58 protein-coding genes and 4 pseudogenes (2 of these 62 cut by a window edge) are annotated in these 55,970 nt (G+C 53.6%); 40 read left to right on the top strand and 22 right to left on the bottom strand.

Annotated elements, in window-relative coordinates; translation table 11 throughout:
• Positions 1-979, bottom strand: partial view of a transcriptional regulator FtrA gene (gene ftrA, locus USH94_RS05605; RefSeq protein ID WP_111964736.1) — the 5' portion only. 29 nt of this gene lie to the left of the window's left edge; only the first 979 of its 1,008 coding nucleotides appear in the window; the start codon lies at positions 977-979; the stop codon falls past the left edge of the window.
• A gap of 73 nt (positions 980-1,052) precedes the next feature.
• Here ftrA and USH94_RS05600 point away from each other — a divergent pair, with 73 nt between their 5' ends.
• The 8 genes from USH94_RS05600 to zinT all read left to right on the top strand — a co-directional run bounded on the left by USH94_RS05600 (position 1,053) and on the right by zinT (position 9,072).
• Positions 1,053-1,466 carry a rhodanese-like domain-containing protein gene (locus USH94_RS05600; protein WP_111964618.1) on the top strand — a complete coding sequence of 138 codons (414 nt, stop codon included), beginning with the start codon at positions 1,053-1,055 and terminating at the stop codon, positions 1,464-1,466.
• A 156-nt stretch (positions 1,467-1,622) separates the two neighbouring features.
• Entirely contained in the window at positions 1,623-2,726 is a 1,104-nt protein-coding gene (locus USH94_RS05595) for a cobalamin-independent methionine synthase II family protein (RefSeq protein WP_111964617.1), read from the top strand.
• 203 nt (positions 2,727-2,929) lie between these two features.
• Positions 2,930-4,201 carry an urea ABC transporter substrate-binding protein gene (gene urtA / locus USH94_RS05590; RefSeq protein WP_111964616.1) on the top strand — a complete coding sequence of 424 codons (1,272 nt, stop codon included), beginning with the start codon at positions 2,930-2,932 and terminating at the stop codon, positions 4,199-4,201.
• A 24-nt stretch (positions 4,202-4,225) separates the two neighbouring features.
• On the top strand, positions 4,226-5,800 hold the full coding sequence (gene urtB / locus USH94_RS05585) for an urea ABC transporter permease subunit UrtB (RefSeq protein ID WP_111964615.1): 1,575 nt from the start codon (positions 4,226-4,228) through the stop codon (positions 5,798-5,800).
• Complete coding sequence (gene urtC / locus USH94_RS05580) at positions 5,800-6,873, top strand: urea ABC transporter permease subunit UrtC (RefSeq protein WP_111964614.1); 1,074 nt, start codon at positions 5,800-5,802, stop codon at positions 6,871-6,873. Before urtB ends, urtC begins: the two co-directional genes overlap by 1 nt.
• Positions 6,873-7,670, top strand: coding sequence for an urea ABC transporter ATP-binding protein UrtD (gene urtD / locus USH94_RS05575; protein ID WP_111964613.1), 798 nt, complete (start codon positions 6,873-6,875; stop codon positions 7,668-7,670). The genes urtC and urtD overlap by 1 nt, the downstream gene beginning before the upstream one ends.
• Before the next feature lie 9 nt (positions 7,671-7,679).
• The gene (urtE, locus tag USH94_RS05570) at positions 7,680-8,378 is read left to right on the top strand and encodes an urea ABC transporter ATP-binding subunit UrtE (RefSeq protein ID WP_111964612.1); all 699 of its coding nucleotides are present in this window, start codon (positions 7,680-7,682) and stop codon (positions 8,376-8,378) included.
• 52 nt (positions 8,379-8,430) lie between these two features.
• Positions 8,431-9,072 (top strand): metal-binding protein ZinT, encoded by a 642-nt coding sequence (zinT, locus tag USH94_RS05565; RefSeq protein ID WP_008502241.1) that lies wholly within the window; start codon positions 8,431-8,433, stop codon positions 9,070-9,072.
• A 46-nt stretch (positions 9,073-9,118) separates the two neighbouring features.
• On the opposite strand, the gene ydeE is transcribed toward zinT, so the two are convergent.
• The gene (gene ydeE, locus USH94_RS05560; RefSeq protein ID WP_111964611.1) at positions 9,119-10,312 is read right to left on the bottom strand and encodes an efflux MFS transporter YdeE; all 1,194 of its coding nucleotides are present in this window, start codon (positions 10,310-10,312) and stop codon (positions 9,119-9,121) included.
• A 194-nt stretch (positions 10,313-10,506) separates the two neighbouring features.
• Between ydeE and eamA the strand changes: the two genes are divergently transcribed.
• Entirely contained in the window at positions 10,507-11,412 is a 906-nt protein-coding gene (gene eamA, locus USH94_RS05555) for an O-acetylserine/cysteine exporter (RefSeq protein WP_111964610.1), read from the top strand.
• Between the two features lie 32 nt (positions 11,413-11,444).
• On the opposite strand, the gene marB is transcribed toward eamA, so the two are convergent.
• From marB to marR, 3 genes are read right to left on the bottom strand one after another with little or no spacing between them, the layout of a single operon-like run.
• Positions 11,445-11,663 (bottom strand): multiple antibiotic resistance protein MarB, encoded by a 219-nt coding sequence (marB, locus tag USH94_RS05550; protein WP_111964609.1) that lies wholly within the window; start codon positions 11,661-11,663, stop codon positions 11,445-11,447.
• Positions 11,664-11,696: 33 nt separating this feature from the next.
• A complete protein-coding gene (marA, locus tag USH94_RS05545) occupies positions 11,697-12,077 on the bottom strand; it encodes an MDR efflux pump AcrAB transcriptional activator MarA (protein WP_008502237.1) in 381 nt (126 codons plus the stop codon).
• 22 nt (positions 12,078-12,099) lie between these two features.
• Positions 12,100-12,534, bottom strand: coding sequence for a multiple antibiotic resistance transcriptional regulator MarR (gene marR, locus USH94_RS05540; RefSeq protein ID WP_111964608.1), 435 nt, complete (start codon positions 12,532-12,534; stop codon positions 12,100-12,102).
• Positions 12,535-12,789: 255 nt separating this feature from the next.
• Here marR and USH94_RS05535 point away from each other — a divergent pair, with 255 nt between their 5' ends.
• Entirely contained in the window at positions 12,790-13,455 is a 666-nt protein-coding gene (locus USH94_RS05535; RefSeq protein WP_032651801.1) for a MarC family NAAT transporter, read from the top strand.
• 44 nt (positions 13,456-13,499) lie between these two features.
• On the opposite strand, the gene USH94_RS05530 is transcribed toward USH94_RS05535, so the two are convergent.
• The gene (locus tag USH94_RS05530) at positions 13,500-14,696 is read right to left on the bottom strand and encodes a sugar transporter (protein WP_111964607.1); all 1,197 of its coding nucleotides are present in this window, start codon (positions 14,694-14,696) and stop codon (positions 13,500-13,502) included.
• A gap of 177 nt (positions 14,697-14,873) precedes the next feature.
• On the opposite strand from USH94_RS05530, the gene USH94_RS05525 reads away from it, so the two are divergent.
• The 3 genes from USH94_RS05525 (at position 14,874) to USH94_RS05515 (ending at position 17,055) form a co-directional block, all read left to right on the top strand.
• Entirely contained in the window at positions 14,874-15,662 is a 789-nt protein-coding gene (locus tag USH94_RS05525) for a PhzF family phenazine biosynthesis protein (protein WP_111964606.1), read from the top strand.
• Positions 15,663-15,689: 27 nt separating this feature from the next.
• Complete coding sequence (locus USH94_RS05520; RefSeq protein WP_111964605.1) at positions 15,690-16,481, top strand: PhzF family phenazine biosynthesis protein; 792 nt, start codon at positions 15,690-15,692, stop codon at positions 16,479-16,481.
• A gap of 91 nt (positions 16,482-16,572) precedes the next feature.
• A complete protein-coding gene (locus USH94_RS05515) occupies positions 16,573-17,055 on the top strand; it encodes a GNAT family N-acetyltransferase (protein ID WP_111964604.1) in 483 nt (160 codons plus the stop codon).
• Here USH94_RS05515 and ptrR read toward each other — a convergent pair.
• The gene (gene ptrR / locus USH94_RS05510) at positions 17,009-17,887 is read right to left on the bottom strand and encodes a putrescine utilization regulator PtrR (RefSeq protein ID WP_111964603.1); all 879 of its coding nucleotides are present in this window, start codon (positions 17,885-17,887) and stop codon (positions 17,009-17,011) included. The genes USH94_RS05515 and ptrR overlap by 47 nt on opposite strands.
• 98 nt (positions 17,888-17,985) lie before the next feature.
• Between ptrR and sad the strand changes: the two genes are divergently transcribed.
• The 9 genes from sad to USH94_RS05465 all read left to right on the top strand — a co-directional run bounded on the left by sad (position 17,986) and on the right by USH94_RS05465 (position 28,353).
• Entirely contained in the window at positions 17,986-19,374 is a 1,389-nt protein-coding gene (sad, locus tag USH94_RS05505) for a succinate-semialdehyde dehydrogenase (RefSeq protein ID WP_111964602.1), read from the top strand.
• Between the two features lie 111 nt (positions 19,375-19,485).
• Positions 19,486-21,075 carry a methyl-accepting chemotaxis protein gene (locus USH94_RS05500; RefSeq protein ID WP_111964601.1) on the top strand — a complete coding sequence of 530 codons (1,590 nt, stop codon included), beginning with the start codon at positions 19,486-19,488 and terminating at the stop codon, positions 21,073-21,075.
• 62 nt (positions 21,076-21,137) lie between these two features.
• Positions 21,138-22,064, top strand: coding sequence for a glutaminase B (glsB, locus tag USH94_RS05495; RefSeq protein WP_111964600.1), 927 nt, complete (start codon positions 21,138-21,140; stop codon positions 22,062-22,064).
• A complete protein-coding gene (locus USH94_RS05490) occupies positions 22,064-22,420 on the top strand; it encodes a DUF4186 domain-containing protein (RefSeq protein ID WP_111964599.1) in 357 nt (118 codons plus the stop codon). Before glsB ends, USH94_RS05490 begins: the two co-directional genes overlap by 1 nt.
• 113 nt (positions 22,421-22,533) lie before the next feature.
• The gene (locus USH94_RS05485; protein ID WP_111964598.1) at positions 22,534-23,973 is read left to right on the top strand and encodes a GGDEF domain-containing protein; all 1,440 of its coding nucleotides are present in this window, start codon (positions 22,534-22,536) and stop codon (positions 23,971-23,973) included.
• Positions 23,974-24,092: 119 nt separating this feature from the next.
• Positions 24,093-25,058 (top strand): sensor domain-containing diguanylate cyclase, encoded by a 966-nt coding sequence (locus tag USH94_RS05480; RefSeq protein ID WP_111964597.1) that lies wholly within the window; start codon positions 24,093-24,095, stop codon positions 25,056-25,058.
• A gap of 82 nt (positions 25,059-25,140) precedes the next feature.
• Positions 25,141-25,668, top strand: a complete 528-nt coding sequence (locus tag USH94_RS05475) for a GNAT family N-acetyltransferase (RefSeq protein ID WP_111964596.1) — start codon at positions 25,141-25,143, stop codon at positions 25,666-25,668.
• A 117-nt stretch (positions 25,669-25,785) separates the two neighbouring features.
• A complete protein-coding gene (locus USH94_RS05470; protein WP_111964595.1) occupies positions 25,786-27,237 on the top strand; it encodes a tagaturonate reductase in 1,452 nt (483 codons plus the stop codon).
• A 201-nt stretch (positions 27,238-27,438) separates the two neighbouring features.
• Positions 27,439-28,353: a bestrophin family protein gene (locus USH94_RS05465; RefSeq protein WP_111964594.1), complete on the top strand. Its 915-nt coding sequence runs from the start codon at positions 27,439-27,441 to the stop codon at positions 28,351-28,353.
• On the opposite strand, the gene USH94_RS05460 is transcribed toward USH94_RS05465, so the two are convergent.
• Positions 28,341-28,889: a GNAT family N-acetyltransferase gene (locus USH94_RS05460; protein ID WP_111964593.1), complete on the bottom strand. Its 549-nt coding sequence runs from the start codon at positions 28,887-28,889 to the stop codon at positions 28,341-28,343. The genes USH94_RS05465 and USH94_RS05460 overlap by 13 nt on opposite strands.
• 118 nt (positions 28,890-29,007) lie before the next feature.
• On the opposite strand from USH94_RS05460, the gene USH94_RS05455 reads away from it, so the two are divergent.
• The 6 genes from USH94_RS05455 to USH94_RS05430 all read left to right on the top strand — a co-directional run bounded on the left by USH94_RS05455 (position 29,008) and on the right by USH94_RS05430 (position 34,483).
• On the top strand, positions 29,008-29,478 hold the full coding sequence (locus USH94_RS05455; RefSeq protein WP_111964592.1) for a GNAT family N-acetyltransferase: 471 nt from the start codon (positions 29,008-29,010) through the stop codon (positions 29,476-29,478).
• A 12-nt stretch (positions 29,479-29,490) separates the two neighbouring features.
• Complete coding sequence (locus tag USH94_RS05450) at positions 29,491-29,931, top strand: GNAT family N-acetyltransferase (protein ID WP_111964591.1); 441 nt, start codon at positions 29,491-29,493, stop codon at positions 29,929-29,931.
• 145 nt (positions 29,932-30,076) lie between these two features.
• Complete coding sequence (locus tag USH94_RS05445) at positions 30,077-31,072, top strand: alpha/beta fold hydrolase (protein WP_111964590.1); 996 nt, start codon at positions 30,077-30,079, stop codon at positions 31,070-31,072.
• 44 nt (positions 31,073-31,116) lie between these two features.
• A complete protein-coding gene (locus USH94_RS05440; RefSeq protein WP_111964589.1) occupies positions 31,117-31,857 on the top strand; it encodes a response regulator in 741 nt (246 codons plus the stop codon).
• Complete coding sequence (locus USH94_RS05435; RefSeq protein ID WP_111964588.1) at positions 31,854-33,155, top strand: ATP-binding protein; 1,302 nt, start codon at positions 31,854-31,856, stop codon at positions 33,153-33,155. Before USH94_RS05440 ends, USH94_RS05435 begins: the two co-directional genes overlap by 4 nt.
• A 137-nt stretch (positions 33,156-33,292) precedes the next feature.
• A complete protein-coding gene (locus USH94_RS05430) occupies positions 33,293-34,483 on the top strand; it encodes a cytochrome c biogenesis protein/redoxin (RefSeq protein WP_111964587.1) in 1,191 nt (396 codons plus the stop codon).
• A gap of 5 nt (positions 34,484-34,488) precedes the next feature.
• On the opposite strand, the gene tam is transcribed toward USH94_RS05430, so the two are convergent.
• Positions 34,489-35,247 (bottom strand): trans-aconitate 2-methyltransferase, encoded by a 759-nt coding sequence (gene tam / locus USH94_RS05425; protein WP_111964735.1) that lies wholly within the window; start codon positions 35,245-35,247, stop codon positions 34,489-34,491.
• Between the two features lie 435 nt (positions 35,248-35,682).
• Between tam and USH94_RS05420 the strand changes: the two genes are divergently transcribed.
• On the top strand, positions 35,683-36,321 hold the full coding sequence (locus USH94_RS05420) for an acyl-homoserine-lactone synthase (RefSeq protein WP_111964586.1): 639 nt from the start codon (positions 35,683-35,685) through the stop codon (positions 36,319-36,321).
• A gap of 14 nt (positions 36,322-36,335) precedes the next feature.
• On the opposite strand, the gene USH94_RS05415 is transcribed toward USH94_RS05420, so the two are convergent.
• Both USH94_RS05415 and USH94_RS05410 read right to left on the bottom strand, forming a co-directional pair.
• A complete protein-coding gene (locus tag USH94_RS05415; RefSeq protein WP_111964585.1) occupies positions 36,336-37,028 on the bottom strand; it encodes a helix-turn-helix transcriptional regulator in 693 nt (230 codons plus the stop codon).
• Positions 37,029-37,333: 305 nt separating this feature from the next.
• Entirely contained in the window at positions 37,334-37,918 is a 585-nt protein-coding gene (locus USH94_RS05410; RefSeq protein ID WP_111964584.1) for a GDP-mannose pyrophosphatase, read from the bottom strand.
• Between the two features lie 86 nt (positions 37,919-38,004).
• On the opposite strand from USH94_RS05410, the gene USH94_RS05405 reads away from it, so the two are divergent.
• The gene (locus USH94_RS05405; RefSeq protein WP_111964734.1) at positions 38,005-38,778 is read left to right on the top strand and encodes a DeoR/GlpR family DNA-binding transcription regulator; all 774 of its coding nucleotides are present in this window, start codon (positions 38,005-38,007) and stop codon (positions 38,776-38,778) included.
• A 38-nt stretch (positions 38,779-38,816) separates the two neighbouring features.
• Here the strand turns inward: USH94_RS05405 and USH94_RS05400 are convergent, their stop codons facing one another.
• The 4 genes from USH94_RS05400 to USH94_RS05385 all read right to left on the bottom strand — a co-directional run bounded on the left by USH94_RS05400 (position 38,817) and on the right by USH94_RS05385 (position 41,286).
• A complete protein-coding gene (locus tag USH94_RS05400; protein WP_111964583.1) occupies positions 38,817-39,179 on the bottom strand; it encodes a DUF4406 domain-containing protein in 363 nt (120 codons plus the stop codon).
• Between the two features lie 159 nt (positions 39,180-39,338).
• Entirely contained in the window at positions 39,339-39,710 is a 372-nt protein-coding gene (locus tag USH94_RS05395) for a VOC family protein (protein WP_111964582.1), read from the bottom strand.
• Between the two features lie 94 nt (positions 39,711-39,804).
• Entirely contained in the window at positions 39,805-40,248 is a 444-nt protein-coding gene (locus USH94_RS05390) for a PACE efflux transporter (RefSeq protein ID WP_111964581.1), read from the bottom strand.
• 75 nt (positions 40,249-40,323) lie between these two features.
• Positions 40,324-41,286 carry an NAD-dependent epimerase/dehydratase family protein gene (locus USH94_RS05385; RefSeq protein WP_111964580.1) on the bottom strand — a complete coding sequence of 321 codons (963 nt, stop codon included), beginning with the start codon at positions 41,284-41,286 and terminating at the stop codon, positions 40,324-40,326.
• Between the two features lie 94 nt (positions 41,287-41,380).
• On the opposite strand from USH94_RS05385, the gene USH94_RS05380 reads away from it, so the two are divergent.
• Positions 41,381-42,289, top strand: coding sequence for a LysR family transcriptional regulator (locus USH94_RS05380; RefSeq protein WP_111964579.1), 909 nt, complete (start codon positions 41,381-41,383; stop codon positions 42,287-42,289).
• A 565-nt stretch (positions 42,290-42,854) separates the two neighbouring features.
• Here USH94_RS05380 and USH94_RS05375 read toward each other — a convergent pair.
• The 4 genes and pseudogenes from USH94_RS05375 to USH94_RS05360 form a co-directional block, all read right to left on the bottom strand.
• Positions 42,855-43,147 (bottom strand): annotated as a pseudogene (locus USH94_RS05375) (hypothetical protein).
• Between the two features lie 145 nt (positions 43,148-43,292).
• A complete protein-coding gene (locus USH94_RS05370; RefSeq protein WP_111964578.1) occupies positions 43,293-43,664 on the bottom strand; it encodes a DUF2255 family protein in 372 nt (123 codons plus the stop codon).
• Positions 43,665-43,709: 45 nt separating this feature from the next.
• The gene (locus USH94_RS05365) at positions 43,710-43,907 is read right to left on the bottom strand and encodes a hypothetical protein (protein WP_146749035.1); all 198 of its coding nucleotides are present in this window, start codon (positions 43,905-43,907) and stop codon (positions 43,710-43,712) included.
• A 106-nt stretch (positions 43,908-44,013) separates the two neighbouring features.
• Positions 44,014-45,111 carry an alpha/beta hydrolase gene (locus USH94_RS05360; protein WP_111964577.1) on the bottom strand — a complete coding sequence of 366 codons (1,098 nt, stop codon included), beginning with the start codon at positions 45,109-45,111 and terminating at the stop codon, positions 44,014-44,016.
• A gap of 29 nt (positions 45,112-45,140) precedes the next feature.
• Between USH94_RS05360 and USH94_RS05355 the strand changes: the two are divergent.
• A pseudogene (locus USH94_RS05355) lies at positions 45,141-45,323 on the top strand (hypothetical protein); the annotation flags it as partial.
• On the opposite strand, the pseudogene USH94_RS05350 reads toward USH94_RS05355, so the two are convergent.
• A pseudogene (locus USH94_RS05350) lies at positions 45,273-46,280 on the bottom strand (iron-containing alcohol dehydrogenase); the annotation flags it as partial. The pseudogenes USH94_RS05355 and USH94_RS05350 overlap by 51 nt on opposite strands.
• Positions 46,281-46,544: 264 nt before the next feature.
• Between USH94_RS05350 and USH94_RS05345 the strand changes: the two are divergent.
• Entirely contained in the window at positions 46,545-47,459 is a 915-nt protein-coding gene (locus USH94_RS05345; RefSeq protein WP_111964575.1) for an AraC family transcriptional regulator, read from the top strand.
• A gap of 17 nt (positions 47,460-47,476) precedes the next feature.
• On the opposite strand, the gene USH94_RS05340 is transcribed toward USH94_RS05345, so the two are convergent.
• A complete protein-coding gene (locus USH94_RS05340) occupies positions 47,477-48,370 on the bottom strand; it encodes a LysR family transcriptional regulator (protein ID WP_111964574.1) in 894 nt (297 codons plus the stop codon).
• A 184-nt stretch (positions 48,371-48,554) separates the two neighbouring features.
• Here USH94_RS05340 and USH94_RS05335 point away from each other — a divergent pair, with 184 nt between their 5' ends.
• The 7 genes and pseudogenes from USH94_RS05335 (at position 48,555) to USH94_RS05305 (ending at position 54,251) form a co-directional block, all read left to right on the top strand.
• On the top strand, positions 48,555-49,712 hold the full coding sequence (locus USH94_RS05335) for an iron-containing alcohol dehydrogenase (protein WP_111963555.1): 1,158 nt from the start codon (positions 48,555-48,557) through the stop codon (positions 49,710-49,712).
• A 315-nt stretch (positions 49,713-50,027) separates the two neighbouring features.
• The gene (locus tag USH94_RS05330; RefSeq protein WP_258525020.1) at positions 50,028-50,276 is read left to right on the top strand and encodes a hypothetical protein; all 249 of its coding nucleotides are present in this window, start codon (positions 50,028-50,030) and stop codon (positions 50,274-50,276) included.
• Positions 50,277-50,284: 8 nt separating this feature from the next.
• Positions 50,285-50,746 carry a zinc-binding dehydrogenase gene (locus tag USH94_RS05325; RefSeq protein WP_258525021.1) on the top strand — a complete coding sequence of 154 codons (462 nt, stop codon included), beginning with the start codon at positions 50,285-50,287 and terminating at the stop codon, positions 50,744-50,746.
• A 143-nt stretch (positions 50,747-50,889) separates the two neighbouring features.
• Positions 50,890-52,098, top strand: a complete 1,209-nt coding sequence (locus USH94_RS05320; RefSeq protein ID WP_111963556.1) for an MFS transporter — start codon at positions 50,890-50,892, stop codon at positions 52,096-52,098.
• Between the two features lie 343 nt (positions 52,099-52,441).
• Positions 52,442-52,546 (top strand): annotated as a pseudogene (locus tag USH94_RS05315) (AraC family transcriptional regulator); the annotation flags it as partial.
• Between the two features lie 154 nt (positions 52,547-52,700).
• On the top strand, positions 52,701-53,666 hold the full coding sequence (locus USH94_RS05310; RefSeq protein WP_111963557.1) for a hypothetical protein: 966 nt from the start codon (positions 52,701-52,703) through the stop codon (positions 53,664-53,666).
• 15 nt (positions 53,667-53,681) lie between these two features.
• Positions 53,682-54,251, top strand: coding sequence for a hypothetical protein (locus USH94_RS05305; protein ID WP_111963558.1), 570 nt, complete (start codon positions 53,682-53,684; stop codon positions 54,249-54,251).
• Between the two features lie 40 nt (positions 54,252-54,291).
• Here USH94_RS05305 and silA read toward each other — a convergent pair whose 3' ends face one another.
• Positions 54,292-55,970, bottom strand: partial view of a Cu(+)/Ag(+) efflux RND transporter permease subunit SilA gene (gene silA / locus USH94_RS05300; protein ID WP_111963559.1) — the 3' portion only. It continues 1,462 nt past the right edge of the window; 1,679 of the gene's 3,141 nt are visible here — the last part of the coding sequence; its start codon lies beyond the right edge, outside the window; it ends in the stop codon at positions 54,292-54,294.

Genomic DNA, 55,970 nt, shown 5'->3' with positions numbered 1-55,970 from the left:
GTTTGCGGTACTGGGCCGGGGAAATCGCGAACTGCTGGCGAAAGTGATGACGCAGCGTCGATGCCTGGCCAAACCCGGTCTGTTCCGCGATGCTGTCGATACTTAAACGACTGCTTTCCAGATAATCTTTCGCCCGCAGCAGGCGCTCATTGAGTAACCAGCGGGCAGGCGTCGTTCCTGTTGCCGCCTCGAAGCGACGAAGAAACGTGCGCTGACTCATACCGACACGACGCGCCAGCGAGTCGACGCTGTGCGGCTCGGTAAGATGCGTGTGCAGAAAATCAAACAGCTGGCCGAGGCGCTGGCTTTCCCGCAGCTGTGCCACCGGGCGGCTGAGCTGTTGCGGCTGAGAGCCATCCCGGTGTGGGGGAATGACCAGCCGCCGCGCCACGCTGTTAGCGGTTTCCATTCCATAATCCCTTCGTACAACGTGAAGGCAGAGATCGATCCCCGCCGCGCTGCCTGCAGAAGTCAGGATATCGCCTTCGTCCTGGTAGAGCACATCCTCGACCACGTCGATGTCAGGGTATCGGGCTTTAAGCGTCTCAATGTAGCGCCAGTGCGTCGTGGCTTTGCGCCCGTTGAGCAGCCCCGTAGCGGCCAGCACAAATACGCCCGAACAGATGGACAGCAGCTGGCATCCTCGCGCGCTGGCCTGACGTAATGCGTTGCAGAGCGCGTCCGGAACCGGCGAGTCCAGCCCACGCCAGCCGGGAACCACAATTAGGTCCGCAGACGCAAGCAGGCTTAAATCACCATCGGTGACGATACGGATCCCGCCTGTTGCCCGAAGTTCACCGCTATCCACGCTCGCCACCGCAAAACGATACCATTCATCGCCCAGCTCGGGACGTGGCAGACCGAAGATCTCCACCGCTACGCCAAACTCAAAGGTACACAGGCCATCATAGGCCAGCACCACCACTTGCGGGCGGGCAATTTGTCTTAAGTTTGTCATCTTTTTGCTGTTTTCTGGCATAAGCGAGCGCATTCACGTGCTGAATTTCTGGATAGAGTAGTGTTAACACAAACGCCAAAGATGAGGAAGGATCATGAGCTATGTTACTGAATTTCCGGCTGCCGAGCCGCAGGAAGCCGTCACCCATTTTCTGCGTCGCCTGAGCGTAGAAACCGACTGCGCCGATGTGCATCACGCCATCGCCAATAATGAGCAGGACTTTGTTTTGCTGCACGTGGTGGGGAGCCCGGAGCAGTTTGCCCGTCGCCATGTGCCGGGCGCTCTGCATATGCCGTGGAGCCAGATGACCGCAGAGCGCATGACCCAATGGCCTGAAGGGACGCTGTTCGTCGTCTACTGCGCGGGGCCGCACTGTAACGGCGCGGACAGAGCCGCGCTGAAGCTGGCGCGTCTCGGGCTGCCGGTCAAAATCATGCTCGGTGGGATCACCGGCTGGGAAGATGAACGCTACGCGTTTGCCAGCAGCGAAACCACTGCCGCGCTGTGAAGATGAATTTTTTTCAACACCCGTGAAATTTTCTCGTTTGCCGGCACTGGGGAGGTATGACATTGTTTTTGGACATTTAGACATCCAGAAGTCTAAAAGTTCAAATAATGAATTATCACTGCGGGCAATTATTGCCGGCAGACTGAGGAGATTTCCATGCAACGACACCACGCCCCATACCGCGCCGACGTAGTCGGCAGTTTTTTACGCCCGGATGCCATCAAGCAGGCTCGCCTGCAATTTGCCAGCGGCGAGATTGACGCGAGACAGCTTCGCGCGGTGGAGGACGAAGCCATTCGCCACGTCGTTGAGCAGCAGTGCGCGTGCGGCCTGCATGTCGTGACCGACGGTGAGTTTCGCCGCGCCTGGTGGCACTTCGACTTCTTCGACGGTCTGCAGGGCGTTGAGCGTTACGATTCGCAGCAGGGCATCCAGTTTAACGGGGTGCAAACCAAAGCCCACGGCGTGCGCGTCACCGGCAAACTGGGCTTTGGCGAGCACCCGATGCTGGACGATTTCCGCTATCTGAAAAGCATCAGCGGTAACGCCCAGCCAAAAATGACCATTCCCAGCCCGAGCGTGCTGCATTTCCGCGGCGGTCGCAAAGACATTGATGCGACGGTGTATCCGGACCTGAACGTCTATTTCGACGATCTGGCGACCACCTGGCGCGACGCGATTCGCGCATTCTATGATGCAGGCTGCCGTTACCTGCAGCTGGACGATACCGTATGGGCCTACCTCTGTTCGGACGATCAGCGTCGTCAGATCCGCGAGCGCGGCGACGATGCCGATGAGCTTGCACGTATCTATGCCCGCGTCCTGAATAAGGCGCTGGAGGGCAAGCCGGACGATCTGACCATCGGGCTGCACGTCTGCCGCGGTAACTTCCGCTCCACCTGGATTTCCGAAGGCGGCTACGAGCCGGTGGCGGAAGTGCTGTTCGGAACGGTCAACGTTGATGCCTTCTTCCTGGAATACGATAACGACCGCAGCGGGGATTTCGCGCCGTTGCGCTTTGTTCGCCCGGGCAAGCAGCAGGTGGTGCTGGGTCTTATCACCACGAAAAACGGCGAGCTGGAGAACCCGGAGGGAATCAAAGCCCGTCTGGAAGAAGCGGCGAAATACGTGGCGAAAGAGCAAATTTGCCTCAGCCCGCAGTGCGGCTTTGCCTCTACCGAAGAGGGCAACAGCCTGAGCGAAACCCAGCAGTGGGACAAAGTCCGTCTGGTCACGCAGATCGCCAGCGAAGTCTGGTAAAACCTTCCTCCTCAGCGCTGCATTATAAAAGTGCAGCGCTGTGCCATTCTGAGACGTTCTCTTTACATCCTGCGCTCTCCTCCCGGAAATAGCGCTATCTCCATTCTGGCATTCTTTTTGCTCCTGCTTCGCTGACACATTTATTTCCGCGTCCACGCCGTAACGGACGTTTTCGCACAGCGTTCTTTTTCAGGAGTGAAAATATGCACCGTCGTACCTTATTAAAAGCCTTTGCGTTATCCGCGTCCGTCGTGGCGATGGGAATGAGTTTTGGCGTGCAGGCGGCCGATACCATCAAAGTGGGGATCATGCATTCTCTCTCCGGCACGATGGCCATTTCCGAGACCCCGCTTAAAGATGTCGCCCTGATGACCATCGATGAGATCAACGCCAAAGGCGGCGTGCTGGGCAAGAAACTGGAGCCGGTAGTGGTGGATCCGGCCTCAAACTGGCCGCTGTTTGCCGAGAAGGCGCGCCAGCTGTTAAGTCAGGATAAAGTGGCGGTGGTATTCGGCTGCTGGACCTCGGTTTCGCGCAAATCCGTACTGCCGGTCTTTGAGGAGCTGAACGGCCTGCTGTTCTATCCGGTGCAGTATGAAGGCGAGGAAATGTCGCCAAACGTCTTCTATACCGGCGCGGCGCCGAACCAGCAGGCCATCCCGGCGGTTGAATATCTGATGAGCGAAGACGGCGGCGCGGCGAAACGCTTCTTCCTGCTGGGCACGGACTACGTTTATCCGCGCACCACCAACAAGATCCTGCGCGCGTTCCTGCATTCGAAAGGGGTGGAGGATAAGGATATCGAAGAGGTTTACACCCCGTTTGGTCATAGCGACTACCAGACCATCGTTGCCAACATCAAAAAATTCTCAGCGGGCGGCAAAACCGCCGTGGTGTCGACCATCAACGGCGACTCCAACGTGCCGTTCTACAAAGAGCTGGCTAACCAGGGTCTGAAGGCGACCGACGTGCCGGTGGTGGCGTTCTCCGTCGGCGAAGAAGAGCTGCGCGGGATCGACACCAAACCGCTGGTGGGTAACCTGGCGTCCTGGAACTACTTTGAGTCCGTCGATAACCCGACCAACCAGGCGTTCGTGGCGGATTACAAAGCCTATGCGAAGGCGCACAAGCTGCCGAACGCCGACACCGTGGTCACCAACGACCCGATGGAGGCGACCTACGTGGGCATTCACATGTGGGCGCAGGCGGTAGAAAAAGCAGGAACTACCGATGTGGACAAAGTCCGTGCGGCGATGGCCGGTCAGTCCTTTAAGGCACCGTCAGGCTTTACGCTTACCATGGATGCCACCAACCATCATCTGCATAAGCCGGTCATGATCGGTGAAATCGAAGGTAACGGTCAGTTCAACGTGGTGTGGCAGACGGAACAGCCGGTACGCGCCCAGCCGTGGAGCCCGTTCATCGCCGGAAATGACAAAAAGCCCGACCAGCCGATGAAAACCGCCAGCAACTAAGCCATTACCGCAGGGAGAAACGTCATGAACGCCATGCGCATGTTCATCGCTCTTGTATGGCTTTCCGGACTGCTGCCAGGGATGGTGCAGGCATCGGATGCCGATCGTTTTGTAGCCGCCAGCCGCAGTCAGCAGGCGGATTTGTTGACGCAGTGGGCCGCCGCGCCGGATGCCGCCAGGCTTCCGCTGCTTCAGTCCCTGCAGAAGGAAAACCTGTATGCCGACAGTCAAAAGCACGCCTTTGCGCAGCGTAACGGGCAAATGGTGTCGCTTGGGGACGCCCGTGCGGCAGAAGCGCCAACCAAAGTCGTTCGTCTGACGAACCGGCTGCGCGTGCTGGCTGCGACCGCCATCGCCACCCATCAGCTGGTGAGTGACAGTGTCACCGAGAGGCGGGCGGCTGCGCGTCAGCTGCAGCGCGATGCCCAGCCCGGTATGCTCGCTTTTCTGGAAAAACGTGTGAACGATGAAACGGACGCCGTGGCGCGTCAGGCGCTGCTGCTGGCGGTCGCGAACCTCCAGCTGGCAAGCCCGCAGGCAGAGGTGCGCCGCAAGGCCGTCGAACTATTAGGTCAGTCCGACGATCCGGACGTACAGTCCAGGCTCACTCCGTTTACCCAGCCAGACACTGAGCCGGATGGCGGCGTGCGCGCGGCCGCAGAAGAGAGTCTTAGCCAGATCCAGCATCGGCTGATGTGGGGCGATCTGCTGGGCCAGGCGTTTATGGGGCTCTCCCTCGGGTCGGTGCTGCTGCTGGCCGCGCTGGGGCTGGCTATCACCTACGGCCTGCTGGGCGTCATTAATATGGCGCACGGCGAGATGCTGATGCTGGGGGCATATGCCACCTGGATGGTGCAGCAGGCGATGGCCGGGCTTGCGCCCCAGTGGCTGGCGCTCTATCCCGTTATCGCCTTGCCGGTCGCGTTCTGCCTGACGGCGGGCATTGGAATGGTGCTGGAGCGCACGGTGATCCGTCATCTGTACGGTCGCCCGCTGGAAACGCTGCTGGCAACGTGGGGGATCAGCCTGATGCTCATCCAGCTGGTGCGCATGACCTTTGGCGCCCAGAACCTCGAGGTGGCTAACCCGGCCTGGCTTTCAGGCGGGGTGCAGGTTTTTGCCAATCTGACGCTGCCGTGGAACCGCATTGTGGTGCTGGGCTTCGTGCTGCTGGTGCTGTTCTTTACCTGGCTCATTCTGAATAAAACTCGTCTAGGGCTTAACGTGCGGGCGGTGACGCAAAACCGCAGCATGGCCGCCTGCTGCGGGGTACCGACAGGGCGCGTCGATATGCTGGCGTTCGGGCTTGGCTCCGGGATTGCGGGTTTAGGCGGCGTGGCGTTATCGCAGCTCGGTAACGTTGGGCCGGAGCTGGGCCAGGGCTATATCATCGACTCCTTCCTTGTGGTGGTGCTCGGAGGCGTAGGCCAGCTGGCAGGCAGCGTGGCCGCGGCGTTTGGTCTGGGGATTTTTAATAAAATCCTTGAACCCCAGATGGGGGCGGTGCTGGGCAAGATCGTGATTCTGGTGGCGATCGTGCTGTTTATTCAAAAACGCCCGCAGGGGCTGTTTGCGCTGAAAGGGAGGGTGATTGACTGATGAGCCAGCCGCTGACCTTAACGCTGGCGCGCAAAGCGCCACGCACTACGCAGATTGCAGGCAGCCTGCTGGTGGTGTGCTTGCTGATATTGCCGTTTTTCGCCTTACTGCCTGCGACGCATCCGCTGGCGCTGTCAACCTGGATGCTGACGCTGACTGGCAAGATCCTCTGCTATGCCATCGTTGCGGTGGCGCTGGATCTGGTATGGGGCTACGCCGGGATGCTTTCTCTTGGACACGGCATCTTTTTCGCCCTGGGCGGCTACGCGATGGGCATGTACCTGATGCGCCAGGCCGCGGGTGACGGTCTGCCCGCGTTTATGTCGTTTCTTTCCTGGAGCGAGCTGCCGTGGTTCTGGTGGGGCACCCAGCACTTTGCCTGGGCGCTGGTGCTGATTGTGCTGGTGCCGGGGCTACTGGCGCTGGTGTTTGGCTGGTTTGCCTTCCGCTCGAAGATCAAAGGGGTCTATTTTTCGATTATGACCCAGGCGCTGACTTATGCCGGGATGCTGCTGTTCTTTCGCAACGAAACCGGCTTTGGCGGCAATAACGGCTTTACCGGCTTCACCACGCTGCTCGGGTTTTCGGTAACGGAAACGACCACCCGTATCGCGCTGTTTCTGGCGACCGTGCTGTTGCTGCTCCTGGCCCTGGGCTGCGGATTTGCGCTGGCGAAGAGCAAGTTTGGCCGCATTCTGACCGCCGTTCGCGACGCCGAGAACCGCCTGACGTTTTGCGGATACGATCCGCGCGGGTTCAAGCTGCTGGTGTGGACGATTTCTGCCGTGCTGTGCGGTCTGGCGGGGGCGCTCTATGTCCCGCAGGTGGGCATTATCAACCCGGGCGAAATGTCGCCGACGAACTCGATAGAGGCCGCCATCTGGGTAGCGCTGGGCGGGCGCGGCACGCTGGTGGGGCCGGTGATTGGCGCGGCGCTGGTGAACGGGGCGAAAAGTTTCTTCACCGTCGCGATGCCGGAATACTGGCAGCTGTTTCTGGGGCTGATTTTTATCGCCGTTACGCTGTTTTTACCGCGCGGCGTCTACGGACTGTTTCGTAAGGGAGAAAAATAATGCAGCCAGCCGAAGGGTTATTCACCCGCCAGCTGCCCGGCGATCGCTACCGGGACCAGACTGATCCTGTACTTCAGCTTGAATCCATTAACGTTAATTTTGATGGATTTCAGGCCCTGACCGATCTCTCGCTGAATATCGGCGTGGGCGAACTGCGCTGCGTGATCGGTCCCAACGGGGCCGGTAAAACGACGCTGATGGACGTCATCACCGGCAAAACGCGTCCAGAGAGCGGCAGGGCGATTTACGACCAGTCCATCGACCTGACAGCGCTGGAGCCTGCGGCCATTGCCCGCCAGGGCATCGGACGTAAATTCCAGAAGCCCACGGTTTTTGAGGCGCTGACGGTGTGGGAAAACCTGGAGATCGCGATGAAAAGCGATAAGTCCGTCTGGGCGAGCCTGCGGGCAAAACTCAACGGCGCGCAGCTCGACCGGATCGATGAGATGCTGGTTTTACTTCGGCTGACCGCCGAGCGCGACCGCCGCGCCGGGCTGCTTTCCCATGGACAAAAGCAGTTTCTGGAGATCGGCATGCTGCTGGTGCAGGACCCGCATCTTCTGCTGCTGGATGAACCCGCAGCCGGGATGACCGACGCGGAAACCGAATACACCGCAGAGCTGTTCAAAACGCTGGCAGGCAAACATTCCCTGATGGTTGTTGAGCACGATATGGGCTTTGTCGAAACCATCGCCGATCGCGTGACGGTGCTGCATCAGGGGCGGGTGCTGGCGGAAGGTTCACTTCGCGAGGTGCAGGCCAACGAGCAGGTGATTGAGGTCTATCTGGGACGTTAAGGAGCGATGATGTTACAGGTTAATGAACTGAATCAATATTACGGCGGCAGCCATATCCTGCGCGGCGTCAGCTTTGAGGCCGTAACCGGCGAAGTCACCTGCCTGCTGGGGCGCAACGGCGTAGGGAAAACCACGCTGCTGAAGTGTCTGATGGGGCTGATCCCGGCCAAAACCGGGGAGGTTATCTGGCAGGGAAAAACGATCACCCACAGTAAACCGCACCAGCGGGTGCAGTCTGGCGTGGCGTATGTCCCGCAGGGTCGCGAGATTTTCCCGCGCCTGAGCGTAGAGGAGAATCTCCTGATGGGGCTGTCGCGATTTTCCGCACGCGAGGCGAAGCAGGTGCCGGAGGAGATCTGGCAGCTGTTCCCGGTGCTCAAAGAGATGAAGCATCGTCGCGGGGGGGACCTCTCCGGGGGACAACAGCAGCAGCTGGCGATTGGTCGCGCGCTGGCGAGCCGTCCGCAGCTGCTGATCCTGGATGAGCCGACTGAAGGCATACAGCCTTCCGTCATTAAAGAGATCGGCCACGTGATCCGTACTCTGGCAAGCAGAGGCGACATGGCGATCCTGCTGGTGGAGCAGTTTTACGACTTTGCCGCCGAGCTGGCCGACAGCTATCTGCTGATGTCGCGCGGCACGATTATTCAGCGCGGGCGGGGTGAAAACATGGAGCAGGAGGGCGTTCGCGGCCTGGTTGCGATCTGAAATGTTATAATATAACATCCTCATTCTTATAAAACGGAATGAGGATGTTATATTGGCTGCACATATTGGAAAATTTGCCATGACTCTGGGGGCGCTGCTGGTCAGCGGCCAGCTGTTTGCTCATTCGCACGGCCATCAGATGACCGAAGCGGAACAGAAGGCGGCGAACGGCGTGTTTGAGGATAAGGACGTGAAGGACAGAGCATTGTCTGACTGGGACGGGACCTGGCAGTCGGTCTATCCGTTCCTGCTCGATGGTTCGCTGGATCCGGTCTTTAAGCAGAAAGCGCAGAAGGATAAAAGCAAATCCTTTGATGAGGTCAAAGCCTACTACCGCACGGGTTATGCGACGGACGTGGATGCCATCGGTATCGAAAATAACGTGATGGAATTCCATCAGGGCAAAGCGGTCAGCCGCTGTCAGTATGATTACAGCGGTTACAAAATTCTGACCTACGCGTCAGGTAAGAAAGGCGTTCGCTATCTGTTTGAGTGTAAGGACGCCAGCAGCAAGGCGCCGAAATTTGTGCAGTTCAGCGACCACACCATCGGACCGAAGGCCTCTTCGCACTTCCACATTTTCATGGGCAATACCTCCCACGAGGCGCTGCTGAAAGAGATGGATAACTGGCCGACCTATTACCCGAATGAGATGTACAAAGAGCAGGTGGTGGAGGAGATGTTGCACCACTGATGCTTTATTGCCGGGTGGCGGCTTCGCCTTACCCGGCCTACATTTGCTACGCCGCTTTGGGTGACTCGTACCAGGCCTTCACGCTCATCCCGCGCAGAATCATCAGCCAGGCCATGACGATGGCGACCATCATGATCGCAAACAAGGACCAGTGCGGCAGATTGGTCAGGATAATACCGGTGATCATCGGGTTTGCCGCCGCGCCGAGCCAGCCCAGCGCCTGGGCGGAGAAATAGCTCGCCTTCATACCCGGTGGGGCAATGTTGTCGATCAGCATGTATTCACCCGGCGCATAGATAATCTCCCCCAGCGTGAAAATGGCGGCAGCGATGCCCCAGTAAACCAGGTTTTCCCCGGAGAGCATAAAGCCGCCCAGCCCCAGGATAAAAAACAGGGTGGCGAGGGTCATCAGCGGGCGAATATTGCTGGCTGAGATCTTGCGGCCCAGCGCATATTGCAGCGTCACCACCACGGCGGCGTTGACGGGCAGCACCACGGCGACCACCTTTTCGGCGAAATCACTGTCCGCATGCGCGGCCAGAACGTATTGCGAAATACAGCTCGCGAACGACCCGCCCACGTACGACGCCAGTAGGCCAGAGAGCGTGTACCAGAACAGCGCGCGGTCTTTCAGCAATACCGATGGCTGCCACGGCGTCTTCTCCTCTGCGGTATCTAACGCCACGCTTTTCTGTACAAAGAAATGGATAAAGCCCAGCGGCAGGGCGGCGCAAAAGGCCGCCAGCCAGAACGGCAGCTGCAGGCTGTACATCACCAGCAGGGTGCCAATCGGCGGGCCGACCGTCCAGCCAATGTTCAGGAAGCTGTAGTTAAGCGAGAAGACCCGCGCCTTCTGGCTGGAAGTGAGCACGTCGGAGAACCAGGCTTTCAGCACCGTCGAAAAGACGGAGTAGGCGCAGTTGATCAGCGCAAAGAACAGCACCACCCGCGTGACGTTATTGACCAGTGGGATCGCCACAAAGCCGGCGATAAACGCCACGATCGCGATCAGCATGTAGCGTTTTTTATCAAACTTATCGGCCAGAATGCCAAATCCCAGGCTGAATACCACGCCAATGGTCAGCGCCACGGTCAGGGCATAACCAATATTCTCAACGCTCATGCTGTAGACGCGCGTGAGATAAATGGTCATGAACGGCAGCGTTGCCCCTCTACCGATGGTTAACAACAATGACGATGCCAGCAGCGCTGCGGTTGAGCGCCTGAGAGATGGTTTCATATTCCTGCCCGACAGTTGCTTATGCTTTTATTAGATGTGTGTTAACAGGATTACCATGACATAAGGGGCTTGTATAGCGCCTGATTTATCCCTAAGTGCTTCAGCTGCCTGCCAGAATTAATGATCTTCTCGCAGCGTGCTTTTTTCTGTTACCTTGAAGTGTTAACAAAATATTAATAATTCAGGGGCAGGGTATGACGCGTAAAGACGGGCTGCTGGCTTTGCTGGTGGTCGTGGTATGGGGGCTTAATTTTGTGGTCATTAAGCTGGGGCTGCACAACATGCCGCCGCTGATGCTGGCCGGTTTACGCTTTATGCTGGTCGCTTTTCCGGCCATCTTCTTTGTGGCGCGTCCAAAGATCCCCTTTAAACTGCTGCTGGGCTACGGTCTGACCATTAGCTTTGGCCAGTTCGCGTTTCTCTTTTGCGCCATCAAGTTCGGTATGCCGGCGGGTCTTGCCTCGCTGGTGCTACAGGCGCAGGCGTTCTTTACCATTATTCTCGGGGCGTTTGTGTTTGGCGAGCGCCTGCAGGGCAAACAGCTGGCGGGGATCACCCTGGCGGTGTTCGGCGTGCTGGTGCTGATCGAGGCCAGCCTGAATGGTCAACACGTGGCGCTGCTCGGGTTTATGCTGACGCTGGCGGCGGGGCTAAGCTGGGCCTGCGGGAATATCTTCAACAAGCTGATCATGCAGCACGAGGCGCGCCCGGCGGTGATGTCGCTGGTGGTCTGGAGTGCGCTGATCCCGGTTATCCCGTTTCTGCTGGCGTCGTGCATTCTGGACGGTCCGGCGGTGATGCTGAACAGCCTTGTCGACATTGATATGACCACGATCCTTTCTCTTGTCTATCTGGCCTTTGTCGCCACCATTGTGGGCTACGGAATCTGGGGATCGCTGCTGGGGCGTTATGAAACCTGGCGCGTCGCGCCGTTATCCCTGCTGGTGCCGGTGGTAGGACTTGCCAGTGCGGCGATATTGCTGGATGAAACGCTGAGCGCGCTGCAGCTGTTTGGCGCCGTGCTGATCATGGCCGGGCTGTATATTAACGTGTTTGGTCTACGGGTGCGTCGGACGACGCGGGTAAGCGAAAAGGCATAAAAAAAGCCCCGCATCTGCGGGGCAAAAACGAATCAGAGGCCGTGCTGATTATAATAAGGCACGCCTAATTCGTCGGATTTGTCGCTACCAGCACCCATGTGGTTGAAATCATAAGGCGACTGGTCGTGTGCTGACGGCAAAATCATCGAATCAGGATTATTTTGCTGCGTTGCACGAGGGGTTTGCTCCGCGAAGGTCTGGCTGGAGAACAGCACCAGCAAGGCGAGGGCGGCGGAGGCGATAGCTTTCATGATTTCCTCGGTTACGTCTGTTACAGGCGATAATTAACTACAGTGTTTTAACGGATACAGGTATCGGGATTCGCCCGGCACGCTCGTGATTCGGTACTTATGAGGCGGCACGTCAAAATAGTTTTTGAAAGTACGCGTCAGGGTTTGCTGCGATTCAAAGCCGTAACGCTCCGCCAGATAAAGGATCGGCTCGTTGCTTTCTTTCAGTTTCTGGGCAATTTCCGTCAGCTTGCGGCTACGAATATATTGACCTAATGAATGGCCGGTCTCTTTTTTGAACATCCGTTGCAGGTGCCATTTGGAGTAACCCGAACGCTCTGACACTTTTTCAAGGGAGAGCGGCGATTCCAGGTTATCCTCGATCCAGTCCAAAATGCTATGAATGGTGATAGCGTCAGTATTGCGTCTGGACATCGTCATACCTCTTTTTTTCTGTTTACGGCAGGATTTTCTTCAGCAAAAGCTCAAGGGTTGCCACTTCATCTGCCGTTAAGTTTTTTGTTAGTTCCTGATGCAGTGTTTGTCCTACTAATTGATGACATTTCTCGCACATGGCCGCGCCATCGCTGGTTAGCTTCACCAGTACGCCGCGTTTGTCATTCGGGTTAGGGCTTCGTTCTATCCATCCTTTGCAGACGAGACGATCGAGCATGCGGGTTAACGCACCCAGATCGACAGAGAGCACCTTTTTGAGCTCAACCGGCGTGATACACACTTCGCAGCGAATGGAACACAGCACTTTGAACTGTGTTGCGGTGATATCCAGCGGTGACAGGTAGTCATTGAGCAGGCGATCTTTTTTCTGATTGACCATATGAATAAGACGACCCAGCGGAACAACGTCGTTAAAGATATCACTGGTGCTTTTCACAATGGTTGCCCTGGCAAGTAGTTAGTCACGGCAGATATTATTGCTCAGGCAAGTATAAGTCAACTGAATGAACCAGCCGATGCCACGAATTGCTAAAACGTTTCATGAACTTTTTTTAAGGTGTTTCAAATCATAGAGATAACTTCCTGTTATCTTTTCAGAAGGAAAATAATCGTTACGTTGCGCCCATGGCTGAATGTCACACTTTCCCCCTATAATTGCTGTGTTAAATATGGATAAGGACGACAACGCACTATGTTGGATTTAATAAAAGCAATCAGCCTTGGGCTGGTGGTCTTGCTGCCGTTGGCTAACCCGTTAACGACGGTAGCGCTGTTCCTCGGGCTGGCAGGGAACATGAACAGCGCCGAGCGCAACCATCAGTCGATGATGGCCTCGGTGTATGTGTTTGCCATCATGATGGTGGCTTACTATGCCGGACAGGTGGTGATGAATACCTTCGGGATTTCCATCCCTGGCCTGCGTATCGCCGGTGGGCTGATTGTGGCCTTCATTGGTTTCCGCATGTTATTCCCGGCGCAAAAAGCGCATGAGTCGCCGGAAGCGACCAGCAAATCGGAAGAGCTGGAAACCGAACCGAGTGCGAATATCGCCTTTGTGCCGATTGCCATGCCCAGTACGGCGGGGCCGGGGACCATCGCGATGATCATCAGTTCCGCGTCGACGGTGCGCGACAGCGCAACCTTCCCGGACTGGGTCCTGACGGTGGCACCGCCGCTGATTTTTGCGATTATCGGTCTTATCGTGTGGGTGTCGCTGCGCAGCTCCGGCGCTATTATGCGCTGGGTAGGTAAGGGCGGTATCGAGGCAATTTCCCGTCTGATGGGCTTCTTACTGGTCTGTATGGGCGTGCAGTTTATTATTAACGGCGTGCTGGAGATTATTAAGACCTATCATTGATGTGATTGCCGGGTAAGCGCAGCGCTACCCGGCATAAATAAACCTTACCCGTGCTGCCCCTGTTCCTCCAGCGCCACCGGCCACTTACGGAAGATGAGCACTGACCAGATCAGCGCCACCAGTGCCGGAATGGCACCCAGATAGCCAATTGCCGACATCGACACATGCAGTATGACCTGATTTCCCACCAGCGCACCCGCGCCAATGCCGAGATTGAAAATCCCCGAGAACAGCGACATGGCGACATCCGTTGCATCCGGTGCCAGGGCCAGGACTTTCACCTGCATGCCCAGGCCAATAATCATGATCGCCACGCCCCAGAACAGGCTGAGGATTGCCAGATGGCTTTCGCTGCCCGCGGCAGGCATCAGCAACAGCAGGCAGGCCAGCAGCAGACCAATAGCGCAGCTCACCAGCGTCGAGGCATGCCGGTTACCCAGCTTGCCGAACAGCACGCTGCCAATAATGCCCGCGCCGCCGAGGATCAGCAGTAATAGGGTGGCAAAGTTGGCGCTAAAGCCCGCCACCACCTGCACAAACGGTTCAATATAGCTGTACGCCGTGTAGTGTGCCGTCACGACGATGGCGGTCAGCAGGTAGATACTCAGCAGCGCAGGGCGACGCATCAGCAGCGGCAGGCTTTTCAGCGAGCCGGAATGTTCGCTCGGCAGCGCGGGCAGAAGTTTAATCAGACACACCAGCGTCACCAGCGCGCCCATGCCGATAGCGAAGAAGGTGGTACGCCAGCCGAAGTATTGCCCCACGATGCGGCCAATCGGCAGACCCAGCACCATCGCCAGTGCGGTACCGGTGGCAATCAGGCTCAGCGCCTGGGCGCGTTTACCCGCCGGTGCGAGTCGAATAGCCAGCGAGGCGGTGATCGACCAGAACACCGCATGGGCAAAGGCAATGCCGATGCGGCTAATGACCAGCACCGTAAAATTCCACGCCATAAACGACAGTACGTGGCTTGCAATAAACAAGACAAACAGGCCGATCAACAGCCTGCGTCGCTCCATCTGGCTGGTCAGCAGCATAAACGGCAGGGACATCAGCGCCACTACCCAGGCGTAGATGGTCAACATAATGCCTACCTGAGCCGTTTCCATCTGAAAACTTTCAGCGATGTCAGACAACAGCCCAACCGGAACAAATTCTGTGGTGTTAAAAATAAACGCGGCAATGGCCAGCGTGACCACGCGTAGCCACGCAACCCTGCGGGAAACTGTGTTCGTTGTCATAGGGATGTCGGAGATTCGTTGCTGAAAAGAAGAGGAGACGATCTTAAAACGTTGAACGGCGAAAACTCAACCATTATGTGATGCAGATCTCAAAATTTACCTTGTGAAAGCGGTAGCCGGGAACGCTGTTTTCATTGAATATAAAAGAACAACACAATAAAAACAGGCGGTAAGACAATGCAGGAGATTGATTTTTATCTGGTCGATGCGTTCAGCCATATCATGTTCGGCGGCAACCCGGCTGCCGTTTGTCCGCTCAAGGAATGGTTGCCCGATGAGACCTTGCTGAAGATGGCGCAGCAGCATAATCAGTCGGAAACGGCTTTTTTCGTCTGCACTAAAGGGGGCATTGAGCTACGCTGGTTTACCACGCTTACAGAGGTCAATCTCTGCGGCCACGCCACCCTTGCCGCTGCGTACGTTCTGTTTAATGAACTGGATTACCCCGACTCGCGGATCCACTTTGACACCGCCTCTGGTCGCCTGACGGTAACCCGGGAGGGGGAATGGATGACGCTGGACTTCCCGGCATGTCCAACCCATGAAGAGACACCTCCGCCGGAGATGCTCTCGGCGCTGGGTATCAGCCGCTACGTTGAAGCCCGTAAGGGGCGCGCATGGCTGATCGTGCTGGAAAATCGCCAGCAGGTCGAGGCGCTTGCGCCACACTTTTCGGCGATGACGCCGGGCGAGCATAAGGTGAGCGTGACGGCGCGCGGCGAGGGGGAATACGATTTTGTCAGCCGCTTTTTCTCCCCCGGCGTTTCCGTTCCGGAAGACCCGGTCACCGGCTCCGCGCACACGATGCTGGTCCCGTGCTGGGGTGAACAGCTGGGGAAAACAGCCATGCTTGCCCGTCAGGTTTCCGCGCGCGGCGGCGACGTGCGCTGTGAGCTGAAAGGCTCGCGCGTGCTGATGAGCGGACAGGCTTCACTTTACCTGAAAGGCACAGTTTTTCTGCGCTAAATACCCATAACAAGAGAGGAAGAGACAATGCAGGAAATTGATTTTTATCTGGTGGATGCCTTCAGCGACAAAACCTTTGGCGGCAACGCGGCAGCGGTATGTCCTCTGGAAGAGTGGCTGCCTGACGAGACGCTGCTCAAAATGGCGCAGCAGCATAACCAGTCTGAAACCGCCTTTTTCGTGCGCACCGACGGCGGGTTTGAGCTGCGCTGGTTCACCACGCTGGATGAAATTAACCTCTGCGGTCACGCTACGCTGGCCGCATCGCACGTTATTTTCGAATACCTTGATTATCCGCACACCGAAATCACCTTCACCACGCGCTTCGTGGGCGAGCTGACGGTGAAACGCAGCGGCGACTGGCTGACGCTGAACTTCCCGGCGTGGTCAACGGAGGTGGTCGAGAACCCACCTGCGCTGCTGTTTAGCGCGCTGGGCATCACTGAGGCAAAAGAGGTGCGCGTCGGACGTGATTACCTGGTGGTGCTGGAGAGCCAGCAGCAGGTGGAAGCGTTAACGCCGGATATTGGGGCGCTGCTTCCGCTGGATAAAATGGTCTGCGTGACGGCGCCGGGAGAAGAATATGACTTCGTCAGCCGCTTCTTCTGCCCGGGCGAAGGGGTGCCGGAAGACCCGGTCACCGGATCTGCCCACAGCATGCTGATCCCTTACTGGAGCGAAAAGCTGGGCAAAACGTCGCTCAATGCCCGCCAGGTGTCACACCGTGGCGGAGATCTGCGCTGCGAGCTGAAGGGCGACCGCGTGCTCATAGGCGGTCAGGCCACCCTGTATCTGAAAGGGCGCGTCTTTTTGCGCTAACAGGACGGAGCGATAAGTTAATACTATGAAGCACCCTGGCAGGCCTGCGCTATGTTGAAATTTAGCCTCATAAAAAAGCAAGGAGCCTGCCATGTATTCCATTACCTCTGAATCTGCACGTCACCCGGACATTCTCAGCCTGATCGCGGCGCTTGACCGCTATCAGAGCGAACTCTATCCCGCTGAAAGTAATCATCTGCTCGATCTGGCTTCGCTGCCGGAAGCTTCGCTGATCCTGATGATCATTCGCGACCAGCAGCTTCAGGCCGTTGGCTGCGGCGCAATCGTGCTCAACGGCGACGGAACGGGCGAGATGAAGCGGGTTTATATCGATCCGGCCCATCGCGGGCAGCATCTCGGCGAGACGCTGCTGGCCGCCCTGGAAGATGAGGCCCTGAGCCGTCATTGCCACACGGTACGGCTGGAGACCGGTATTAAACAGCGCGCCGCGGTGCGTCTTTATGAACAGTGCGGATACGATTTACGCCCGGCGTTTGCCCCGTACGTTGACGACCCGCTCAGCCTGTTTATGGAGAAGGCGCTGGTTGAAGACGTTCGTTTAGCTGCGCTATAAAGGCCTCCAGCTGGCGGGTCATCGCCCCGCGTCGCCACACGAGCCAGGTGGTGAGCCACCGCCAGTTTTCCGCCAGCGGCCAGGCTTCAATCTGATGATGCCCAGGCATACTCTCCAGCATTGAGCGCGGCATCAGCGCGATGCCCGCGCCCGCAATGACGCAGGCGAGCATGCCGTGGTAGGACTCCATCTCATGAATGCGGCCGGGCGCGGCGCGGTCAGCATGAAACCAGCTCTCCAGGTGTCGACGGTACGAGCAGTTGGCGCGAAAAGCGTAAACGTCGCTGCCGCTAACCTGCGCGGCGCGTGCGACCTCCTCGTGCCCGGCAGGCGTGACCAGCATCATCTCCTCCCGATAGACCGGCATGCCTTCCAGCTCCGGGTGCGACAGCGGCCCGTCGACGAAGGCGGCGCTGAGGGTTCCCTCCAGTACGCCATCGATCATCGTCCCGGATGGCCCGGTAGAAAGGGCAAACTGGATGCGCGGATAGCGCTGGTTAAACTGCGCCAGCGTTTCAGGAATGCGCACGGCGGCGGTACTTTCCAGCGCGCCGAGGGCAAATAACCCCTGAGGCTCATCTCCCGCTACAACCATGCGCGCTTCATCCACCAGGGCGAGGATTTGCTTGCTGTAGCGCAGGAAGTTATGCCCGGCCGGGGATAAACGCAAACGCTGGTTCTCACGAATAAACAGCTCAACGCCAAGATCGGCTTCCAGCTGGCGAATGCGGGTCGTCAGGTTAGACGGCACGCGATGCACCTTGTGCGCCGCCTGGGTGATACTGCCCGTCAGTGCGACGGCGTTAAACATCTCAAGCTGGGTTAAATCCATAATGTTCTCGTTTCGTGAATAAGGTGGTTAGTATTATTCATTTTTAAGAAATAGCAGAGTGAGCCACAATTAATCAACCGAAACACGTGGAGAACAACATGACTTATTCATCTGCTACACATGCCTTCTCTGTCAGCCCGGCCACGGGTGAAACCCTCTCAACCTGGCCTTGGGCAACGCCGGAACAGGTTGACCGCGCAATTTCTCAGTCCAACGCGGGCTATCGCCAGTGGCGTCGAGAAAGCGTTGCCCACCGGGCGCAAAAGCTGCGCGATCTCGGCTCAGCGCTGCGACACCGCGCGGAAGAGATGGCGCAGACGATCTCCCGTGAAATGGGCAAACCTATCCTGCAGGCGCGGGCGGAAGTGGCAAAATCCGCGGGTCTGTGCGACTGGTATGCCGAGCACGGCCCGGCGATGCTGCGTGCGGAGCCTACGCTGGTGGAAAACCAGAACGCGGTCATTGAATACCGTCCTCTGGGGCCGATCCTCGCGGTGATGCCGTGGAACTTCCCGCTCTGGCAGGTGCTGCGCGGCGCGGTGCCAATTCTGCTGGCCGGTAACAGCTATCTGCTCAAACACGCCCCCAACGTGCTCGGCTCTGCGGATCTTATCGCGCAGATCTTTGCGGATGCGGGTTTCCCAGAAGGCGTGTTCGGCTGGGTGAACGCCACCAATGACGGCGTCAGCCAGGCGATTAACGATCGTCGTATTGCGGCGGTGACCGTCACCGGCAGCGTGCGTGCCGGGGCAGCCATTGGTGCTCAGGCGGGGGCCGCGCTGAAAAAATGCGTTCTTGAGCTGGGCGGCTCAGACCCGTTCATCGTTCTCAACGATGCTGACCTGGATCTTGCCGTGAAGGCGGCTGTAGCGGGCCGCTATCAGAATACCGGGCAGGTGTGCGCGGCGGCCAAACGCTTCATTGTGGAAGAGGGTATTGCGAAGACCTTTACACAGCGCTTTGTCGATGCAGTTTCTGCGTTAAAGATGGGCGCGCCGGAAGAAGAAGAGAACTACCTGGGCCCGATGGCGCGGTTTGACCTGCGCGATGAACTGCATCAGCAGGTGCAGGCGACGCTTGCAGAAGGGGCAACGCTGCTGCTGGGCGGAGAGAAGATCGGCGGTGAGGGGAACTATTACGCGCCAACCGTGCTGGCGAACGTTACCCCGTCGATGACGGCGTTCCGCCAGGAGCTGTTTGGTCCGATCGCGGCCATTACGGTCGCGAAAGACGCGGATCACGCCCTGACGCTTGCCAACGACAGCGACTTTGGCCTGTCTGCGACGGTCTTCACCGCTGACGCAGAGCTTGCGGATAAATTCTCACGCGAGCTGGAGTGCGGCGGCGTGTTTATCAACGGCTATAGCGCCAGCGATGCGCGCGTGGCCTTCGGCGGCGTGAAGAAAAGCGGCTTTGGACGCGAGCTTTCCCACTTTGGGTTGCACGAGTTCTGTAACGCGCAGACGGTATGGAAGGATCGCGTGTAATCCTTAATTTCGGCCCTCAGAGCGAGGGCCGTTGTCACTAATCTGCAATGGTTCTGTAATTTTCATTTCGTAGACTCGCTCGCGTCTAACGCCTTGTAAATGAAGCTAATTATGAACCTAACGCAAATTTTTCGCCGTATTGCGCAGCGTCTTACTCCCCGTCGCTTTGGCCTTTTGACAGGGATCTTTTGTATTATTGGCCTTTTCTCCGCGCTGCAGCTCTCCTCCTCATTCCTGCTTAACGCCTCCCTGAACGACGCCCAGCGCAACGAGCAGCAAAACCTTCTGGCCTGGCAGCAGCAGAGCAAGCTGGATCAGGCCCGTGTTTCCCTGCTGGCGGCAAGCGACCTGCTTAACCGGTCCGGCGTCTGGTTTATGCAGGATAAAGAGACCGGATCCGACGGGAGCTGGCATAGCCTGATGGATGATGCGCAAAAGGCGCTGAAGATTTCTCAGCAGGCATGGAAGGCCTGGCTGGCGCTGAATCCGCCGAAAGACGACGCGCTGGTGAACAGCTATCAACTTTTCTACGGCGCGATCGAAGAGCAGGCTGAGGGTCTGGTCAAAACCAACACCATCGACGCTTTTTTTGCCGTCCCGGCGCAGGCGTTTCAGACGGATTTTAACGACAACTATGCGCGCTATCAGCAGGCAAGCGAGAAGCAGGCCATGCAGGGGCGCCAGAGCCTCATGGCGCAGCTCTCCGGCCTGCAAACGTTGTTCCTGTTTGCGCCTGTGCTTTTACTCGCCATCGCGGTGACCGTGTGGTTCGGCATGGCGAGATGGGTGATTACGCCGCTTCGTCGACTCATCGCGCATATCAACCGGCTGGCAGCAGGGGATCTCTCCGGCACGCCGCCGAACGTCATGCGCTTCAACCGGGAGATAGGGCAGCTCAGCGACAGTATTGCCACGATGCAGCACGGCCTGCAGCAGCTGGTGACGCAGGTCAGCCATGCCACCGCCACGATGGTGGAAAACATCGGCTCCCTCGCGGAGGGTAACCAGAAACTGTATCAGCAGTCAGCGCGTCAGGCGAAAGAGCTTGAGGATGTGACGGCGCATATCGCGGCGCTGGAAAGCCACGTTGAAGGCAATACCGGGTATGCCAGACTCGCCAGCTCGCGGGCCGATGAGGCGCGCCAGGCCACCGTGGGTGGCGACCAGATGATGTTAACCGTAAACGCGTCCATGCAGGCGATCGTCGAGCGATCGTCAGAGATGCGCGGGATCGTGGCGATGATCGACAGCGTGGCGTTTCAGACCAACATCCTGGCGCTCAATGCCGCCATCGAAGCTGCCCATGCAGGAAACCAGGGGCGCGGGTTTGCCGTCGTCGCCCGGGAGGTCGGTCTTTTGGCCAGAAAGAGCAGCCACTCGACGCAGACCATACAGGAGCTGATCAACCGCTCGCTGCAGGGCATTGAAGACGGTTCCCGCGCCGTCACCCTGATGGAAGAGAATCTCCAGCAGGTCACCGGGCTGGTGGGTAATCTAAGCAGTTTGCTTAATGAGATCTCCACCGCCACGCTCAGTCAGGGAGAGAGTATTCACCAGATGACGCGTCAGCTTCAGGCGCTGAATCAGGTCTCCCGTCAGACGGATTTGCTGGTCTCTGACGCCTCGGATGCCTCAGAGCGGCTGCAAAAGCAATCCGATCTTTTATTGCAGGCCGTTTCGCGTTTTCGTCTTAGCGCCTGACGTAATACATAAGCCTCTGTTATACTCGCAGCCCGTTTTAGCCTGAGGGCAAGGAGCAAAGTGTGGCTGCGGTCATCCATAATGAGATGTTGGACGAGATTCTGGCGCAGGTTCGTCCTTTAATTGGAAAGGGGAAGGTTGCCGACTATATTCCGGCCCTTGCCTCGGTAAGCGGGAATAAGCTGGGCATCGCTATCTGTACTATCGACGGACAGCGATTCCAGGCAGGCGATGCCACTGAACGTTTTTCCATTCAGTCCATTTCGAAAGTGCTGAGTCTGGTTGCAGCGATGCGCCAGTACGAAGAAGAAGAGATTTGGCAGCGCGTGGGTAAAGATCCTTCCGGCCAGCCTTTTAACTCGCTGCTTCAGCTCGAAATTGAACAGGGGAAACCGCGTAACCCCTTCATCAATGCCGGTGCGCTGGTGGTCTGCGATATGCTGCAAAGCCGCCTCAGCGCTCCGCGCCAGCGTATGCTTGAGATTGTTCGTCAGCTCTCGGGCGTTGACGATATTGCCTATGATGCGCTGGTAGCGCGCTCGGAGTTTGAACACTCCGCCCGTAACGCGGCTATCGCGTGGCTGATGAAATCCTTCGGTAATTTCCACAACGACGTGGCGACCGTCCTGCAAAACTACTTCCATTACTGCGCCCTGAAAATGAGCTGCGTTGAGCTGGCTCAGACGTTCCTGTTCCTTGCGCATCAGGGTCATGCGCCGCATCTCGATCAGGAAGTGGTTTCTCCTCTGCAGGCTCGCCAGGTTAACGCGCTGATGGCCACCAGCGGGATGTATCAAAACGCCGGTGAGTTTGCCTGGCGCGTTGGATTGCCAGCTAAATCGGGCGTTGGCGGCGGAGTCGTGGCGATTGTGCCGCACGAAATGGCGATTGCAGTCTGGAGCCCGGAACTGGATGAAACGGGAAATTCGCTTGCCGGTGTCGCGGTTCTGGAGAAACTGACCCAGCGTCTGGGACGTTCCGTATACTGATGTCCGATCTTGATCCTCTTTTTTCCCGCCTGGCGCGATCGACATTTCGCTCGCGCTTTCGCTTAGGCGATAAGGAACGACAGTACTGCTGGGACAAAGGCCCCGAAACCATTGACCAGCATGCCGCGGATTTTGTCGAAAAGCGCCTTGCGCCTGCACACCCTGCAAACGACGGCAAGCAGACGCCCATGCGCGGACACCCGGTGTTTATCGCCCAGCATGCCACGGCCACCTGTTGTCGGGGCTGTCTGGCAAAATGGCATAACATTCCACAGGGTGTGACGCTCACTGCGCAGCAGCAAAATTATATTGTCGGCGTCATTCACCACTGGCTGGTGTTGCAAATGAACGCCTAAATTTGACGAGTTATGCTCCTGTGTTATTTGTGTTATAGATGCATCCTAAGTTAGTCCCAATCGTGCTGACGACCGCAATAATTGCCATAAGCTTTCATATGGAATGATATTTAATGCGTTCTGCTCTTACTGCCTTCAGGCCGTTCCAGGTTGACACGCCGCTGCGAAATGCATCGACGATCTTTATCCTCACCACCTTATTCTATTTTGTGGGCGCGGAGTTACGGCTCGTTGAGGCCCTCTCTCTGTTCTGGCCGCTGAATGGCGTCATGGCAGGGATCTTCGCCCGCTATGTTTACCTGAATCGCCTGCATTACTATGCGGTATGTTATGTCGCGATGCTGTTGTACGACGCGGTGACGACCAGCTGGGGTATCGCTTCAGTGGTGATCAACCTGTCTAACATGATCTTTATCGTTGCCGTCGCCGTGCTGATTCATCGCGACAAGCGGCTAATGAAGAAAACCCCCGATCCGCTTAACGCATTACGCCTGTTTAACTACTGCCTGATTGCCGCGCTGCTTTGTGCCTTGCTCGGCGCGGTGGGGTCGGTTGGGATTGACAGTCACACCTTCTGGCCGCTGTTTGCAGATTGGTTTAGCGAGCAGTTCTCAACCGGCGTGCTTGTTGTGCCTTGTATGCTCACGTTACGTATGCCCGGGCGTGAACTCAGGTTACGTCTGGAGCAGTTGCTGCCTGTGATGGCGCTGATTGTCTCGGTGGTCGCTTCGGTGGTGATTGGCGGAGCGGGGAGCCTTTCGTTTCCTCTGCCTGCGCTTATCTGGTGTGCGGTTCGTTACTCCTTGCCTGCGACCTGCCTGCTGACGTTTATCACGGGCGCCACTGAAATCATTTTGGTCGCCAATTCGATTATTAATATTGCCGTGGCGACGCCGTTTACGACGCCAATGATGTTTTCAGCCCGGCTGGGGATCGCCACGATGGCGATCTGTCCGGTGATGGTATCCGTCAGCATGGCGGCGATTAACTCCCTGATCCGTCAGGTTTCCCTGCGGGCGGATTATGACTTCTTAACGCACGTCTATTCGCGTTCCGGGCTTTATGAGGCGTTAAAGCAGGAAGAAACCTACCGGCATACACGTTTTCTGACCGTCATGCTGTTGGATATTGATTATTTCAAAAGCATTAATGATAACTACGGCCACGAGTGCGGAGACCGCGTGCTGGCGTCGTTTGCCCGACAGGTTCAGCAGGTTGTCGGTGAAGACGGCATGGTGGCGCGCATGGGCGGGGAAGAGTTCGCTGTGGTGGTCAACTCAGGCGATGCGCAGCACGGTTTTGAACTGGCTGAACGTATCCGGTCCACCGTGGCCAGCCATCCTTTTACATGGCGTCACCAGACCCTCTATCTGACGGTCAGTATTGGCCTCGGAAGTGGAAAGGCAGAGTCATGGCAGTTGACCGAGGTCTTCAACAAGCTGATGGCCGAGGCGGACGATCATCTCTATCGTTCAAAAAAAGCGGGTCGAAACCGTACCAGCGCCCGGGTGGCGGACGAGCAAATTGCTACGCCCTCCGGGAGTGAAACCTAGCTGCGTTAATCGTCATAAGGCATTGACGTGAATAGTAAGCGGCTTAACAGGACGTCAGAACACTGACAATGTCTCTGTTTAAGCTACGCTTTTAGTAACGCTTTACGTCAGGAGACATTATGAAAGCACCTGCAACCCCTGAAAATGAAACGGAACGTCTCAACTCGCTGCGCGAGTCTGGTTTGCTTGAGATTGACAGTTCCCCGGCGTTTGACCGCTTAACGCGTCTGGCAAAACGCTTTTTCCAGGTGCCGCTGGCGATGGTCAATCTTATCGATGAGCATTCGCTGATCGTCAAGTCGGCTGATGGTCAGGCACCGAGCGCCGTTCCGCGTAACATCTCATTCTGTGGACATACGATCCTCACCGAAGCGCCGCTGGTGGTGGGGGACATGCTTCAGGACGATCGCTTTGCGGATAATCCGCTGGTGGCCGGTGAGCCGCGCGTGCGGTTTTACGCGGGCTTCCCGCTGCGCCTGCGTGACGGCGCGAGCGTGGGCTCGCTGTGCCTGATTGATTACGCTCCCCGTGAGTTTTCAGCGTCCGACCTCGCCGTGCTGGGGGACCTGGGCGCGCTGGCGGAAGATGAATTTGCTGCCATCAGTGCGGCGACCACGGATGAATTAACCGGGTTATTCAACCGTCGGGGCTTTAATCAGCTTGTGCGTTTCACGCTTTCCGTTGCCCGGCGACGGGCTGAGCCGCTGACGCTTGGCTGGCTGGATTTGGATCGTTTTAAGGAAATTAACGATCGCTACGGCCATGAAGAGGGAGATAAGGCGCTGAAAGCCATGGCGCAACTGATGCGTGCTTCTTTCCGTGAAGCGGATCTGCTGGTGCGTTTTGGCGGGGACGAGTTCGCCGTGCTGTTTGCGGATACGGATGAGCAGGGGGCCTGGATTGCTATGCAGTATCTCGCCGAGCAGGTAGAAAGTTATAACGCCCGCAAGCTGCATCCCTGGTCGCTTCATTTCTCATGGGGGCTTAGCGAATTCGATCATAACGGCAACGACCTGCAGCAGTGGTTAAAAGATGCCGATGAAAAGATGTATGCCATGAAACAGCAGCGCCAGCGCGCCCGGTGACATAACAAAAGCGTATGTTCGATCCGTTTGCGTTAAGAAGATGTTAAATGCACAGTGATGGTATTCAACGTAAGGAAAAACAATGAATACCTCACTGCAAATCAAAAACCTCACCCGAGACGAAATTCTTACCCATATTGATGCGCTGGCCGGGATCCTCGAAAACTGCGTAAACGGCGGGGCATCCGTCAGCTTTATGCTCCCTTATAGCCTGGATAAGGCCCGTATTTTCTGGCGCGGTATTGCCGAAAGCGTAGCGCGAGGCGAGCGGCTGGTGCTTGTCTGCGTCGATGCGCAGGACGGCGTCATCGGAACGGTGCAGCTGATCACAGACCAGCCGGAAAACCAGCCGCATCGGGCTGATGTGGCAAAGCTGCTGGTTCATGAGAAAGCGCGCCGGAAAGGGGCCGCGATGGCATTGATGGAAGCGCTGGAAGCTGAGGCCCGGGCCAGAGATATTTCGGTTCTGGTGCTTGATACCTCCACCGGCAGCGGGGCCGAAACCTTCTACCAGCGTGCTGGCTGGCAAAAGGTTGGTGAGATCCCGCGCTATGCGCTGATGCCTGACGGCGCCATGACCGCCACCTCTGTGTTTTATAAGTTCTTATAATTATTTTGCACAACCGCACCGCGGATTGATCAAAACAGGGTTTCTGGTCGTTAAGTTTTGATAAGTTATCGTACCAATCTTATCAGGCTGTATGACTAATCATAAAAGGAACCCCTTGTGAACACGCTCAACCGTCGTGATTTTCCCGGTGCTCAATACCCAGAACGCATCATTCAGTTTGGTGAAGGCAACTTCCTGCGTGCGTTTGTCGACTGGCAAATCGACCTGCTAAATGAACATACCGATCTTAATGCCGGCGTGGTTATCGTCCGTCCTATTCAGAGCGATTTTCCACCGTCGCTGAGCACTCAGGATGGTCTCTATACCACTATCGTTCGTGGCCTGAACGGGCAGGGGGAAGCGGTGAGCGAGAGCCGTCTTATTCGCTCGGTTAACCGTGAAATCAGCGTCTACGACGACTATGACGCGTTTCTGAAACTGGCTCGCAATCCGGATATGCGGTTTGTTTTCTCGAATACCACTGAAGCCGGTATCAGCTACCACGCAGGTGACAAATTCGACGATGCGCCTGCAGTGAGCTATCCGGCGAAGCTGACGCGACTGCTGTTTGAGCGCTTCAGCCACTTCAACGGTGCACCTGATAAAGGCTGGATTATCATTCCGTGCGAACTGATTGACTACAACGGAGATGCCTTACGTGAACTCGTCCTGCGCTATGCGCAGGAATGGGCGCTGCCTGCGGCCTTTTTCCGGTGGCTAAACGACGCCAACTGCTTCTGCTCGACGCTGGTAGACCGTATCGTGACCGGTTACCCGCGCGATGAAGCGGCTGCGCTTGAAGCTGAGCTTGGTTATCACGATGGGTTCCTGGACACGGCTGAACATTTCTATCTGTTCGTTATCCAGGGGCCGGCATCTCTTGCGCACGAACTTCGTCTGGATAAGTACCCGTTAAACGTGCTGATTGTCGATGACATCAGGCCCTACAAGGAACGCAAGGTGGCCATTCTGAACGGCGCGCACACGGCGCTGGTGCCGGTCGCCTTCCAGGCCGGGCTGGATACGGTAGGCGAGGCGATGAATGATGCCGAGGTCTGCGCGTTCGTCGAAAAAGCGATTTATCAGGAAATCATTCCGGTCCTCGATTTGCCGCGTGAAGAACTGGAATCTTTCGCCAGTGCGGTAACTGGGCGTTTTCGCAACCCCTACATACGACACCAGCTGCTCTCCATCGCGCTTAACGGCATGACCAAATACCGCACCCGCATCCTGCCGCAGCTGCTGGCAGGGCAGAAGGCGACGGGGCAATTACCAGCACGCCTGACGTTTGCTCTGGCCGCATTGATCGCGTTTTATCGCGCGGAGCGTAATGGCGAGAGCTATCCGGTGCAGGATGATGCATGCTGGCTGGAACGTTATCAGCAGCTGTGGGCGCAGCACCGCGATCGGCAGCTGAGCACCCGTGAACTGGTGCAGTCGGTGCTCAGCGTGAGTGAGCACTGGGAACAGGATCTGACGCAGGTGAACGGTCTTGTCGACCAGGTGACGCTGGATCTGGATGCCATTCTGCTTAAGGGCATGCGCGCCGCGGTTAAACCGCTTTGCTAATGCGTTCACCCGGCTTCGGCCGGGTTTGAATAGGTCCCATTTAGTTACAACATACTGTGTGCTTTGTTTTTAAAAAATCACATGCAGCACCGTGCGGTTTTCGTTACTCAGGGGAGAAAATGCAATGTTCCGTTAACATGCTTGCAACGGTGACGGGGATCACGTTTAATAGCCTCGCTCTTTTCTTTCCTGAAACTCACTATGATCGTTCGTCCTAAACAGCACTGGCTACAACTGATTTTTGTCTGGCACGGTTCGGTACTTCCCAAGATCTATACCCGATTGCTGCTCAACTTCCTGCTCTCTATCGCCGTTATCCTTATGCTGCCGTGGTATACCTCGCTCGGTATCAAATTTACCGTGGCGCCATTTAGCATTCTCGGCGTGGCGATCGCTATCTTTCTGGGTTTCAGAAACAACGCCTGTTATTCACGCTACGTCGAGGCGAGGCTGCTCTGGGGGCAGCTGATGATAGCGGCACGCTCGCTGTTTCGCGAGGTAAAAAACACCTTGCCTGACGATAAGCACCTGGGCGAATTTGTCCGCCTGCAGATTGCTTTTGCCAACTGCCTGCGCATGACCCTGCGCCGGGAGCTGAACGCCGAGCAACTCTCTCGCTATCTTGCTGCGGATGATTTACGTCACGTGATGAGCGCCAACTCACCGGCGAACCGTATTTTACTGATCATGGGGGAGTGGCTGGCCGTGCGGCGGCGAAACGGGCAACTCTCAGACATTCTATTCCATAGCCTGAACAATCGTCTGAACGACATGTCTATCGTCCTTTCCGGCTGCGAGCGCATTGCAACCACGCCGGTGCCGTTTGCCTATACGCTGATTTTGCACCGCACTGTGTATCTGTTCTGCATCATGCTGCCGTTCGCGCTGGTTGTGGACCTGCACTACATGACGCCCTTCGTTTCGGCGCTGATCTCCTACACCTTTATCTCGCTGGACACCCTTGCGGAAGAACTGGAAGATCCGTTTGGCACCGAAGATAACGACCTGCCGCTGGACGCCATTTGCAATATGATGGAACGCGATCTGCTGCAGATGAACGATGAAGAGAACATCCCGGAAAGGCTGATGCCGGATAAACATTATCAGCTGACCTGACGGGCGTTCCACTCTTCGCGGGTGATTTCCCACAGCTCGGAGTCCAGCATCCCGCTGACGTAGGCTTTCTTTTCCGTCCTGATAAGCCGCATGCCGCTACTGTCTGAAATACGCCGGGAGCGGCTGTTGGCGGCGGCTTTCGGTGCGCGCAATACGGGTTTGTTTAGCGTATTGAACCAGTAATCCGTCGCGGCAATACTGGCTTCGCGCATATATCCGTGCCCCTGAAATTCCGGCGCGAGCCAGAACCCGCGGTTGTTGTCCTCGACGTCGTACAGGCAAATAATGCCCATCAATTCATCCGGCATATCGCGTCGCCGGATGCTCCAGAACCAAGCAATCCCTTTTGCCATATCAGGCAGCGCCACGTTGTTGACATAGTTTTCCGCGCCGTTATCCGGGTAGGGCCAGGGCACGGAGGAGACCATATAACGGACAATCTCCCAGCGCGGATATAGCTTTTGTATCTGGACGGCATCTTCCGCTACCAGCGGTTTCAGCAGTAAGCGTTCTGTCGTGAGCGTCGGTATCGTCATGCGCGGATCTCCCTATTTAGGCGTTATGCTTTTGTTTGCGTTCTGGTATTTTCATCTTAATAGCACTCTATCTCAGCTAGCTCACCTTTCCATCCTACTATCATTTGCAGAGGTCACTATGGCATTGAGACGAGCCAACCCGCAGGAAGCCGAAACACTCTGGAACATTCGCAACCAGGCGATTCGTCACGGCTGTAAAACCAGTTACGACGCCGAGGTCATTGCGCGCTGGACGCCGGATCTCATGCCCGAACGCTATCGGCAGATGGTCATTGAATACCCTTTTTACGTGGTGGAAGATGAAAAGGGCGACGTTGCGGCGACCGGCTATCTGGATCTGGATACCCACTGTCTGGAGGCGATATTCACCTTGCCCGCGGCATTCGGTAAAGGCATGGCGACCCGGATTATCGAGGCGCTCAAAAATGAAGCCCGTAGCCGGGGGATAACCCGTCTTAGGCTGGATGCAACCCCTAACGCACAGTCGTTTTATCAGACGCTGGGGTTTGTCACGCTGCGCGAAAACTATCATCATTCGCGTATGGCAGGGGCTGATTTACGCTGTTTTGAAATGGCGATCGACTTGTAATGTGAGGAACACATGGCCGTCACGGTAAGACCTCTATGCGAAAACGATTATTCCCAATGGCGTCCGATATGGGATGGCTATACCCATTTTTATGATTGTTACCTCGAGGAATCCGTCACCGCATCGACATGGGAAAGGGCGCTTTCAGCGCATTCACCGATGTTCTGCCGGGTGGTCGAGAAGGACCAAAAGGTCATCGGTTTCGCGATGTGCATTCTGCATGAAGGAACCTGGTCTACCGCGCCCATCTGCTACCTGGAAGATCTGTTTGTTGATGCCGATGAACGCGGGGCGGGAGCAGGTAAAGCGCTCATTGACGCCCTGATTAAGGAAGGCAAGCGCGAAGGGTGGTCAAAACTGTATTGGGTCACCCGAGAGAACAACCCGGCGCGTAAACTCTATGACAAATACGGTGAGGCTGACGATTACGTCCGCTATCGTCTCTCCCTCTAAGACTCCAGCACCTGTGTTTGTATCACACTGTATCAAGGTCCCGGATACATACACAGGCTTGCAATAAACCCGCTTTAGCACATATCCGCTATACACTGCAGTGTTGTTATATCCCCGTGAATTGTAATCAACCGGAGATACCAACATGTTTAGCAAACTCGCGTACTCGACCCTTGCACTGACCATTTCTCTTGGCACCGTGATGTCCTGTCAGGCTGAAGTCACCGGCACGAATATCGCGGCCGCCTTTGATCATCCGCAGCAAATTAACGCCGGCGATCTGAACGTCGGTTATGTCGACCTCGGCCCGAAAGACGGTCAGCCGGTTATTTTACTGCACGGCTGGCCCTATGATATTCACAGCTACGCCGAGGTTGCACCCGCACTGGCGGCAAAAGGCTATCGGGTGATTGTGCCTTCTCTGCGCGGCTACGGCACCACGCGCTTCCTGTCAGCCAAAACGCCGCGCAACGGCCAGCCTTCAGCCATGGCAAAAGATATTGTGAACCTGATGGACGCCCTGAATATTAAGCAGGCGGTATTTGCAGGATATGACTGGGGTGCCCGAACGGCAGATATCGTTGCGGCGCTGTGGCCCGAGCGCGTTAAGTCACTTGTTTCAGTGAGCGGGTATCTCATCAGCAGCCAGCAGATTGGCAAGCAGCCGTTGCCGCCAAAAGCGGAGCAGCAGTGGTGGTATCAGTTCTACTTCGCCACCGCGCGCGGTGCTGAAGGCTATGCGAAAAACACGCATGACTTCGCCCGTTTAATCTGGTCTCAGGCATCGCCTGACTGGAAATTTAGCGATGCTGTCTTTAACGCCAGCGCCAAATCCCTCGACAATCCGGACCACGTCGCCGTGACGCTCAGCAACTATCGCTGGCGCTTAGGGCTGGAAAAAGGTGAGCGCAAATACGACAGCTACGAGCAGAAACTGGCCACGCTGCCGAATATCACCGTTCCAACGATCACCATCGAAGGTGGGAACAACGGCGCGCCGCATCCTGCACCGCAGGCCTATGCGGGTAAATTTACCGGTAAGTACGAGCACCGCACTTTTGGGGCCACCGTAGGGCACAACCCGCCTCAGGAAGATCCGCAGGATTTTGTTAAGGCCGTTGTTGACGCTGACAAACTCTGAAATGTGCTATTTTCAGTACGTTACCCTTCGGTCTGGAGATTTCGGTGGAGCATATTGATCATATCCTTGTCGTCGATGACGACAGGGATATTCGTGAACTGATTGTCGATTACCTTGCTAAGTCTGGTTATCGCGCGACGGGCGCGGCCAACGGCAAAGAGATGCGCATCGTGCTGGATAAACAGCATATCGACCTGGTTGTGCTGGATGTCATGATGCCCGGCGATGACGGCCTTACGCTGTGTCGAGAGCTGCGCGTCGGGAAACATAAAGATCTCCCCATCCTGATGCTGACGGCGCGCAACGAGGAGACGGACAGGATCCTGGGTCTGGAGATGGGCGCGGATGACTACGTGGTGAAACCATTTGTCGCCCGCGAGCTGCTGGCGCGTATCAAAGCGATTTTACGGCGTTTTCGCACGATGCCGCCCAATCTACAGGTGACGGAAGCAGGGCGGCTAGTGATGTTTGGTGAATGGCAGCTCGATACCGTCGCTCGCCACTTAATCGATCCGGAAGGGGTAATTGTGGCGCTCAGCGGCGCGGAGTATCGGCTGCTGCGCGTTTTCCTTGACCATCCGCAGCGCGTGCTGACCCGTGACCAGCTGCTCAACCTGACGCAGGGGCGAGACGCCGAGCTGTTTGAACGCTCAATTGACCTGCTGGTTAGCCGGGTTCGCCAGCGTCTCAACGAAGATGCCCGCATGCCCGCCTATATCAAAACCGTGCGCAGCGAAGGCTACGTTTTTACGATGCCAGTGACCATCAAAGAGGTTAACGAATGAGGCTCTGGCCACGCTCGCTGCTGGCCCGTTTGCTGCTCGTCGTGCTGGCCGGTCTGCTGCTGGCTAACGCCCTGAGCCTGACGCTGGTCATGGTTGAACGCATGCACAGCGCCCGCACGGTGATGCTCGGTAATCTGGAAAACGATGTCGCAACCAGCGTCGCCATATTAGACCGCTTACCGGCGAGCGAACGTGCCGCCTGGCTGCCGCGGCTTGAACGGGGTAACTATCGTTATATTCTGGGCACAGGGGAACCTGGCGCAGCGCCGACGGATAAGCGTTCGCAAGATGCTATCCGAACCTTAAAAGCGACGCTTGCCGCGCATTACCCGCTTAGCTTTACCGCGGTTCCCGGCGCCATTTCGCATATTCAGGCCCATCTTACGTTACGCGATGGCGCACCGTTGACCATTGACCTGATCCCGCGCATGCCGCCCGTCGCCAGCTGGCTACCGGTCGTTCTCATCCTGCAGCTGCTGGTTCTGGCTGTCTGCTCCTGGATAGCCGTGCGGCAGGTCGTGCGGCCTTTTTCACACTTTACCCGTGCGGTGGATGCGCTGGATCCGGCGGCCAGCACGCCAATGACGGAAAAAGGGCCGCTTGAGGTGCAGCGGGCAGCGCATGCCTTCAACGCCATGCAGGCGCGCATTCAGTCTTATCTCCGGGAACGCGCGCAGATCCTGGCCTCGATTTCTCACGATCTCCAGACGCCCATTACCCGCATGAAGCTCCGCGTCGAAATGGCCGGAGAGCCTGAACTTCGCGACAAGCTCCTGAACGATCTTGATAACATGTCTCGTCTGGTACGGGAGGGCATTGCGTATGCCCGATCATCGGAATCACTGGAGGAGACGTCGCTTAAGCTGGAGCTGAACGCCTGGATCAACAGCATCGCCTGCGATTACCAGGACATTGGTAAAAACGTGCACTTTCAGGTAGGCGAAGCCCGCTTGCCCATCGTCACGCGGCCGCAGGCGCTTCGCCGGGTGATGACCAATCTGCTGGATAACGCCCTCAAATTCGGCGAGCATGCTGCGATTTCAGTAGACGATTCATCAGACAGCGAGGTCATTATTCACATTGTGGACGACGGACCGGGGATCCCCGAAGCCGAGCTTGAGGCAGTATTACAGCCGTTTTATCGGGTTGAAACCTCGCGCAACCGCGAGACTGGCGGGACAGGACTCGGACTGGCGATCGCCGCGCAGCTCACCGCTCACCTGGAAGGAAAGCTCAGGCTGGCGAACCGTAACGGGGGCGGGCTGGACGTCTCCATTACGCTACCGCGCCGTGAGTAAAATTGTACGGCTTTGTATCTCTCTACCTGGGCGATACAGAGCCAGACAAAACCCTCGCATTTACACATATCCTGAACACATCCGCACGCTTAAATAGCCTCACTGCAGCGTCGCAGGACTTGTATTGTGAGGTTTCTATGTTTCTGGTAATCGCTTTTCTGGGTGGGATGATAAGCCTGCTCAGCCCGTGTACGCTCCCGGTTATTCCACTTTTGTTCGCCGGTTTCCAGGGCCAGCGTCGGCATATTCTGGCCCTGCTGGCGGGGATGATCGTGATGTTTACCCTGGTGGCGATGGCCGTCACCGTCGCCAGCGAGTGGATCGCAGAGGCAACCATCGTCGGGCGCTGGATCGCGCTCGTCATTCTGGCCACTGCCGCGCTAGCCTTAATTTTTCCGTCTTTCGCCCAGCGTATTGCGGGACCGGCCGTCAGCGCGGGTAATGTTCTCAACACCCGAAGCGGGCAAACGCGCGGAATGGCATCGGCTTTTCTGGCCGGGCTTGCTGTAGGACTGCTCTGGTCTCCCTGCGCCGGTCCCATTCTGGGTGCGATTTTCGGCATTAACATTGCGGGGCATTCCGCTATTACCACCGGCGCTCTGCTGGCCGCCTATGGCAGCGGATGCGCAATGATGCTGGGATTACTCGTCATTGGAGGCCGCACGCTGATGGCACCTTTAAGGGCAAAATCGGCGCTAATGGAAAAGCTGCGACAGGGTGCAGGCGTTGTGATGTTAGCGACCGTCGCATTTAACGCGACGGGGATGACTTCGCTGCTTAAAGGGGCAAACGGCGTCTCGGACCGTCTTGAAACCGCGCTGTTAAATCTGACGAAGCCCACAGCCACGCCGGTGAAGCTTGAGCCGATAGTGATTACAGAGCCCAGCAGTCAGCTGCCTTCGCTCAGCGGTGGAACAGGGTGGGTGAACGGTGACCCTGTCACGTCTGAATCGTTACGCGGGAAGGTTGTACTTATTGATTTCTGGACGTGGGACTGCATTAATTGCCAGCATACGCTCCCCCATGTGCGGGAGTGGGCCACTAAGTACCAACCGCAGGGTCTGGTGGTGATCGGAGTTCACACCCCGGAATACCCCTGGGAAAAACCGCTTTCGTCGGTTAAAAATGCGGTGAATAAATGGCAACTGCCGTATCGGGTGGTCACGGATAACAACTATAAAATCTGGAATGCTTTCGGCAACCAGTACTGGCCAGCGCATTACTTTTTTGATGCCAAAGGGCAGCTGCGCTATACCGCCTTTGGCGAGGGGGACTATGAGCAACAGGAAAAGGTTATCCAGCAGTTGCTCAAAGAAGCTCGGTCATAGCCCGTTCAGGGCTGGCGTTGAGCCACGATAAACAACCGGGGGAAAGCCAGCAGTATCTGCCCGTTTTCCTGAAGCGGATACTGCTCTTCCAGCAGTTCATGGTAGCGTTTCAGGAAACGTTTCTGCTCGCTTTCATTCAGTTCCTGGAGCCAGGGCCGCAGGCCGGTGGCGCTTACCCAGTCAATAATGGCCTGATGAGAGCTCATTTTGTGATAATAGGTCGTCCGCCAGATATCCACGTCACAGCCAGCCTCCGACAGAATATCGTAATAAGCATGTACGCCTGGCAGAGGCTCGCGGCCACGGTCTGGGTAGTCTTGCTCAAGCGCCACTTCACGCATCGCCACATGGGTCGGTTCCAGCCAGTTGTCAGGCATCTGGATCGCCAGTACGCCATTTAGCTTAAGCAGGGAGACAAGATGTGGCAGGAGATCGTAATGGTCCGGAACCCATTGCAGCGACGCGTTGGCATAAATCAGGCCCAGCGGCTGGCCAGGCTTGTACTGACGGATATCGGCCTCAATAAAGTGGCAGTCAGGTAAGGCTGCGCGTGCTTCCTCAAGCATGGCAGGGGAGTTATCGACCCCGGTGATATGTGCAGATGGCCAGCGATGCTTCAACAGCGCCGTGCTGTTTCCTGGTCCACAGCCCAGATCAGCGATGGTAGCGATCTCATCCAGAGGAATTCTGGCGAGCAGTTCTGCAGCTGGACGCGTTCTTTCTGCGCCAAATTGCAGGTAAAGAGAAGGGTTCCAGTCGGCCATCATCAATTCTCCGTTTGGCATGCTTCTGCAAGAATAGCACAGGCAGGCGCCTTCAAAGCGGTACGGGAGAGGTTTAGGGCAGATGAATTCCGCAGATTCTGTGAAACAAAAGAGAGGAAAAAATAAGCAAATAGAAATATTACCCCTTAAAGGATTAAGGGGCAATGTTTTTATTGTAATAATTTTATGATTATTGTTTTTTAATATTTTATCGGCAAAGTTCTTCTTATGTTCTGTACCCGAAACTTTAAATATTAGATAATAATCGATGGGTATATCCCTGGTGTTTCATAGGTCTTTGACCTCCTGACCGCTTAGTTTTGCGAGAACTTCGTGGTCAGGTACTTTTTAAGTATAGGGAATATGCGGCACAATGAAAGCTGTCCTAAGAGACAGGTGAAACTAGTTTCAGGTGTTATTATCAGGAACATGAGAATGAATTCTGTCATTGAATTTTTTTTACACGACTACGATGAATTACCACCAGCATTAGCGCGCGAACTCTACAGACTCAGGAGAAAAACTTTTCGGGACCGACTCGACTGGAAGGTGGAATGCGTCGAAGGTATGGAAAAGGATCAATTTGATTCCCATAACACGACATACTTACTGGGTATGTATGATGGGCAGCTGCTATGTGGCGCGCGATTTATTAACGCAACGCAGCCGACAATGATAAGCGAGATCTTTCACAACTATTTCGATAATCCCATTGTTTTTCCAGAAGATGTTCCCTGCTGTGAAGTAAGTCGTTTATTTTTAGATAAAGAAATACGAGACTCCGCAAGCCTGCAGGGCGTGCCCGCCAGTAAAGCATTGTTTCTTGCAATGATTATTTATTGCATTAAGAATAAATATCATGGGATGTACGCAGTAGCCAGCCGTGGTATGTATGCCATATTTCGCCATGCTAACTGGAAAGTTGAGGTTATTCAGCGCGGTGTTTCTGAAAAAGGGGAGGTTATTTACTATATTTACATGCCTGCCAGTATAGGCATTATTGAAGACATTATTAACAAAGATAAATCCAGTCACTGGCTTCGCGAAATGCTTGAGCATCTACACCATTTATAACCAGTGGCTGAGGCTTACTCCTCCAGTAACCGGAGTTCCGTTCCAAGTTTTATTGCGTGTCTGGCATTATTCACACCGAGTTTTTTCATTATATTGCCCATATGGAATTTAACGGTGCGCTCGGCAATAGACAAAATAACAGCAATTTCTGCGTACGTTTTCCCGGCACTGACCCATTTAAGGATTTGGCGCTCACGTGGCGACAAGAAAACATTCTTTTTCTGCTGATGCTGACTATACAGATTGAGTGTCTTCTGATGTAACTGAACAAGGAAGCGTAGAAATTGCGGCCGATACTTATCTATGTCAATGCCAGAATGCTTAGGACTGATGACGGATAAGACAACAAGATTATTCAGATAGTCATGCAGAGGAAACGTCTGTCCCTGGTAAATATCATACTGGACACTTTCGTCGAAAATGCGTGTCAGGTTATAACCATCCGACAGTACGACATCACTTTCCCAGAAAAAATCTTCAACACAGCGCAAAGCCCTAATAATGACAGGGTCAATAAACTGGTATTTTCTTTCAAGGTAGATATTAAACCACTCAGGGCTATTATTGATTATCCTCATCTGTGAAGGATCTTTCTTGTTCATAATAGCGTAGGCGAAGACGATCCCTTTGAAATCCTCAAAAAACGCGTCAAGCTCACTCTGAATTAGCGTATTGATCGTTATGTCGTTGTAATATGTATCCTTCACGTGAGATGCTGCCTCCTGTTCGAATGGAGGAGCAAGTATAATATGCTTCGTTATCCGTAGCGAGTCGCATTTTAATCCAGACAACAGATAAGACAGGCTACCTCAGCGGGCAGCCTTGTGAACGTTTGGCATTTTTGAATGGTAAATGCAGATGACTCAGGGAATTGTTGATGATTTTATCGAATTGCGAAATCGTTCACTAAATATAGTAGGCTGCAAAATTTAGGAGGTTTTCCCTTTTCTTACGCGTAACGTACAAGCGTACCGTTTACATACGTCTATAAATCAGGATTTAAACCAGTAGGTTACAGAATACCTTTAAGGGCAACATGATACAGCAGCATGATGGTTTTACCGTCGACAATCTTGCCCGTTTCAATGCTGCGTAAAGCCTCTTCAAGCGTCATTTCCAGCACGTCGATATCTTCTCCTTCAGCCTTGATCCCGCCGCCTGCGCCGGTTCTGTCATGTGGCTGGTACTCGGCAAGATAAAAGTAGAGTTTCTCCGTGACGGAGCCTGGGCTCATATAGGCTTCAAAGATTTTCTGCACGCGCGAAACGTGAAATCCGGTCTCTTCTTCCGCTTCTGCTTTAATGCGGCTTTCGGGATCCATGTTGTCCAGCAATCCTGCTGCTGCCTCAATTAAATCGTCTTCATGGCCGTTGATAAAGACAGGGAAGCGGAACTGGCGCGTCAGGATCACCGTCTTTTTCTCACGGTTATAGAGTAGAATCGTCGCGCCGTTGCCACGGTCATAGACTTCCCGATGCTGGCGCTGCCATTCACCATCACGCCGCTGCAGGTCAAAGGTGTATTTTTTGAGGATGTACCAGTTGTCTGACAGGGTTTCACTGTCGATGATGCGCACATCTGCACGTTTTGATTGCACGAATGTCCCTCCTTACGTAGAGTAATGATCATAAACAGCAGTATCATGCATGTTCAGGATAATACATGCAACATCAGGAATTCACGATGCTCACCAGTCAGCGAAAACAATTGATCCTTGAAAAGCTTGGTGCCGAAGGTCAGGTACAGTCAAAAGCGCTCAGCATTCTCTTTGACGTCTCAGAAGATACCATCCGGCGCGATCTGCGCGAGCTGGCGGCAGAAGGGCGTTTGCAGCGTGTTCACGGCGGCGCGCTGCCGTCATCTTCCGCTATTGCTCCTTTTGCCGAACGGCAATCCGTTAAGATGGATGCCAAAAAAAGGGTGGCCCGGAAAGGGGCACAGCTAATTTCATCAGGCCAGGTGGTGATTGTCGACGGTGGCACGACAACCTCCGAGCTGATTACGTTTTTCCCTCCTGACTTGCGCATCACCGTGGTGACGCACAGCCCGAGTATTGCTCTGGGGTTCGTTGATCATCCTTCTATTGAGGTGATTTTGATCGGCGGACGCTTGTATAAACATTCAATTGTTGCGGTCGGCGCTGCGGCCATCGAAGGCATAGCGAATATACATGCGGACCTGTTCTTTATGGGCGTGACCGGCATTCATCCTGACGCGGGGCTGACAACCGGTGATTTCGAAGAGGCATGCATCAAACGTGCATTTTCCGGCAGAGCCGCGGAGACGGTCGTTCTGGCTTCTCCGGAAAAGATCAACACCGCGTCTTCGTTTGTGATTGGAGATGTGTCTTCGGTAAATACCATCGTCGTTGAAGACGGTACAGATAAGGACTGGATCCGCGCGGTATCGGAAAAGGGCGTATCCGTCGTTCTGACCTCAGATCGTGACCCCCTCTGACAGCCAGCCTTTGACCACGGGCTGGCTGGCGTTCCGGATTAAGCTTCTGGAATGTTCTCAAGCGCGGTATAAACGCTGAGACCATATTTTCGGGCTACTTCAATATCCATATCGGCACCTTTAGACGCACCGGCAATACGATAAATCGCATCACATTTTGCGATGAGCCGGTGAGCAACGGGGTACAGCATCGCTTCGCTGATTTCATCACCCACCGTTATTGAGCCTGCGGCTTTTGCCAGCGGCAAAGCAAGCCATTCACCAATGACCGGAATGTGGCCACGCTGGTAAACGGCTAATGCTGCGCTTTCGAGACGCGCCAGATTCTCATCGATTCGTGCCTGAACGCCATCGGTACCGCTGCGATAGGGACCGGCAATTAAAATCAACTGTTGTGTCATAAATACCTCTGTCAGTGTTATTGCATGAAAATGCACATTTACAGACGAGACTTTACGACATTACTGGCCAGGAATACAGCATTTCGTGCAATATCGTGCAATATCGTGCAACAAACTGCATGAGTAAATCGTTTGACGGTTATTGGAAGACTCGTTGAGCTACTCGCTCTCCGGCGTATGGCACACGGCCTCGATGTTATGACCATCAGGTGAGATGACAAAAGCGGCATAATAATTTTCACCGTACGAACGCAATCCCGGCCCACCGTTATCACGTCCGCCAGCGCGCAGCGCGGCATGGTAAAAATCATCAACCTGCTGACGCGTATTAGCCACAAACGCCAGATGCAGGGGCGCGGGTTTGTCATTTGTATGGAAAAGGCAAAGTGAAACGTCCCCTGAGCTCATTTCAACACCATACTCCGGCGCGCCTTCATCGATAATTTTTACTCCAAGCGGGCGAAGCGCCTCGAGGAAGAAAGTTTTACTTTTTTCATAATCGCTGACGCCGAATTTCACATGATCGAACATTATCGACTCCTCAAAAGAGATAGAGAAATGAAGAGTATAGAAGGTGAGAGGAGTCGAATACGATCAAAGGCGTGTCAATGTGACAGATATCTCTCTACATAGCAGACCGTTTCCGCCCAACAAATGTCCAGCGCAGGTAGTCGTAAATCCAGTTAAACAGTAACGTGTACGGCAGGAAAAACAGTACAAGACCGATCTCAACAAAAAATGCCTCAGTCACTGTAAGATTCAGCATAACCATCGCGACAGGAATTAGGGTGATGATGAGTCCCGTTTCAAAACCTACCGCATGGATCGCTCGAATGAGAAACGTCCGTTGAAAGCGGTATTTTTTCTGCAGCGAGTCGAAGAGTTTATTAAAAATAAAATTCCAGATCGTTGCGGTAAGGGCGGATATCACGGACAACGAGCCCGACTGGAGTATCGACACGTTCATCAGCCAGGCAAGAGACAGCGCGATAATAATGTTGGCCATCACTTCAAAAATGATTGCGTGGAAAATTCTCTCTTTAACACTTTTATTTAATTCAATTTCCATTTGCTTAGGGCTGCGTTTTTCAAAAGCTAAAGTATATCAGACATCGTTCAACCCTTTCTAAACGCACAGGTTATGTTAAATGCAGCCCAGGCCCGCTAATGTGGAATGTACAGCTTCAATAAGTGGGGTCTGGGGCTCATGGCCCAAAAAGGAAATCAGTTTTGAATTATCCATTTCTATTGACTGCTCCCAGAGATAACGCATCTCCTGCATTTCATGCAGTGTGGTATTAAAGGGGCTTATCGCCGAGATAAGCCACCAGGGAAACGATTTCACCTTCGCCTGAATACCGGCACGCTCCGCGACGTGCTTTATGGCGGCAGTCATCGCTGTCCCGTCAGGATCCCAATGCCCGCGCATATGGAAACTGGCAAACGGTTCGAGTTCCTCCCGACGCGACAGCAGTGCAACGAGCGTTTCGGCGACATCCGGCAGATAAGCCCACTGGTGGCCTGCGCCGGTTTTCCCGGGGTTTTGAATTATCTTCGGCGGTTGCCCCGGTTTGACCAATCCCTGCGAAAACCAGTTATTGCCGGCATGGGGACCAAAAAAGTCACCTGCACGTAAAATCAGCACCTTTCCGCCACGCTGCGCATAGTCTGCCAGTTCCTGCTCCATTTGCACCCGTATAGCGCCTTTTCGGGTAAACGGATTCTGAGGAGAATCCTCGCGTAAGAGGGGAAAAGCATCCGGACCGTAGTTATAAATCGTGCCCGGCAGAACGATTAACGCACCGTTTCGCTCCGCTGCATTTATGGTGTTATGCAGCATGGGCAAAACCAGCTGTTCCCAGTTTCGATAACCCGGCGGGTTTACGCCATGGATAATAACGCTGCATTCGGACGCCGCTGCCTCAACCTGTTCTGCATTCTGCGCATCACCACTTATCCAAGGAATGCTTTTGTTGCGATCGTCAGTTTTCGGAGCGCTGCGGCGCAATGCACGCACATCCCATTCATCACGGATCAATTTGCGGGCTATTTCGCCACCGATCCCACCCGTTGCGCCCAGTATCAGTACCTTATTTGTGTTTTTCATCGTTTGACCCTTATTGGATATCTGCTTGACATCATAATGACCGCACGGGCTAAATGTAATTGCATAATATAAGCGAGCAGGTATTCATTTTTGTATGAAGCTAAATATCCCGTGGGAATGGTATCGCACCTTTCTGGCCGTGATGAGGGAAGGGTCTTTGTCAGGGGCCGCACGCAGGCTTGCCATTACTCAGCCAACCGCCGGACGCCATATTGCGGCGCTGGAGTCAGCCCTGGGCCTTGTTTTATTTACCCGTTCACAGACAGGATTACAGGCCACGGATGCAGCCGTTGAGCTGAAGGGCCATGCGCAGTCGATGGAAAATACGGCCATGATGATTGAACGGTCGGCAGCCAGTTTCAGTTCCGGCGCAAACGGATTACGAGGCATTGTGCGCGTCGCCGCCAGTGAAATCATCGGCACGGAGGTTCTGCCTCCAGTGATCGCACAAATAAAGGAAGAATACCCGCAGATAGTTATTGAACTGGTTCTGTCTAATCGCGTTCAGGATTTACTGAACCGGGAAGCGGATATTGCCGTACGCATGGCCACGCCGGTGCAGGAGCAACTGATTGCACGTCGGATGGGCAGGGTTGAAATAGGTCTGCATGCCGCGCCAGCCTATCTGTCACGATGTGGTGCTCCGGAAAGTATTGATGAGTTATTCACCCATACGCTCGTGGGTTTCGATAATACGACTCCCTTTATTTTACAGGCACTTAAACAATATCCACAGCTAAACCGTGAATTGTTTACCGTGCGGAGTGACAGTGATATTGCACAATTAAACCTCATTCGTGCAGGAGCGGGTATCGGTATGTGCCAGGTACAACTGGCCGATTTTTCTCCGCCGTTACAGAGGGTCATGCCTGATTTCTTTGCATTTCATCTCGACACCTGGCTGGTGATGCATGAGGATTTACGCCATAGCCAGGCCTGTAAAACGGTGTTTGATTATCTTGCGGAGGGTTTGCAGGCTTATATCAACAGGACAAAACGGTAAATAATAAGGCTGGGAAGAACAGTACCGTCAAGCTGGCGTGCTATCTGCGTTTTAAGGGATGTGAAATGCGTAAGTTCAGTTCAAAGTTCTGATGCGGCAGATGAGCGTATTCAACACGGCCTTTGGTTGAGACGTTGAGCAAAAGCTGGATGCACATAAGATGGTCAGCTAAGACGCTTTAATAGTCCATCGGCATCCAGGTAACGATGACCACAAAACACCAGATTTCCCCTGATTTCATACCGGTGCGCATAATGTATATTATGTTAAATCACCTGCTGTGGTAAATAAGTTCACAGGACACTCCCACTAACTGATAAATCAATACGTTAGGATTTCTGATCTCCCTCTCGTTTCTTGCATCATGTTGATCGTTAACTTACTTCATGAACTTAGATGGTTCACATAAAATCATAGGGTTAAATCACCCTTAATCTTTCGTTTGCTGGCATTATGTTTAAGAGCTATTTTCTTAATATCCACATATAGATAATGAACTTCGTTGTGATTTCTGACTACTCTCCGGATGGGAAGAATAAAATCCGCCTTCTGTGAAGGCGGATTTCTACTTTGTCAGGCGTTCAATCAGCTGGCGCTGGTATTCAGGCAGCTGGCTGGTTCTCACCCCCTGAAAAACAAGTGGCGGGAGCCATGTCATGCCCGCATGTAATGCACTGGCTTTCATGGGTGTGAAAACATCGGCAAGCTCGGTACCTGTTCTGCCATTACTCCATCTACGCTCTCAGCAGCCTGCTGTAGCCCTTTAATCATAACGGACTGCTCCGGATACGGATGAGAAACGATTACAAGCGTCCTTATATGGCTTTTCTCTTTACTGATGGCAGCTTTAAGTGGCATCACTAAGACCAGCAGAAAAAGCGCCAGCATTTTAACAGGCAGCCCCGGAAAGAGTGGTTTCATACTTGCCTCCAGTTTCAGGGAAATTAAAGTTAAACAGGCAGATTTTGCCTCACAGAACACGCAGTATCACTGCGACAAGAAATCACGAAGGTAAAATCTCAATCGTGGCCGCTCTGGCGCGTGTCCCTGTCATTGCGGAAACATAGCTGCTGCCGGAGTACTTTTTCTGGTAAGCCTGATCTATTTTACTTTCAAGCTCAGGGTCTGATGGTTTTGCAAACAGGACGTCGAACTCCTGTCCAATAGCCAGTATCTTACCCGCCTGCTGGGACAATGCAGCCTGATACCATTTTGAACGGGTACCACTATAGGCTCGGACGAAAAGTCGGTTACCCACCTTCACTTCCCAAATCCATGTCGGCGTACCGGTCGTATTCATATCGGGATGATACGGAGCGATTTTTAGGTCATCGGCCTCATCTATTCTTGTTAATACTTCATAGTTCCAGAACATAAACCTCTCCTCTTTCATATGCGGCTATTTTTTTCTATTGCAGCATTAACTCGATAAATTAATGTTGCATGAGAAATTAGAGCCTGCTTCACGAGTACCAGCACTGCCTGTATTTTTTGCCTGTTCGAGCGCAAATCCAATACCATCAAGACTGTCTGCGTTTGTCTGAAGTTCTTTTATCATCTTCACGCATTCGCCGGTCAGGCCATCATAGCTAAGTGAAAACGTTTGTTTAGTATCCATTCGGCACGCTCTTTAGGGGGAATACACAACACCCCATGCTAAGAGAGCAGTGTCTGTCGTTTATCGCGCAGACACTGCATCTGAAAACACCGGACGGTGCTATGGCTTACTTATTAAGATTTTTGTTGAAAAATGCAGTGATGTTATCGAACGGGATCTTATCCATACGATCATATAAATCGACATGTGTTGCATCTTTAACAATCAGAAGCTCTTTTGGTTGATTTGCCGCTTCATAAGCCGTTTTGGAGAAGTAAAGCGAATGCGCTTTTTCACCATGGATGAACAGGATCGGGCGCGGAGAAATTTCCTTAATATAGGTCATGAGCGGGAAATTCATGAAGGCCATCGGCGTTGTCACGGACCATGAGTTACCAGAGTTGACGGCTCGTGGATGATAGCCGCGTTTGGTCATGTAATAGTCCGCATAGTCCACGAGGAACTGTGCTTCACCGCCCTTCAGTTTATTATAGGCTGGCTGGTATGCAGGTTTACCGTTTGCCGCATCTTCCCAGCGCTGGAGGCTCATCTTCTCCAGCGCCTGCTCGCGTTGCTCCGGCGTTACGCTGTCGTTGTAGCCTTTCGACATCACGCGGCTCATATCATACATGGTGCTGGCAACGACCGCTTTTACGCGTTTATCCACGGCAACAGCGTTCAGGGCAATCCCACCCATGCCGCAGATACCGATGACACCGATACGTTCACGATCCACATAAGGTTGCAGTCCAATGAAATCGACTGCGGCCATAAAGTCTTCGGTATTGATATCAGGCGAAGCAATATTGCGGGGTTCACCACTGCTTTCACCGGTATAAGACGGATCAAATGCCAGCGTCACGAATCCGCGCTCTGCCAGGGTCTGAGCATAAAGACCTGAAGCCTGCTCTTTTACAGCGCCAAATGGCCCGGAAATCACAAGCGCAGCAAGCTTCTTGTTCCCGCGATCTTTAGGAAGATACACATCAGCGGCCAGCGTAATGCCGTAACGGTTCTTAAAAGTAACTTTTTGATGATCCACTTTTTCGCTCCTTGTGAAAGTTTTATCCCACGTCTGAACCAGACGGACTGAAGAATCTGCTGTGCCTGGTGCAGGCTGGGCGACCGCAGCTTCTGTTGAAATCAGAGCCATCGCTCCGGCAAGGAGTGCGCCATTAAAAAAGCGCGTTGAAGATTTTAGCGTCATGATATTAAAACCTTTCATTGGATATTGAGGGATATGTTTCAGACAGCATGCATGAGTATTTCAGTTACAACTTCCGGTGGGTAATCACTGGCGATACCAAACGCTTTGACATTGATCTGGACGTTCTCAACGATAGCGGGCAGATCTGCTTCCCTGATGTTCAGCTGTTCAAGACGTGTTGGCGTACCAATTTCTTCGAACCACTTCTCAAGCGCTGCGATGCCGTCATCTGCCGAACTGAGTCCGAACACATATTTTGCGAAACGCTCAAACTGCGGTGTATTTCGGTTTTTGTACCATTTCATCCAGGCGGGCATAACAACGGACAACCCTGCCCCATGCGGAACGTTGAAAAGTGCTGATAAAGAGTGCTCGATTGCATGATTCGGATAACTGAATCCGGCACAGCCTGACAGGATCAAACCGTTTTGGGCAAGGGTTGCAGCCCAGGCAAATTCCCCACGCGCAGCTTCATCATCCGGACTGGCGATGAGCGTTTGTGTGGTTTCAATTACCGTATTTAGGAGTGCTTCAACCAGACGCGACTGAATTGCAGGCTGAACGGTTGCGGTGAAGTACACTTCGATAAGGTGTGAAATGATATCAGCGGCAGAATAGACCAGGTAATCCCGGGAGATGCCCGCCATCAGTGCCGGACTCAGGACGGATACCACAGGACGCGTGTAGTCGTTACCGATCGATAATTTTTCATGTGTTTCTTCATTGGTGACAACGGCATACGGGTTCATTTCGCTTCCCGTTGCGGCCAGGGTCAGAATGGCAAACAAAGGTAAAGCAGAGGAAAGCTCGCCTTTACCAGCGAATAAATCCCAGACGTTACCATTATAATGTGTGCCGGCCGCAATAGCCTTAGCACTGTCAAGTACGGAGCCGCCGCCAACGCTCAGGATAGCGTCCACGTTATGTTGTTTGGCCAGTTCCACCCCTTCACGGACTTTGGATATCACCGGGTTACTTACGATACCGCCAAGTTCTATATACTCGATCCCGTTATCGGCAAGATTCTGGCTGACCGTATCGAACAGGCCTTCTCGTTTAATACGTTCGCTTCCGTAGCACAGCAGGACTTTACGTGCGCCAGCACTGGCAATGTGTGCACCGATAGTATCCTCTTTTCCGGAACCGAATTCGATTCGGGTTGGGTTGTAGAAAGTAAACTCTTTCACGTATGTCTCCTCCGGATAACCTGCCTGACAGTTAAAAATGGCTTTAACCTGAACGGTTTAAATTTGCTCGCGGTGAGCCCTGACTTACAGGACACTGCCTCATTTCAGTGTTGTTATTTTGAGTGTCTTTAATGAAGGGTGTTATTAAAATACTCTGCATTATTTGCCTGATCCTCTGAACCTGATCTCAAAGCGTATATTTCAATTTTCATAGCTGCTAAGTTGTTAACGTCAAAAGGCGTAACAAATGTGAGGCATTACAGAATGATTTCTGAGAAGTCGGTTGAAAAACTACTGGGTGAACTTTCGGTCGATATAGCTCAGCGCACACCCTGCACCGGTGATTTCCCTACAGCCGTAGAAGGACTCGAATTGTTCCGCCGAAACGAACCCGCTCCTCCGGTGAGCTGCCTGGTCCCTCCCAGTATCGTTCTGGTGGCCGATGGCGCGAAGATCATGTGGGTTGGTGGTGAACCTTACGAATACAATGCGGAAAAATTCCTGATCACATCTCTTGACCTGCCAGCCAGCTCGGAAGTATTACAGGCTTCGACATCCCGTCCCTGCGTGGGCGTAGCCTATAAACTTGACCAGCGCGTACTGATGGAATTAATTGCACAGGGAAGCCTGCCGCCGGTTAAAAAACGAGACCCGGGAACGGGTGTCGGTATAGGAACTATTACTGATGTTTTGCTGGAGCCTTTCTGCCGTCTGCTTTCTTTGCTTGACGAGCCTGAAGCTATTCCTGTTCTCGGGCCGCTGATTCAAAGAGAGATACATTACCGGCTTTTGATGAGCGATCAGTCCGATCATCTCAGACAGATTGCAGCAGTAGACGGCCATGGCTACCGTATCGGTAAAGCTATTGACTGGTTAAAGACCAATATTGCATCACCTTTACGCGTAGAAGAACTGGCAAGTCGGGTGCAAATGAGCACGCCCTCTTTCCACCAACACTTCAGGCAGCTTGCGGGAATGAGCCCGCTACGGTATCAGAAATGGCTGCGCCTCAATGAAGCCAGGCGACTGATGCTGAATGAACATTACGATGTCACCACAGCAGCCTATGCTGTCGGTTACGAAAGCCTGTCCCATTTCAGCCGGGAATATACGCGGATGTTCGGGGAATCACCCAAGAAGGATATAACCGTGCTGAGAAAGTCAGCTGGTAAGCTTTAGTATTATCGTAATGTATTTTACCTTATCCTGTTATTGTACCGGTTGCGCAAAACTTGCAGGAAAGCCATAAAGGCGGGAGAATCCTGTCGGCGGTGAGGATAAAAGATGTGGTAGCCCTCAAACCAGGGGCACCACTCGGTCAGTACCACAATCAACCTGCCGTTTCTGATATATTCATCCGCAACATATTCTGGAAGGCAGGCTACGCCCAGGCCATCAAGAGCTGCATCAAGCTGATGTACCGTGCTGTTCGCAATATATTGCCCCTTCACCTTCAGGCTGAACTTCTGGTCTTCCTTCTCGAATTCCCAGGCATACAAACCACTCGTGTCGGAATACCGGACGTTGATGCAATTGTGGTTCAAAAGATCCTGCGGTTTTTTAGGCTTCCCATAGCGTTGAAAATAATCCGGTGCTGCAACAATCAATTGCCGCCAGTCCTGGCTGATTTTAACGGCAATCATATCATTATTCAGCGCATCTCCGGGGCGGATCCCCGCGTCAAAACGCTGATCAACGATGTCGGTAAATCCATAATCAATTCCGATTTCAATCTGAATGTCAGGGTAGCGGCTCAGGAAGTCAGGCAACACCGGGCGGATCAGGTACTGGATAACGTCATCTGAACCCGTAAGGCGAATGATGCCAGTGGGCTTTTCACGAAGCTCACTCAGCCGACTAATTGCGTCATCAACCTGCTCCATCAAGGGGCCAATTTCGTTGATGAGCCTTTCACCCGCTTCTGTGGTGGAGATACTGCGGGTGGTTCTGGCCAGCAACCTGATCCCAAGCCTTTCTTCCAGGGATTTTACTGTATGGCTGACAGCTGAGGGCGTCACACCGATCTCTGCTGCCGCTTTAGTAAAGCTCTTGAGTCTGGCCACGCTTAAAAAAACTTTCAGTTCATCCACACTCGCCTCCTCTAGGGGAGAAGCCAGCGTACCAGCCAATGGTTAATTATCAAATATTTTTCACTAGTAAGTGAAATAAATGCTGATTAATAAATTTTATATCAAATGTTACCTTCACATCATCAATAGTGAGCGTGCATTACTCTGATAACGCGTTTGTGGCTCTGATCCTGAGGTAACTGTTATGCAAGATTTCATCTATCACAACCCGGTAAAAATTCTGTTTGGGCATGACCAAATCCCTGCACTTGCGCAGGAAGTCCCGCAGGATAAAAAGGTCATGATCGTCTATGGCGGGGGCAGCGTAATAAAACACGGCATTCTGCAACGCGTAAAAGGCTCCCTTAAAAACAGCCTTGTTTTTGAATTTGGTGGGGTGGAACCCAATCCACATTACGAAACCCTGATGAAAGCGGTCGAGATTGTCAAAGCGGAAAAAATTGATTTTCTCCTGGCCGTTGGCGGTGGTTCAGTCATCGATGGTACAAAATTCATCGCCGCGGCCGCTCTTTATGAAAATGATCCATGGGAAATTATCACCAGCTATGGCAGCGTAGTGAAACAGGCTTTGCCTTTTGGATGCGTACTGACGCTTGCAGCGACGGGGTCCGAGATGAATAACACGGCTGTGATTAATCGTGCCACCACGCAGGATAAACTCTTTTTTGCATCTCCGTGCGTTATGCCGCAGTTTTCCGTGCTTGAACCGGAAATTACCTACACGCTGCCTGAGCGGCAAACCGCAAACGGGGTTGTGGATGCCTTTGTCCATATACTTGAACAATATATCACTTTCCCGGTAAACGCGAAGGTGCAGGACCGCCTGGCGGAAGGATTGCTCAATACGCTGAAAGAAGAAGGCCCGACAGCCCTTAAAAATCCTCAAGACTACGACGCCAGAGCGAACATCATGTGGGCGGCAACAATGGCCCTGAATGGGATGTTAAGTGCCGGTGTACCGACAGACTGGGCTTCTCACTTGATTGGTCAGGAAATTACAGCCTTGTATGGCATTGACCACGCCCGCACTCTGGCGATCGTGATGCCTGCCCTGTGGCGCTACTGCAAAAATGAAAAATCTGAGAAGCTGGCTCAGTACGGTGCTCGGGTCTGGAATATTCCCGAATCTGATACCAAAAAAATGGCCGATGAGGCTATCAATGCAACGGTCGCTTTTTTTGAACAACTGGGGGTTAAAACCAGACTCTCTGATTATGATTTAGGGGATGAAGCCATTGCAGAAGTTATTCGTAAGTTAAAAGAACATGGTCACATTGCCTTGGGTGAGCATGGAAAAATTACGGCCAGAGAGGCTGAGGCCTTATTGAAGATCGCGCTTTAATAAGTATAGCCTGCGATTTTCGCAGGCTAAATATAACATGAACGGTATTCTGCTATGCAGCAAAATAAAACACCCCTCCCAATGCAATCCTCAGAGGATCAGGCAAATAATTTGAAGTATTTGTGTATTTTATGTTACCTCAAGCCTGTAAATTGTTATCTGCTCACTTAACAGATGAATTTATCTGAAAGTACGCTGGCGTTTTCCTGACCTCCAGGAAAAATTAACTTGCCGGGATTAACCATTATTAGCATACATTCGGCTTCCTTTCAGAAGCGGAAAGCAAACCCGGTCAAAAATATGAGCAGGAGTGTAATGATGGATGAAGAAAAAAATCTGACTCGTCGCGAATTTGTTGTTCGTTCTGGGGTGGTCATAGGAGCCGGTGTGTTGCTGAGCAGTCCAATTGGTTCACTTGCCGCTGATGTAATTGGTTCCAGAGTGAGAACTCGCGGTTATGCAGCGTTTGACACTTCCGGAAAACTCTCGCCCTGGTCCTTTGAGCGCAGAGCAGTTGGTGACAACGATATTTTGATTGAGACTAAATATGCAAGTTGGCCATAAAGCTTGCCGTGTCTAAAGGAGCGGAGGTATATGCATTCACAACTACGCCATCGAAAGTTGACGATATTCTTTCCTTCGGGGCCAAAGAAGTAATTGTGGTCGATAGTTCTGACAAATTGAAGGCTTATCAGGGAAGTCTGGATTATATGATTTCCACGATCCCTTATCAGTTCGACGTCGCAGCCTACGCATCAGTTGTGAAGCCATACGGAACTTTCACCCAGGTCGGCATGCCAGAAGGTTTTCAGATTACACTCAATGCGCTTGGTCTTGCAGCATCAAGAGTTAATTTCAATGCGTCAATGATTGGCGGCATGAAAGAAACTCAGGAAGTGGTAAATTACTGTTCTGAAAATAAAATATTACCTACCATCCAGATAATCAAGGCAGAGCAGATTAATGAAGCATGGGATAACGTGTTTAATAAGAAAGCCCGATATCGCTATGTTATAGATGCGTCGACGATGTGATATCAGGAATATGTAACACTTTCCAGATTCATAATTCCACTGACGTTGTGATGTTCATATTAATCCTCTCTTTTTAATTTTAACCCTCTTTTTGGGGCCGGTGGCCCCGTTTTTTTTCAATGCCCGTTTTAAAGGTACTGACGATGACAAAAAAGCATTCAAAAATAGAACAAACATATTTGAATGATACTTCAGATAATTCTAACTGGAATGGTGTATTCGCTATTTCACTCTGCGTGTTTGCTCTGATCGCTTCAGAGTTCATGCCTGTCAGTCTGTTAACTCCACTTGCCCATGATTTAGGGATATCGGAAGGTACAGCTGGTCAGGGAATGACAATCTCAGGTGTTTTTGCAGTATTTACAAGTCTTAGCATACGCAGACTAGCCGGAACACTGAACAGAAAGTTTCTTTTACTGGCGTTGACAGTTCTGATGGGATTATCTGCCGTGTTAGTCGGACTCGCCCCCAATTATCTTATCTATATGCTGGGGAGAGCCATGATTGGTGTTGTCATTGGAGGATTCTGGTCAATGTCAGTCGCTACAGCAGTAAGACTGGTGCACATTAGTAAGGTACCGCGTGCCCTGGCCGTGTTCAATGGAGGAAACGCTCTGGCAACCATAGTGGCAGCCCCACTTGGAAGTTATCTTACGGCTGCCATAAGCTGGCGCGGAGCTTTTCTGTGTTTAGTACCTGTCGCAATAATTACGTTTGTATGGCAATGGATAAGCCTTCCTTCGATGGAGCCCGGCAAATCTGGTAAAACCGGGTCATCTGTTACCTCTCTTTTACGAAACAAGAATGTCGCGGTTGGTATGTGTGCTGCCGGTATCTTTTTCATGGGGCAGTTTACTCTGTTTACCTACATCCGACCGTTTCTGGAGAATGTCACGAAAGTTAATTCTGATGAAGTAACGCTAATATTGTTACTGATTGGGGTAGCTGGACTTGCCGGAACGACAGTGATTGGGTTTGTGATCAAAAATCGCCTTTATCAGACACTGGTTGGGATACCACTTGTCATGGCTTCAGTCGCTGTAATCCTGATCCCTATGGGTAACAATATTCCTACCGTCTGTGTTTTGTTGGGACTTTGGGGCGTGTTATCAACAGCTGCACCGGTAGGATGGTGGAGCTGGGTTGCCAGTGCCACTGCGTCAGATACAGAATCAGGGGGCGGTCTTATGGTAGCAACAGTTCAGTTCTCAATCGCACTGGGGTCTACAGTGGGCGGGATTTTGTTTGATCAGTTTGGTTTTCAAAGTACATTTGCGTTAAGTGCAGGAATACTTATTTTCTCAGCGATGTTGACTCTGTGGACCTCAAAGCTAAGAACAGTACCTGTATGAATCGTCGCTTAGCCTCCTTAAAGGGGGCTTTTCAAGCTATCTGGCACCATACCCCGTTGCCAATATTAAGTAGTTCATGAAGTGATCTTGAATTGAGTTGAGATTTACATTATAAATACTCAGTAAAACAATGACATATGACATCCGTTTCTTATGAACTGAGTTTTCGCACAACATAAGTTAAATTGCATTCATGGGTCAATTCTCCACGGTGCTCTCATGCAGCAACAGAATTCAGGACGTTGGCGTCCTCCCTTCTCGATAAAATCCACCGTCGATTACAAACCATTTGTGAGAAAAACTCACATTACCCATCTGGCGTTCTACTCAAGACGCGGGACCGGGTTACGAAAGCTTATCCCATTTCAGTCGGGAATATACGCGGATGTTCGGTCAATCACCCAAGAGGGATATTACTGTGCTGAGAAAGTCTGCCGCTAAGCTTTAATACACCCTGGTATCGTTTACATTTAAGTCAAGCAATATCATTTGATCACCGAGTTAACGCTGCTATTATCTAAGTCTTAGTGTTCGAATCATAAATTTTTTCAATAAATTATCCTGCTAATTAATAGTCCTCACGGAATGAAGGAGCTTCCTCGATGAACTTACCCGGTCAGCAGTCGCCTGACAGCACCCTTCCCTCATATGATCTCTCGCGAAGCCTTGGCCTACAGGCCGGTGCAGATATCGATTTTAAAAAGCTGGCCGCGCAACTCGACTGCTCGCGTAATTTTTACAATGTCGGCATCATTTTTGATGATGGCAAGCAACGCTGGCTGGTTCGCCCCTCTCGACGCATTGCTGATGTGAATCAGAGCACCGTCAGCCATGTAGTCATCAGTAAAATTCCAGATGCTAAGGAAATCAGTGCAGAAAAAGCTGTGGTTGCGACGCTAACTACTCCGTCACTTGCTACGGAAATTACCTCGACCGGTTTTGCCTGTGGCGCGATGATTGTTACGCTTGTCATGGCGTTTGGTGCCGGTGCGGCAGTACCGTTTACCGCTGGCGGGTCTGGTGTGATTGCGGCGATTAGCCTGTCCGGTACGCTGGCTACGGGAGCGCAATGCATGATTGGCGCGGGCCGTCTGCTGGCTATCCATAACGACCATGGTTCCGACGTTGCATGGCTTGACAGCCAGGACTGGTACGTTGCTACCACGACAGTTCTGGATGTTATTTCGCTTGCTGCGGCAGGAACCGCGCTAAGAGGTACTTTAGAAACGTACAAGCTGATGAAAGCGGCGTCTTCAAGTAAAGTTACCGCCTGGTTCCAGAGCCTGAGCCGTGCCGAGCGTAAGCGCATCACGGAAGAGATCATTAAAGCGCAGAATCCAGGTATCTCCAGTGCCGGGGTAAAGGCCGCGATCCGCGCAGGTGTTTATCCGAAACGTTTCCCAAGCGAATCGTTACAAAAATCACTGCAGCGCGAGCTGATGAGTGCGGTCAACAACGCATCGGCCTTTGTGGGGAGCTCACTCACTGGGACTATCCGCAATCCGCAAAATACCGTCCAGTCAGGACGCTATGTGGTTGGTGTGCTGCAATCATTTTTACCTAACTGAACGCTGAGTATTCAAATGTTTAAAGTTTTAACCCGTCGCCTGCAACACTGTAACGAGGTGGCTACCAGCATAAGCAATACCTCCCCGACACAGCTGCAACAGCTAAAGACTCAGTTGGCTGAAGAAATGGGCAAACCTGTGGGTCTACACACCATGGGTATTCCGGCGGCAATCAGTACTCTCGGGGTAATTGTTAGCTTCGCGATTCCTCAGCTGTGGTTGGGCTATGGCGTATTCGCCGCACTCGGCCAGCCAGCCGAACGCGTATTCGTGTGGATTGTGCTGATCGCCCTACTGTTCGCAGGCATCAACGGCGTGACGATGTTTATGATTGGCAAAGGAAGCATGCGCGCCGTGCGGTTACATCTTACGCTGGCGGTGATAAGTCTGGTATTAACGGCAGCCTATCTGCTGGCCGCACTGAGCGGTAGCGCTGCTCCGGGCGTCAGTCTGGCCGCTGCGATGGTGAGTACCGTCATGCTGGGGCTTAGCGGCAGCTGCATCTTCTCTACCGCTTTCTATAAGATGCTGCTATTTACTCTGCATAACAGAGCCTGGCGCAAACTGATCAGCAAGGCGCGCTAAGCATTCATCACGCAAAAACCCGCCGCTAACGGCGGTTTTTTTATGGTTTTTTAACCCTGCGCAACCAAATCAACTTATACGCCGCAGGGATAATAAACAGCGATAGCAGCGGAGCCGTGATCATGCCGCCAATCATTGGCGCCGCTATCCGGCTCATGACTTCTGATCCGGCACCGGTTCCCCACAAAATGGGCAGCAGACCGGCAATAATCACCGCAACGGTCATCGCCTTTGGCCGCACGCGCAGCACGGCGCCATGATAAAGGGCGTCATCAAGTCCCTGTACGGTGAAGGTTTCCCGATAGGATAACGTCGGATGCGCTTCAACGGCATGACGCAAATACATCAGCATGACCACCCCAAATTCTGCCGCCACCCCGGCCAGAGCGATAAAGCCGGTGCCGGTTGCCACAGACATATGGAAGCCCAGCCAGTACAGGAACCATATCCCCCCGACCAGGGCGAACGGCAGACTCATCAGGATCAGCAACGCTTCATCCACGCGACGGAATGCCAGATACAGCAGAATGAAGATGATCATCACCGTCATCGGTACCATTAGCTTCAGTTTCTTATTGGCGTGCTCAAGCAGTTCAAACTGTCCAGAGAATGCGACGCTGGTGCCCGGTCTCAGCTTTACGTTCTGACTAATAGCAGTCTTAATGTCGTTCACCACCGACACCATATCCATGCCGCGGGCATCGATATAAATCCAGCTCGCAGGACGGGCATTCTCCGTTTTCAGCATCGTAGGGCCGGAAACGACGTTGATATCCGCCACATCGCCCAGCGTGATCTGCTGTTTCATCGGCGTCAGGATCGGCATCTGCCTCAGCGCGGTCGGGCTGTTTCGGTAGTCCTGAGGATAGCGAATATTAATCGGGTAGCGGGCGACGCCTTCCACCGTTTCTCCCACCGTCTCCCCGCCGATGGCCGTGGAGACGAACAGCTGCACGTCGCCAACCGTCATCCCGTAGCGGGAGGCTTTTTCCCGGTTGATATCAACGTCGATGTAGCGCCCGCCTTCCAGACGTTCAGCCAGGGCTGACACCACGCCCGGCACCGTTTTAGCTACCGCTTCAATGCTCTGCGCCGTGGCGTCGATATCAGCCAGAACGGTACCTGACACCTTGATGCCAATCGGGCTTTTAATCCCGGTTGAAAGCATATCGATGCGGTTGCGGATGGGCGGAACCCAGAGATTCGCCAGGCCAGGTAAACGAACGGTCTTGTCGAGTTCGTCAACGATCTTGTCAATCGTCATTCCGGGTCGCCACTCATTCTCAGGCTTAAGCTGAATGGTGGTTTCCACCATTTCAAGCGGTGCGGAGTCCGTGGCCGTTTCGGCTTTACCGGTTTTACCGAACACCGACGCTACCTCAGGCACGGTTTTGATGAGTTTGTCCGTGGTCTGCAGGAGCGCCGCCGCTTCTGCCGGAGAGACGCCCGGCAATGTTGACGGCATATACAGCAGGTCACCTTCATTTATCTTTGGCAGGAACTCGCCACCCACCTGGCTCAGGGGCCAGATCACCGTGAAGATGGATAAGGTCGCAACCAGCAGGGTGGTTTTAGGCCAGTGGAGCACCCGAATCAGAAGCGGATGGTAGGCTTTAATCAGCAACCTGTTCAATGGGTTACTGGTCTCTGCGGGGATTTTACCCCGGATCCAGAATCCCATCAGAATGGGGATCACGATGATGGCCAGCGCGGCCGCCC

The organism is Enterobacter sp. 148H3, from assembly GCF_034107425.1.
In the GTDB taxonomy this organism is placed as follows: domain Bacteria; phylum Pseudomonadota; class Gammaproteobacteria; order Enterobacterales; family Enterobacteriaceae; genus Enterobacter; species Enterobacter vonholyi.
Note: the sequence above shows the minus strand (reverse complement) of the source record. Positions and strands in the feature narration are given on the sequence as shown.

Excerpts from the sequence above, each read along its gene's own strand:
- USH94_RS05600 (WP_111964618.1), top strand. The coding sequence starts at position 1,053 with ATGAGCTATGTTACTGAATTTCCGGCTGCCGAGCCGCAGGAAGCCGTC.
- USH94_RS05595 (WP_111964617.1), top strand. The coding sequence starts at position 1,623 with ATGCAACGACACCACGCCCCATACCGCGCCGACGTAGTCGGCAGTTTT.
- urtA (WP_111964616.1), top strand. The coding sequence starts at position 2,930 with ATGCACCGTCGTACCTTATTAAAAGCCTTTGCGTTATCCGCGTCCGTC.
- urtB (WP_111964615.1), top strand. The coding sequence starts at position 4,226 with ATGAACGCCATGCGCATGTTCATCGCTCTTGTATGGCTTTCCGGACTG.
- urtC (WP_111964614.1), top strand. The coding sequence starts at position 5,800 with ATGAGCCAGCCGCTGACCTTAACGCTGGCGCGCAAAGCGCCACGCACT.
- urtD (WP_111964613.1), top strand. The coding sequence starts at position 6,873 with ATGCAGCCAGCCGAAGGGTTATTCACCCGCCAGCTGCCCGGCGATCGC.
- urtE (WP_111964612.1), top strand. The coding sequence starts at position 7,680 with ATGTTACAGGTTAATGAACTGAATCAATATTACGGCGGCAGCCATATC.
- ydeE (WP_111964611.1), bottom strand. The coding sequence starts at position 10,312 with ATGAAACCATCTCTCAGGCGCTCAACCGCAGCGCTGCTGGCATCGTCA.
- eamA (WP_111964610.1), top strand. The coding sequence starts at position 10,507 with ATGACGCGTAAAGACGGGCTGCTGGCTTTGCTGGTGGTCGTGGTATGG.
- marB (WP_111964609.1), bottom strand. The coding sequence starts at position 11,663 with ATGAAAGCTATCGCCTCCGCCGCCCTCGCCTTGCTGGTGCTGTTCTCC.
- marA (WP_008502237.1), bottom strand. The coding sequence starts at position 12,077 with ATGTCCAGACGCAATACTGACGCTATCACCATTCATAGCATTTTGGAC.
- USH94_RS05535 (WP_032651801.1), top strand. The coding sequence starts at position 12,790 with ATGTTGGATTTAATAAAAGCAATCAGCCTTGGGCTGGTGGTCTTGCTG.
- USH94_RS05530 (WP_111964607.1), bottom strand. The coding sequence starts at position 14,696 with ATGACAACGAACACAGTTTCCCGCAGGGTTGCGTGGCTACGCGTGGTC.
- USH94_RS05525 (WP_111964606.1), top strand. The coding sequence starts at position 14,874 with ATGCAGGAGATTGATTTTTATCTGGTCGATGCGTTCAGCCATATCATG.
- USH94_RS05520 (WP_111964605.1), top strand. The coding sequence starts at position 15,690 with ATGCAGGAAATTGATTTTTATCTGGTGGATGCCTTCAGCGACAAAACC.
- USH94_RS05515 (WP_111964604.1), top strand. The coding sequence starts at position 16,573 with ATGTATTCCATTACCTCTGAATCTGCACGTCACCCGGACATTCTCAGC.
- ptrR (WP_111964603.1), bottom strand. The coding sequence starts at position 17,887 with ATGGATTTAACCCAGCTTGAGATGTTTAACGCCGTCGCACTGACGGGC.
- sad (WP_111964602.1), top strand. The coding sequence starts at position 17,986 with ATGACTTATTCATCTGCTACACATGCCTTCTCTGTCAGCCCGGCCACG.
- USH94_RS05500 (WP_111964601.1), top strand. The coding sequence starts at position 19,486 with ATGAACCTAACGCAAATTTTTCGCCGTATTGCGCAGCGTCTTACTCCC.
- USH94_RS05490 (WP_111964599.1), top strand. The coding sequence starts at position 22,064 with ATGTCCGATCTTGATCCTCTTTTTTCCCGCCTGGCGCGATCGACATTT.
- USH94_RS05485 (WP_111964598.1), top strand. The coding sequence starts at position 22,534 with ATGCGTTCTGCTCTTACTGCCTTCAGGCCGTTCCAGGTTGACACGCCG.
- USH94_RS05480 (WP_111964597.1), top strand. The coding sequence starts at position 24,093 with ATGAAAGCACCTGCAACCCCTGAAAATGAAACGGAACGTCTCAACTCG.
- USH94_RS05475 (WP_111964596.1), top strand. The coding sequence starts at position 25,141 with ATGAATACCTCACTGCAAATCAAAAACCTCACCCGAGACGAAATTCTT.
- USH94_RS05465 (WP_111964594.1), top strand. The coding sequence starts at position 27,439 with ATGATCGTTCGTCCTAAACAGCACTGGCTACAACTGATTTTTGTCTGG.
- USH94_RS05460 (WP_111964593.1), bottom strand. The coding sequence starts at position 28,889 with ATGACGATACCGACGCTCACGACAGAACGCTTACTGCTGAAACCGCTG.
- USH94_RS05455 (WP_111964592.1), top strand. The coding sequence starts at position 29,008 with ATGGCATTGAGACGAGCCAACCCGCAGGAAGCCGAAACACTCTGGAAC.
- USH94_RS05450 (WP_111964591.1), top strand. The coding sequence starts at position 29,491 with ATGGCCGTCACGGTAAGACCTCTATGCGAAAACGATTATTCCCAATGG.
- USH94_RS05445 (WP_111964590.1), top strand. The coding sequence starts at position 30,077 with ATGTTTAGCAAACTCGCGTACTCGACCCTTGCACTGACCATTTCTCTT.
- USH94_RS05435 (WP_111964588.1), top strand. The coding sequence starts at position 31,854 with ATGAGGCTCTGGCCACGCTCGCTGCTGGCCCGTTTGCTGCTCGTCGTG.
- USH94_RS05430 (WP_111964587.1), top strand. The coding sequence starts at position 33,293 with ATGTTTCTGGTAATCGCTTTTCTGGGTGGGATGATAAGCCTGCTCAGC.
- tam (WP_111964735.1), bottom strand. The coding sequence starts at position 35,247 with ATGGCCGACTGGAACCCTTCTCTTTACCTGCAATTTGGCGCAGAAAGA.
- USH94_RS05420 (WP_111964586.1), top strand. The coding sequence starts at position 35,683 with ATGAATTCTGTCATTGAATTTTTTTTACACGACTACGATGAATTACCA.
- USH94_RS05405 (WP_111964734.1), top strand. The coding sequence starts at position 38,005 with ATGCTCACCAGTCAGCGAAAACAATTGATCCTTGAAAAGCTTGGTGCC.
- USH94_RS05400 (WP_111964583.1), bottom strand. The coding sequence starts at position 39,179 with ATGACACAACAGTTGATTTTAATTGCCGGTCCCTATCGCAGCGGTACC.
- USH94_RS05395 (WP_111964582.1), bottom strand. The coding sequence starts at position 39,710 with ATGTTCGATCATGTGAAATTCGGCGTCAGCGATTATGAAAAAAGTAAA.
- USH94_RS05390 (WP_111964581.1), bottom strand. The coding sequence starts at position 40,248 with ATGGAAATTGAATTAAATAAAAGTGTTAAAGAGAGAATTTTCCACGCA.
- USH94_RS05385 (WP_111964580.1), bottom strand. The coding sequence starts at position 41,286 with ATGAAAAACACAAATAAGGTACTGATACTGGGCGCAACGGGTGGGATC.
- USH94_RS05380 (WP_111964579.1), top strand. The coding sequence starts at position 41,381 with ATGAAGCTAAATATCCCGTGGGAATGGTATCGCACCTTTCTGGCCGTG.
- USH94_RS05370 (WP_111964578.1), bottom strand. The coding sequence starts at position 43,664 with ATGTTCTGGAACTATGAAGTATTAACAAGAATAGATGAGGCCGATGAC.
- USH94_RS05365 (WP_146749035.1), bottom strand. The coding sequence starts at position 43,907 with ATGGATACTAAACAAACGTTTTCACTTAGCTATGATGGCCTGACCGGC.
- USH94_RS05360 (WP_111964577.1), bottom strand. The coding sequence starts at position 45,111 with ATGAAAGGTTTTAATATCATGACGCTAAAATCTTCAACGCGCTTTTTT.
- USH94_RS05345 (WP_111964575.1), top strand. The coding sequence starts at position 46,545 with ATGATTTCTGAGAAGTCGGTTGAAAAACTACTGGGTGAACTTTCGGTC.
- USH94_RS05335 (WP_111963555.1), top strand. The coding sequence starts at position 48,555 with ATGCAAGATTTCATCTATCACAACCCGGTAAAAATTCTGTTTGGGCAT.
- USH94_RS05330 (WP_258525020.1), top strand. The coding sequence starts at position 50,028 with ATGATGGATGAAGAAAAAAATCTGACTCGTCGCGAATTTGTTGTTCGT.
- USH94_RS05320 (WP_111963556.1), top strand. The coding sequence starts at position 50,890 with ATGACAAAAAAGCATTCAAAAATAGAACAAACATATTTGAATGATACT.
- USH94_RS05310 (WP_111963557.1), top strand. The coding sequence starts at position 52,701 with ATGAACTTACCCGGTCAGCAGTCGCCTGACAGCACCCTTCCCTCATAT.
- USH94_RS05305 (WP_111963558.1), top strand. The coding sequence starts at position 53,682 with ATGTTTAAAGTTTTAACCCGTCGCCTGCAACACTGTAACGAGGTGGCT.